The sequence below is a fragment of the Lysinibacillus sp. C5.1 genome (assembly GCF_016350185.1).
Taxonomy (GTDB): Bacteria; Bacillota; Bacilli; order Bacillales_A; family Planococcaceae; genus Lysinibacillus; species Lysinibacillus sphaericus.
The window spans coordinates 2,892,956-2,950,626 of record NZ_CP066226.1 but is presented as its reverse complement, the minus strand read 5'-3'; the positions used below and the strand labels follow the sequence as shown (position 1 = coordinate 2,950,626).

57 protein-coding genes, 2 pseudogenes and 1 riboswitch (1 of these 60 cut by a window edge) are annotated in these 57,671 nt (G+C 37.2%); of the genes and pseudogenes, 53 read left to right on the top strand and 6 right to left on the bottom strand.

Annotation, left to right across the window (positions count from 1 at the left end; translation table 11 throughout):
- From I5435_RS14370 to I5435_RS14265, 22 genes are all read left to right on the top strand, one after another.
- A protein-coding gene (locus I5435_RS14370; protein WP_337982496.1) for a phage baseplate assembly protein V crosses the window boundary here: on the top strand, window positions 1-914 show its 3' portion. Its footprint begins 589 nt before the window's first position; the window shows 914 of its 1,503 coding nt (coding positions 590-1,503); the start codon falls outside the window, past its left edge; it ends in the stop codon at window positions 912-914.
- Between the two features lie 15 nt (window positions 915-929).
- Window positions 930-2,024, top strand: coding sequence for a pentapeptide repeat-containing protein (locus tag I5435_RS14365; RefSeq protein WP_337982495.1), 1,095 nt, complete (start codon window positions 930-932; stop codon window positions 2,022-2,024).
- A gap of 18 nt (window positions 2,025-2,042) precedes the next feature.
- On the top strand, window positions 2,043-2,540 hold the full coding sequence (locus I5435_RS14360; RefSeq protein WP_337982494.1) for a hypothetical protein: 498 nt from the start codon (window positions 2,043-2,045) through the stop codon (window positions 2,538-2,540).
- A 98-nt stretch (window positions 2,541-2,638) separates the two neighbouring features.
- Complete coding sequence (locus tag I5435_RS14355; RefSeq protein WP_024361243.1) at window positions 2,639-3,037, top strand: DUF4280 domain-containing protein; 399 nt, start codon at window positions 2,639-2,641, stop codon at window positions 3,035-3,037.
- Between the two features lie 27 nt (window positions 3,038-3,064).
- On the top strand, window positions 3,065-8,575 hold the full coding sequence (locus I5435_RS14350; RefSeq protein ID WP_337982493.1) for a DUF6531 domain-containing protein: 5,511 nt from the start codon (window positions 3,065-3,067) through the stop codon (window positions 8,573-8,575).
- Window positions 8,572-8,907 carry a DUF7716 domain-containing protein gene (locus I5435_RS14345; protein ID WP_337982492.1) on the top strand — a complete coding sequence of 112 codons (336 nt, stop codon included), beginning with the start codon at window positions 8,572-8,574 and terminating at the stop codon, window positions 8,905-8,907. The genes I5435_RS14350 and I5435_RS14345 overlap by 4 nt, the downstream gene beginning before the upstream one ends.
- 350 nt (window positions 8,908-9,257) lie before the next feature.
- On the top strand, window positions 9,258-10,067 hold the full coding sequence (locus I5435_RS14340) for an RHS repeat domain-containing protein (protein WP_337982491.1): 810 nt from the start codon (window positions 9,258-9,260) through the stop codon (window positions 10,065-10,067).
- Window positions 10,060-11,193 carry an ankyrin repeat domain-containing protein gene (locus I5435_RS14335; RefSeq protein WP_337982490.1) on the top strand — a complete coding sequence of 378 codons (1,134 nt, stop codon included), beginning with the start codon at window positions 10,060-10,062 and terminating at the stop codon, window positions 11,191-11,193. Before I5435_RS14340 ends, I5435_RS14335 begins: the two co-directional genes overlap by 8 nt.
- Before the next feature lie 385 nt (window positions 11,194-11,578).
- Window positions 11,579-12,436, top strand: a complete 858-nt coding sequence (locus I5435_RS14330) for an RHS repeat domain-containing protein (RefSeq protein ID WP_337982489.1) — start codon at window positions 11,579-11,581, stop codon at window positions 12,434-12,436.
- Between the two features lie 16 nt (window positions 12,437-12,452).
- On the top strand, window positions 12,453-13,073 hold the full coding sequence (locus I5435_RS14325) for a hypothetical protein (RefSeq protein ID WP_337982488.1): 621 nt from the start codon (window positions 12,453-12,455) through the stop codon (window positions 13,071-13,073).
- Between the two features lie 187 nt (window positions 13,074-13,260).
- A complete protein-coding gene (locus tag I5435_RS14320) occupies window positions 13,261-13,707 on the top strand; it encodes a hypothetical protein (protein WP_337982487.1) in 447 nt (148 codons plus the stop codon).
- 215 nt (window positions 13,708-13,922) lie between these two features.
- Window positions 13,923-14,741 (top strand): HEAT repeat domain-containing protein, encoded by an 819-nt coding sequence (locus I5435_RS14315; protein WP_337982486.1) that lies wholly within the window; start codon window positions 13,923-13,925, stop codon window positions 14,739-14,741.
- 38 nt (window positions 14,742-14,779) lie between these two features.
- Complete coding sequence (locus I5435_RS14310) at window positions 14,780-15,118, top strand: hypothetical protein (RefSeq protein ID WP_337982485.1); 339 nt, start codon at window positions 14,780-14,782, stop codon at window positions 15,116-15,118.
- Complete coding sequence (locus tag I5435_RS14305) at window positions 15,115-15,462, top strand: hypothetical protein (protein ID WP_337982484.1); 348 nt, start codon at window positions 15,115-15,117, stop codon at window positions 15,460-15,462. Before I5435_RS14310 ends, I5435_RS14305 begins: the two co-directional genes overlap by 4 nt.
- A gap of 847 nt (window positions 15,463-16,309) precedes the next feature.
- The gene (locus tag I5435_RS14300; RefSeq protein WP_337982483.1) at window positions 16,310-16,486 is read left to right on the top strand and encodes a hypothetical protein; all 177 of its coding nucleotides are present in this window, start codon (window positions 16,310-16,312) and stop codon (window positions 16,484-16,486) included.
- 31 nt (window positions 16,487-16,517) lie between these two features.
- Window positions 16,518-16,826, top strand: coding sequence for a hypothetical protein (locus I5435_RS14295; RefSeq protein ID WP_337982482.1), 309 nt, complete (start codon window positions 16,518-16,520; stop codon window positions 16,824-16,826).
- 374 nt (window positions 16,827-17,200) lie between these two features.
- Window positions 17,201-17,548 carry a hypothetical protein gene (locus I5435_RS14290; protein ID WP_337982481.1) on the top strand — a complete coding sequence of 116 codons (348 nt, stop codon included), beginning with the start codon at window positions 17,201-17,203 and terminating at the stop codon, window positions 17,546-17,548.
- A gap of 688 nt (window positions 17,549-18,236) precedes the next feature.
- Window positions 18,237-18,563 carry a DUF5713 family protein gene (locus tag I5435_RS14285; RefSeq protein ID WP_337982480.1) on the top strand — a complete coding sequence of 109 codons (327 nt, stop codon included), beginning with the start codon at window positions 18,237-18,239 and terminating at the stop codon, window positions 18,561-18,563.
- Window positions 18,564-19,004: 441 nt separating this feature from the next.
- Window positions 19,005-19,262, top strand: coding sequence for a hypothetical protein (locus I5435_RS14280; protein WP_337982479.1), 258 nt, complete (start codon window positions 19,005-19,007; stop codon window positions 19,260-19,262).
- Window positions 19,263-19,273: 11 nt separating this feature from the next.
- On the top strand, window positions 19,274-19,480 hold the full coding sequence (locus I5435_RS14275) for a hypothetical protein (RefSeq protein ID WP_337982478.1): 207 nt from the start codon (window positions 19,274-19,276) through the stop codon (window positions 19,478-19,480).
- Between the two features lie 384 nt (window positions 19,481-19,864).
- Window positions 19,865-22,720, top strand: a complete 2,856-nt coding sequence (locus I5435_RS14270) for a hypothetical protein (RefSeq protein WP_337982477.1) — start codon at window positions 19,865-19,867, stop codon at window positions 22,718-22,720.
- Window positions 22,721-23,011: 291 nt separating this feature from the next.
- The gene (locus I5435_RS14265) at window positions 23,012-23,989 is read left to right on the top strand and encodes a glutaminase (RefSeq protein WP_025219938.1); all 978 of its coding nucleotides are present in this window, start codon (window positions 23,012-23,014) and stop codon (window positions 23,987-23,989) included.
- A 238-nt stretch (window positions 23,990-24,227) separates the two neighbouring features.
- Here the strand turns inward: I5435_RS14265 and I5435_RS14260 are convergent, their stop codons facing one another.
- A complete protein-coding gene (locus tag I5435_RS14260; protein WP_024361210.1) occupies window positions 24,228-25,574 on the bottom strand; it encodes an amino acid permease in 1,347 nt (448 codons plus the stop codon).
- Window positions 25,575-25,745: 171 nt separating this feature from the next.
- Window positions 25,746-25,822, bottom strand: a riboswitch (glycine riboswitch).
- A 229-nt stretch (window positions 25,823-26,051) separates the two neighbouring features.
- Between I5435_RS14260 and I5435_RS14255 the strand changes: the two genes are divergently transcribed.
- A complete protein-coding gene (locus I5435_RS14255; RefSeq protein ID WP_337982476.1) occupies window positions 26,052-26,966 on the top strand; it encodes a tetratricopeptide repeat protein in 915 nt (304 codons plus the stop codon).
- Window positions 26,967-27,139: 173 nt separating this feature from the next.
- On the opposite strand, the gene I5435_RS14250 is transcribed toward I5435_RS14255, so the two are convergent.
- The gene (locus tag I5435_RS14250; protein WP_024361208.1) at window positions 27,140-27,526 is read right to left on the bottom strand and encodes a rhodanese-like domain-containing protein; all 387 of its coding nucleotides are present in this window, start codon (window positions 27,524-27,526) and stop codon (window positions 27,140-27,142) included.
- Between the two features lie 124 nt (window positions 27,527-27,650).
- Between I5435_RS14250 and I5435_RS14245 the strand changes: the two genes are divergently transcribed.
- The 8 genes and pseudogenes from I5435_RS14245 (at window position 27,651) to I5435_RS14210 (ending at window position 36,160) form a co-directional block, all read left to right on the top strand.
- A complete protein-coding gene (locus I5435_RS14245; protein WP_024361207.1) occupies window positions 27,651-28,481 on the top strand; it encodes a lipoate--protein ligase family protein in 831 nt (276 codons plus the stop codon).
- A gap of 191 nt (window positions 28,482-28,672) precedes the next feature.
- Window positions 28,673-29,470 (top strand): annotated as a pseudogene (locus I5435_RS14240) (ribonucleotide reductase N-terminal alpha domain-containing protein); the annotation flags it as partial.
- A 93-nt stretch (window positions 29,471-29,563) separates the two neighbouring features.
- Window positions 29,564-30,445, top strand: a complete 882-nt coding sequence (locus I5435_RS14235) for a DUF559 domain-containing protein (RefSeq protein WP_108029736.1) — start codon at window positions 29,564-29,566, stop codon at window positions 30,443-30,445.
- 226 nt (window positions 30,446-30,671) lie between these two features.
- A pseudogene (locus I5435_RS14230) lies at window positions 30,672-32,456 on the top strand (vitamin B12-dependent ribonucleotide reductase); the annotation flags it as partial.
- Between the two features lie 729 nt (window positions 32,457-33,185).
- Complete coding sequence (locus I5435_RS14225; protein WP_024361204.1) at window positions 33,186-33,713, top strand: sigma-70 family RNA polymerase sigma factor; 528 nt, start codon at window positions 33,186-33,188, stop codon at window positions 33,711-33,713.
- Window positions 33,703-34,701, top strand: coding sequence for an LCP family protein (locus I5435_RS14220; RefSeq protein WP_337982475.1), 999 nt, complete (start codon window positions 33,703-33,705; stop codon window positions 34,699-34,701). The genes I5435_RS14225 and I5435_RS14220 overlap by 11 nt, the downstream gene beginning before the upstream one ends.
- Before the next feature lie 112 nt (window positions 34,702-34,813).
- Window positions 34,814-35,071 carry a DUF1871 family protein gene (locus tag I5435_RS14215; protein ID WP_025219932.1) on the top strand — a complete coding sequence of 86 codons (258 nt, stop codon included), beginning with the start codon at window positions 34,814-34,816 and terminating at the stop codon, window positions 35,069-35,071.
- 180 nt (window positions 35,072-35,251) lie between these two features.
- Window positions 35,252-36,160 carry an NAD(P)H-dependent flavin oxidoreductase gene (locus I5435_RS14210; RefSeq protein WP_337982474.1) on the top strand — a complete coding sequence of 303 codons (909 nt, stop codon included), beginning with the start codon at window positions 35,252-35,254 and terminating at the stop codon, window positions 36,158-36,160.
- A gap of 103 nt (window positions 36,161-36,263) precedes the next feature.
- Here the strand turns inward: I5435_RS14210 and I5435_RS14205 are convergent, their stop codons facing one another.
- Complete coding sequence (locus tag I5435_RS14205; protein ID WP_029747087.1) at window positions 36,264-37,238, bottom strand: DUF1385 domain-containing protein; 975 nt, start codon at window positions 37,236-37,238, stop codon at window positions 36,264-36,266.
- Between the two features lie 174 nt (window positions 37,239-37,412).
- On the opposite strand from I5435_RS14205, the gene I5435_RS14200 reads away from it, so the two are divergent.
- The 14 genes from I5435_RS14200 (at window position 37,413) to I5435_RS14135 (ending at window position 46,911) form a co-directional block, all read left to right on the top strand.
- Window positions 37,413-37,838 (top strand): hypothetical protein, encoded by a 426-nt coding sequence (locus tag I5435_RS14200; protein ID WP_108029728.1) that lies wholly within the window; start codon window positions 37,413-37,415, stop codon window positions 37,836-37,838.
- Between the two features lie 62 nt (window positions 37,839-37,900).
- Window positions 37,901-38,335, top strand: coding sequence for a type II 3-dehydroquinate dehydratase (aroQ, locus tag I5435_RS14195; RefSeq protein WP_337982473.1), 435 nt, complete (start codon window positions 37,901-37,903; stop codon window positions 38,333-38,335).
- 2 nt (window positions 38,336-38,337) lie between these two features.
- Complete coding sequence (locus I5435_RS14190; RefSeq protein WP_258842089.1) at window positions 38,338-39,399, top strand: M24 family metallopeptidase; 1,062 nt, start codon at window positions 38,338-38,340, stop codon at window positions 39,397-39,399.
- Window positions 39,400-39,416: 17 nt separating this feature from the next.
- Entirely contained in the window at window positions 39,417-39,974 is a 558-nt protein-coding gene (efp, locus tag I5435_RS14185; protein WP_024361192.1) for an elongation factor P, read from the top strand.
- Between the two features lie 146 nt (window positions 39,975-40,120).
- Window positions 40,121-41,122, top strand: coding sequence for an NAD(P)H-dependent flavin oxidoreductase (locus I5435_RS14180; protein WP_337982472.1), 1,002 nt, complete (start codon window positions 40,121-40,123; stop codon window positions 41,120-41,122).
- A 99-nt stretch (window positions 41,123-41,221) separates the two neighbouring features.
- On the top strand, window positions 41,222-41,431 hold the full coding sequence (locus I5435_RS14175) for a hypothetical protein (RefSeq protein WP_008179863.1): 210 nt from the start codon (window positions 41,222-41,224) through the stop codon (window positions 41,429-41,431).
- Window positions 41,432-41,435: 4 nt separating this feature from the next.
- Window positions 41,436-41,813 (top strand): hypothetical protein, encoded by a 378-nt coding sequence (locus I5435_RS14170; RefSeq protein ID WP_024361190.1) that lies wholly within the window; start codon window positions 41,436-41,438, stop codon window positions 41,811-41,813.
- Between the two features lie 12 nt (window positions 41,814-41,825).
- Complete coding sequence (locus I5435_RS14165) at window positions 41,826-42,737, top strand: stage III sporulation protein AE (RefSeq protein ID WP_024361189.1); 912 nt, start codon at window positions 41,826-41,828, stop codon at window positions 42,735-42,737.
- Between the two features lies 1 nt (window position 42,738).
- The gene (locus I5435_RS14160) at window positions 42,739-42,882 is read left to right on the top strand and encodes a hypothetical protein (RefSeq protein ID WP_162832708.1); all 144 of its coding nucleotides are present in this window, start codon (window positions 42,739-42,741) and stop codon (window positions 42,880-42,882) included.
- 62 nt (window positions 42,883-42,944) lie between these two features.
- Entirely contained in the window at window positions 42,945-43,364 is a 420-nt protein-coding gene (locus I5435_RS14155; RefSeq protein ID WP_337982471.1) for a hypothetical protein, read from the top strand.
- A complete protein-coding gene (locus tag I5435_RS14150) occupies window positions 43,365-43,925 on the top strand; it encodes a SpoIIIAH-like family protein (RefSeq protein WP_024361187.1) in 561 nt (186 codons plus the stop codon).
- Between the two features lie 200 nt (window positions 43,926-44,125).
- Window positions 44,126-44,623 (top strand): acetyl-CoA carboxylase biotin carboxyl carrier protein, encoded by a 498-nt coding sequence (gene accB / locus I5435_RS14145; protein ID WP_024361186.1) that lies wholly within the window; start codon window positions 44,126-44,128, stop codon window positions 44,621-44,623.
- Window positions 44,624-44,635: 12 nt separating this feature from the next.
- Entirely contained in the window at window positions 44,636-45,997 is a 1,362-nt protein-coding gene (gene accC, locus I5435_RS14140; protein WP_024361185.1) for an acetyl-CoA carboxylase biotin carboxylase subunit, read from the top strand.
- 140 nt (window positions 45,998-46,137) lie between these two features.
- Entirely contained in the window at window positions 46,138-46,911 is a 774-nt protein-coding gene (locus tag I5435_RS14135) for a class I SAM-dependent methyltransferase (RefSeq protein WP_337982470.1), read from the top strand.
- 120 nt (window positions 46,912-47,031) lie between these two features.
- Here the strand turns inward: I5435_RS14135 and I5435_RS14130 are convergent, their stop codons facing one another.
- Complete coding sequence (locus I5435_RS14130) at window positions 47,032-47,241, bottom strand: hypothetical protein (RefSeq protein WP_337982469.1); 210 nt, start codon at window positions 47,239-47,241, stop codon at window positions 47,032-47,034.
- 252 nt (window positions 47,242-47,493) lie between these two features.
- On the opposite strand from I5435_RS14130, the gene I5435_RS14125 reads away from it, so the two are divergent.
- From I5435_RS14125 to I5435_RS14100, 6 genes are all read left to right on the top strand, one after another.
- Window positions 47,494-47,763 (top strand): HPr family phosphocarrier protein, encoded by a 270-nt coding sequence (locus I5435_RS14125; protein ID WP_337982468.1) that lies wholly within the window; start codon window positions 47,494-47,496, stop codon window positions 47,761-47,763.
- On the top strand, window positions 47,757-49,475 hold the full coding sequence (gene ptsP / locus I5435_RS14120; RefSeq protein ID WP_337982467.1) for a phosphoenolpyruvate--protein phosphotransferase: 1,719 nt from the start codon (window positions 47,757-47,759) through the stop codon (window positions 49,473-49,475). Before I5435_RS14125 ends, ptsP begins: the two co-directional genes overlap by 7 nt.
- A gap of 73 nt (window positions 49,476-49,548) precedes the next feature.
- The gene (locus I5435_RS14115; protein ID WP_337983872.1) at window positions 49,549-50,301 is read left to right on the top strand and encodes a DeoR/GlpR family DNA-binding transcription regulator; all 753 of its coding nucleotides are present in this window, start codon (window positions 49,549-49,551) and stop codon (window positions 50,299-50,301) included.
- Entirely contained in the window at window positions 50,298-51,209 is a 912-nt protein-coding gene (pfkB, locus tag I5435_RS14110) for a 1-phosphofructokinase (RefSeq protein ID WP_337982466.1), read from the top strand. The genes I5435_RS14115 and pfkB overlap by 4 nt, the downstream gene beginning before the upstream one ends.
- A gap of 20 nt (window positions 51,210-51,229) precedes the next feature.
- Window positions 51,230-53,116 carry a PTS fructose transporter subunit IIABC gene (locus I5435_RS14105; RefSeq protein WP_337982465.1) on the top strand — a complete coding sequence of 629 codons (1,887 nt, stop codon included), beginning with the start codon at window positions 51,230-51,232 and terminating at the stop codon, window positions 53,114-53,116.
- A 155-nt stretch (window positions 53,117-53,271) separates the two neighbouring features.
- Entirely contained in the window at window positions 53,272-53,682 is a 411-nt protein-coding gene (locus I5435_RS14100) for an Asp23/Gls24 family envelope stress response protein (protein ID WP_024361182.1), read from the top strand.
- Window positions 53,683-53,754: 72 nt separating this feature from the next.
- Here I5435_RS14100 and I5435_RS14095 read toward each other — a convergent pair whose 3' ends face one another.
- Window positions 53,755-54,924 (bottom strand): MFS transporter, encoded by a 1,170-nt coding sequence (locus tag I5435_RS14095; RefSeq protein WP_024361181.1) that lies wholly within the window; start codon window positions 54,922-54,924, stop codon window positions 53,755-53,757.
- A gap of 186 nt (window positions 54,925-55,110) precedes the next feature.
- Window positions 55,111-55,953 (bottom strand): MerR family transcriptional regulator, encoded by an 843-nt coding sequence (locus I5435_RS14090; protein WP_024361180.1) that lies wholly within the window; start codon window positions 55,951-55,953, stop codon window positions 55,111-55,113.
- 328 nt (window positions 55,954-56,281) lie between these two features.
- Here I5435_RS14090 and nusB point away from each other — a divergent pair, with 328 nt between their 5' ends.
- Together nusB and folD are read left to right on the top strand one after the other, a co-directional pair.
- Entirely contained in the window at window positions 56,282-56,662 is a 381-nt protein-coding gene (nusB, locus tag I5435_RS14085; RefSeq protein ID WP_024361179.1) for a transcription antitermination factor NusB, read from the top strand.
- Window positions 56,663-56,696: 34 nt separating this feature from the next.
- Window positions 56,697-57,560: a bifunctional methylenetetrahydrofolate dehydrogenase/methenyltetrahydrofolate cyclohydrolase FolD gene (gene folD, locus I5435_RS14080; protein WP_337982464.1), complete on the top strand. Its 864-nt coding sequence runs from the start codon at window positions 56,697-56,699 to the stop codon at window positions 57,558-57,560.
- Window positions 57,561-57,671: the final 111 nt, after the last annotated feature.

Genomic DNA, 57,671 nt, shown 5'->3' with positions numbered 1-57,671 from the left:
AGAAAATAGATGCAATCAATTACCGTGTGAAAAAGGCAATTGGCAACTTCCTTATTTCTAGTAAAAATCATCTCGATAGTATAACGGACAGTGACTATATGTATTATGAAGTAGAATCGACCCAACTATTCAAAATCGGCAACGAAGTCACGTTCCAAGCCAAAAAACTATATGTTTATAAAATCGTATCGAAGCTTAAAAATGGCTTATTGAAGCATATTTATACGCTTACACCAAAGAATGGTTTCAGTGTTCACACGACGTATAATCAAGCAATCATCGGCGCGTCTATTCAAGGAAAAGTCATTGATGTGGCAGGAGATAAAATCCGCATTCATGTCGATTTTGACGAGGGGCAAGAAAAGAGTACAGCCTATTGGTTCCCATATTCAACAATCTATGCGTCAGAAGATAATACAGGGTGGTATTTTATGCCAGAGTTATCTGACAATGTGAGAATCTATTTCCCAAGCAACCGTGAGGATGAGGGGATTGCCATTAGCTCCGTGACCAAAGCACCACCACAATCGGGTGCTATGTTAGCAGCAACGAATCCGACCAGTCAAGGTGGGGGCGGTAGTGCTGCACCTCCAGAGGATAGTCGCCAAGACCCAGTACGTATGGCTAATCCAGATGTAAAAACACTTAGAACGAAGCATGGTAAACAAATTCTACTAGCTCCTGATCGTATTGTCATTTCTGGTGGTGGATTAATGATTTCGTTAATGGATGATAATGGTATTTCTATTATTAGTGATAAAAACATTAACTTAAAAGCAACAGACAAAGTCGTTATTAATGCCAAGCAAATTATGATCAATGCCAATGAAAAAATTGAGATGACATGTAAAGAGAACTCGATCAAGATGGAGGACAAAATGGAGATTAAAGGAACAGAAGTACGAGCAAATTAGTGGGGATGTAGACGCATGAAACGAGAAGAAGCCTTACAGCATTTTATGGATGAATGTGTGGTAGTCCATGTCAACCGGTTACAAGCAATAGTCGATCGACAGTTTCGTCAAGACAAGGAAGTTTTACTTCAACCAATCATTCACGCATTTGAACAACTATTTGCGAATATTAGCAGACAGCAACAGCAGGGTAAGTTAGCCCCAGTTGCTTTTATTCATCTATCGTTGCTACGAACATCTTTACTAGAAAACAAGTTTACGTATTTGCTGGAAGTATATGGGGAAACATGGTATTTCGATTGGGTAGAATGCACAGCAAAATATGAAGCACATTGGCTTAGTGAAGCGATGAGGGATTTACAAAATACGCTAGAAAAAGAAAGAAAGTCATATATTAGCATTCAAACAACGGACGTTCGAGTCATTCTGCAGCAGACCGTTATACAGTTTCATCAATATATTGTCCAATTGCTACGTTATCTCTTTCGCTATCACCAAGAAAGCGTCCCTACAATCAATTTTCAACGCGCGACATGCTTACGTTTCCGAGCTGGCGAATATAAAGGGTTTAGTGAAGATATTGCACTGATTGACGAACGGCAACAAGTGGAAAAAGATATCCTGTTATCGTTAGAGAAGAAAGAGGCGAACCAATCGTATACGTTTGAAAACTTTTCAAACCTATCATTAATGCAACAAGATTTGAGCCATAAGAACTTTTCCTATGCAAATTTCCAAGACAGTAATTTAGCAGAGGCTTCATTGCATCGAAGTGTTTGCATCGGTACAAATTTTATTGGTTGTCAATTAGCGAATGTTGATTTTTCGTATGCAATGATTCAAGATGCAGATTTTCGAAATGCTAATTTAGCTGGTGTTAATTTTAGACATGCACAAGGAAAAACATTGAAGTTTCCTAATAATGAAGTTCCTTGCTACCTTGGTACGGATTTCAGCAATGCGAATTTGCAACAGGCAAAATTTGAATTTGCACAAATGGCAGGTGCTAATTTTACGGGTGCTAATTTAAAGGGCGCCACTTTTTTTCAACGAGATCAAGCGAAGTATCAATTTAGCCAAGCCCAGATAAAAGACATTCATTGGATTTGAAGCTTACAGGAGGACAAAATGGAATACTTTATTGTTCAACAAGACCAAAGTATTATCAATCCTATTATTCCTTTGAAGACGGACCTTGATGATGATTTTGTGTGCTCTTCAGTATTTGCAGAAGTGGTGGAAAAAGAACAGGGGCTATATCCAGATTATTTAGAAAAGCCTCGAACAATTGTGTCAGAGCAATTAAAAAAGCTGTTAGCAAAATATGAGGATCACTTAGCGTTTACAGCTATTGTTTTTACGGATGTAAAAAAGGGGACACAGCGCTTGTATTGGTTGATGGAGGTTGAAAAGAAGAATTGTATTTCTCATGAAACCACGTATTATCCAGATGGACGTATCAAGGAGCTTGTGATAAACCCGAAAAAGGTTGAATTAGATTATATTTTTCAAGTCAATAGTCAAGGAAATTCTTTTACAATCGTTAATCTAGATGTGGCAGAAAGTATATTAAGACGACCATTTCTTGGCATTCAGTTGCAGCGAGTAAAACTTGAAAGAAGCTAAAAAACGTTGATTGCTAAAGTATACTGATGCATCTGGAGTCAAACAAAAATCAAAGAATAAGTCGTAGTTTGCAACATATACGAAGGGTAGGTTATTAAATGGCTCAAGTTGTAGAAAATTTGGAGACAGAAGGTTCAGAACAAGAGCAATTTAGTTATGTGGTTCATGGAGCAATTATTTCTTGTGAGCATGGTAGTCATCTAAATTATTTAAATTTACCGCAGGATCATGGCGTTTATATTAAAGGGAAAGCCGTATTGAATGTGGGCGATCGTAAACCTGACAACATCCCAACCTTTGGCGTGTGCCTGAAATTAAAAAAACCATGTACGCCTGCATGCTCCATCGACTGGATGGAAGGAATGGAAAATGTCAATATCGAGGGCAAGCAAGCGTTATTGTCCCGATGTCATACGCAATGCTCAGCAGGTGGAGGAAAAATTGATATTGTGCATGACGGACAAGAGGAATTAACAATACCGAAACAAGGCTTTTAAAAAAGAGTGTTTGAAAGGAGGTAAGTAATGAAAACGCTAGGAGAAAAGGAAGTCAACAAGATAACTACGTACGAGGATCTTGTGCTCGAGTGGCCTTATCCTCTTATTCATATAAATAAGCTAACGATAAAACATCAAGGCAATGATCATGCAAGACTGTCCTTTACAGGAATGATTGCGGAAGAGCAAGCACAAAAGTATATTCAACGTGTCAGTCATTCAGATGAAGTCGTTGTAAAATTTGGTCGACAACAAGACATCTTGTTTTCAGGTAGAATTGAAAATGCAGAGTTGCAGGCAGCGCAAGGGGTGCATTATGTCTATGTCGAGGCAGTATCGTTTACAGCCAATATGGATGTTGAAAAACGCTCACGTTCTTTTCAAGATGCGAATATGACCTATGTAGCGTTACTAGATACCATTGTGGGGGCTTATCCTCATGGGGATTACATCGACCAGGTGTCGAACGGTCAAGTAATAGGTCATATCTCGATTCAATATATGGAGACAGATTGGACATTTATTAAAAGAATGGCTTCTAATCTACAGGCGGTTGTTTTTCCTGATTTACAAGGAAAGGGACCACGATTTTGGTTTGGCACACCCGAAAGTAAGAAACGTATAACAATCGACCATCTACCTTCTGTATTACATATGGATATAGATACGTATCGATTGATTACTGAAAACGATGGTACGGATGTAAGTGAAACCGATTATACATTTTGTGAGTTTGAAAGCACAGAAGCGTACGATTTGGGTACATCGGTACAATTAAAGGGAAAATCCTATATAATTACGGTTCGGGAAATTCATCTCGAAACGGGTGTACTAAAATTCCAATATACTGCCCAACCAGAAAAAAGTATTCGTCAGCGATTAGTACGCAATTTAGATTTGATTGGCGCAGCTTTTACAGGGAAAATCATTGATGTTACGCAAAACACGGTCAAAATTCATTTAGATATCGATAAAAAACAAGAGAAAGAAAAAGCACATTGGTTTGCTTATTCAGCAGATGCAAATGGTGTCATGTATTTAATGCCGCAAAAAGGTGCTCGTGCCCAATTGCATTTTCCAAGTGCTGTGGAGCAAGATGCCATTGTCATTAGCTCGGTGCGTGTTGCACCTGCTACACCGGAGGGTGGGCAAAAACAAACGAAAAAAATGGCAGACACGACCGTGAAATCATTGGCGACCAATGCGGGGAAAGATATGACATTAGGTGTGGGTGATATTACTTTTAGTGCAGTAGATGGCGTATTGGATCTTAAGATGGATGATGGAGAAGGCGTAACATTTCAAAGTAATAGTACCATTATGCTAGCGGCAGATGAAACACTTGAGATGAGTGGTATGAACGAGTTATCTGTAGAAGCGGAGGAATGGATTGCCATTTCAGCAAAGGAGCAAAGCCATATAATCCTTGCAGCGGACACACAGTTAATTAGTACACTGATTGAACAAGAAGGCATAGAGAAAAAAAGTCAACCACCGAAGTTAAATGAAGAAGCAATCGAAGCTACATCCAAAGTGGATGTTATCTTCCCACAAAAAGCAGAGCAGAAAAAAGAGAAAAAAGGCTTCTTTAGTAAGGTGCTTGATAACGTTAGTTTAGCGTTAGATGTTGCTGGATTTATTCCAGGTATCGGGACTTTCGCGGATATTGCCAACGCTGGTATTAGCTTGGCAAGAGGAGACTATATGGGCGCGGCGATGAATATAGTCGGTGCAGTGCCAATCGTTGGGGATGCTGCAAAAACAGCCTACAAGGCCAATAAAGCCGCAAAAGTAGCAGAAGCAGCTAGTAAAACCGCCAAGGCTGCAGATAAGGCGGTGGATGCTTCAAAAGCAGTAAAAGGGATGAAAGCCGCTTACTCCAAAGTTGCGCAAACACTCGATACTGTGTCAGCACTGGCTAACAAAGGCACAAAAAGCATGAAAACAGCAGCCGATAAAGTAATCGCTTCGATGGATGAAGTGCTAGCTGTGTCAAAAGCTGTCGATGGTATGAAGGCGATGGCCAAAACAGAGTTAACCAAACTCAATCATCAAGTATTAAAGAAATTTAACTGTACAAAAGGTTTAAGTGATAAATTCTGTAAAAAAGGCTTTGAACCGGTTGATTTAATTACTGGCCGTATGATCTATGAAGGTGTCGATTTCGAACTTCCAGGCCCTATCCCTCTTGCATGGGAACGTGCGTGGTACAGTGATAGTAGTCGAGTTGGTTTAACTGGGCATGGTATGCACTTTACATACGATCTAGCCTTAGAGATATTTGAAGAAGAAGACCTTATTGGCATTGTGGTGACGGATGGTCGCGCAATAGGGTTTCCAATTTTACCAATTAATTTACCATATTTTAATAAAAAAGAAAGAATGACCCTGAAAAATACAGGTGTGGAATACCATTTGTTTGAGCATGATACACGCTTGCTTTATGTATTTGAACAAACAACCGAGACGACATATCGATTAAAAGAAGTAAGAAATGAGCAAGACCACCATATTCAATTTGCGTATAACCTGAAAGGCTTCTTATCTCAAGTAACAGATAGCGTAGGGCGCATACTAGATGTTACGACCAATGAAGCGGGCAGAATGACGGAAGTTGCTTTACGCAACCAAATGAGTCGTGAAGTGTTAGTGCGCTATGTTTACAATGATGTTCAAGATTTAATCGAAATCCAAGATGCATTAGGACAAAGTACACATATCCAGTATGTCAATCACTTAATGATGCAAAAAATAGACCGCAATAAAAATAGCTTCTTCTGGCGTTACGATGGGCCAACTACAGGTGCGCGCGTTATTAAAACATGGGGAGATGGCAATGTCCTAGCAGGTGAGCTTGCCTATTATGAGGGCTATAACGAAATTACCAATAGCTTAGGGCATATAAGCACTTACTATTTTAATGAAGATAACCTCTGTACGAAAATTATGTATCCGGATGGTAGTGAGGTCAGCTATGTCTATAATGAGGACTTTGAATTACTGCAAGAAGTAGATGAAGATGGTCGCGTCACAACTTTCAGCTATGATGAATGGGCCAATCCAATTACGATGACGCTGGCAGATGGCAGTACTTTATCTTCTCAGCATGATGCCAAAGATCGCTTGATTCAGGCAGTTAATCCAGAGGGCGGCAGTCGTCAGTGGATTTATAATGAGGACGGGACATTACAGGCAACGATTTTAGAAGATGGTACAAAGACTGAATTTTCTTATAATGAGCATCGTTTAATCGATACAGTGACAAATGCGCAAGGGCATATGGTAAGCTTAACGTATGACGCTGACCTAAACTTAAGCCAAGTCACATTGCCAGATGGGACAAGTTCAACATGGACATACGACCGTCGTGGGAACTGCATAAGTACAACTAATCCACTTGGAGCAACAGAAAAGTTCCATTATGATCATTTAAATCGCCTAGTGCGCGCCCATCTATCTGATGGTAACGATGTTCAACTAAAGTACAATGCCTATGATGATATTATTTTTGCAAAGGATAACCATACACAAGTCGCTTTTGATTACACAATTCTTGGAAGCCTAACGTCTCGCAAACAAGGTGGCAAGCAAGTACAATTCACCTACGATACAGAGGAGCAATTAACCGCTGTTATCAATGAAAAAGGCGAAGCGTACACTTTTGAACGCGATACCAAAGGCCATATTATCAAGGAAATCGGCTTTGATGACATGGAAAAATCGTATGAGCGAAGCCTCGCAGGAATCGTGCAACGGATTCAACGACCAGGAAATCGTTGGACAGCGTATCAGCACGATGCGCTAGGAAATATTATTCGCTCTGACTACTATGATGGTACATGGGAAACATTTAGCTATGACAAAAACGGCGCATTACAAGAAACAGAAAATGAGTATGTAAACGTTAAGCTAGAACGAGACCCATCAGGACAAGTCATCAAAGAATGGCAAAACGACCATTGGATTGCGAGTAGCTATGACGAGTTAGGCAATCGTTCTCAGATTACAAGTAGCCTTGGTGCTAAAATTGATGTTACTCGCAATGAATTGGGTAATGTCTTACAAATGACCGCCTCTCGCTCCGAGCAAGCCCAGTGGACAGCCTCGATGCAATACAATGAACTTGGTCAAGAGATTGAGCGAATCCTACCAGGGGATGTTATTAGCAAGTGGCAGTATGATATCACAGGTAGACCAACACATCATAGAGTAAGTAGCCAAAGTCGAGATACGCGAAGACATGCCTACAATTGGGACGTCAATCATCAATTACGCAGTATGGTCAACGAGCTAACGGGTGTAAAAGTGACGTATGGTTACGACGAATTTAGTAACCTCGTATGGGCCAATCAAGACAGTCGTCAATTTGATTTCTTATACCGCAGTGTCGATGATGTCGGCAATCTATATGAAACAAAAGATAAAAAAGATCGTGTCTATGGCGCTGGCAGTAGATTACTAGAAACAAAAGATGCCAAATTCTCCTATGACGAAGAAGGAAATCTCGTAGAGAAAGTCGAACATAATGGAGATACATGGCAGTACGAGTACTATGGCAATGGCATGATGTCGAAGGTCATAAAGCCAGATAATACGGAAGTTACTTTCAAGTATGATTCATTAGGTAGGCGAATAGAGAAGAGTTCTGAGGAAAAGGCAACTCATTTTGTATGGGATGGCAATACGATTTTGCATGAGTATTTCTCGCAGGATGATTCAGTGGAGAATGCTTCCCAGGCAGACGTCGATATCGCAGATAGTCTCGTTACATGGGTATTCAATGATGGCTTTGTCCCTTCAGCAAAAATCACGAATAAAGGTAGCTACAGTATTATTAGTGATTATCTAGGAACACCTGTCGAAGCCTATGATGAACAAGGTCATAGGGTTTGGTCGGCTGAGCTTGATGTGTATGGGCGAGTGAACGAGTTTACGGGTGAGAAAGATTTCATTCCGTTTAGGTATCAAGGGCAGTATGAAGATGTAGAGATTGGCTTGTATTATAACCGATTCCGATACTACGACCCAGAGCAAGGGAACTATACGCAAGTTGACCCGATTGGGCTTGCGGGTGGGAATCCAACGCTTTATGGATACGTGTATAACACAGTGACCCAAATAGATCCTTGGGGTTTAAAGTCAGTAGATTTGAGTGGTACCGATATCACTGGGCGACCATTATCAAGTTCAAATTATAGTGTATGGTTTGAAACATCGATACCAGAGAACATCCAATCAAGTTCAAGAAGAAAACATTTCCAAAATGCAAATCAACAGTTATACGAAGCTTTACAAAAATACCCTGGTTTGGCAAACTCGCTTCCGCCTGAAGTAGTGAAACATGTACAACCTGGTCCTAGAGGTGCTTTCAAGGATACAAGTCCTCCAAAACATTCTTGGCACCATAATGCTCAAAATCCAGAAAAGATACAACTCGTTCCAAGGGGGCAACATAGAGCTCCAGGTCCGGTGCAAGGAAGTCTTCATCCAAACCAAGAGGGTGGATTTAAAAAACTTACAAGAGGGTGTAATACATGATGAAAGAAAAAATGAATTTAATTAGTGTTAGGGATGTTTTATCGCATCCAGAAAAGAATCCAGAGACTTGGTTCTATCTTCCTCCAAATTTAAGAGAATGGAATTTAAATACAGAGGGGATATTTTCATTAGATAGCTTTGATTTTCCACCCGATTCAGATGACTTTTTACCGGAACAAGTGAAACAAAATGGGTGGATAGAAACTTTAGATGGTGCAAGTATTGAGGATGTAATTGACAATGTAAATAATCAGTTAGAAAATCCATCACTAGATCAGTTGCTGCAAGCGTTTATTTATTATTTTGAAAATGATGCATTTATAGTTTTTTAAGTAGTTAGATAATGATAAAGAGAAAAAATTTTTTCTCAAATGGCAAGTTTGCCGGTTAATTGGCAATTCTGTTCAAAATCGAAGTATTGCTAATAATCCATTTTTAATTTCAGTAGAGCATTGAAAAGCATGAAAGAACGAATTCCTTAATATGGTAATTCGTTCTTTTTATTATTATAATAAACCTTGGAATCTTTCACCACATCGAAATCAAAGATGCTTTGGGAGCAAAGTACGCATTAATCGTTCACAGATAATGAGTAGCTTTCAATTATGACGCGCTAGGTAGGCGGATAGAGAAGTGTTCGGAGGGTAAAGCTACTCATTTTGTATGGGATGGCAATACGTTTTTGCATGAGTATTTCTTGCAGGATAATTCAGTTATATTCGAAAATGCTTCACAGACAGAATCTGAAATCATAGATAATCTAGTGACATGGGTATTCAATGATGGCTTTGTCCCTTCAGCAAAAATCACGAATAAAGGCAACTACAGCATTATTAGTGATTACCTAGGAACGCCTGTTGAAGCTTATGATGAACAAGGTCATAAGGTTTGGTCGGCTGAGCTTGATGTGTATGGGCGAGTGAACCAGTTTACGGGTGAGAAAGATTTCATTCCGTTTAGGTATCAAGGGCAGTATGAAGATGTAGAAATAGGCTTGTATTATAACCGATTCCGATACTACGACCCAGAGCAAGGGAATTATACGCAAGTTGACCCGATTGGACTGGCTGGTGGGAATCCTACTTTATACAGTTACGTTGCTAATCCTAACTATCTTCTTGATCCACTTGGTTTAGAAAAATGTAGATTATCAGCAGCGGATAAGAAAACATTAGGCCCTGCTCCAACTGATATGGTAAAACCTCATTATCATCATATTGTGCGGGAAAAAGCCCCTAAAAATTGGGATTCTGTTCATAGAAAATACATTACTGATTCACAAGATATTATAAACAAGCATGGTATAGGGCTAAATGATGATTTAAGAAACTTTACTTGGGCGCAAAATGGTGGCGGTGCTCATACTAAAAAAGCCGCGAAGTATGTACATGATACACTTGTAAGGGCTAATAAAGAAGGAAAAACTGCTGTTGAACAAGCACTAAAAAAACTAGGCGAAGAGGCCAAGGAAGGAGTATTTTTCTATGACTAAATTTGAAAAAATATTTCAAGAAAATGAAGAGGTTTTTTATGAAATTTATGCTTCAATTCGTGAGAACGATATTAACAAATTAGATAATTTATTGTCTAAATACCCAGATTTTATTCATGTTCCTGTTTATGGGGATGAGAAAAAAAACGAGAGTTTGTTACATTTTGCTGCTTTTATTGAAAAAAGAGATATATGTCTCTATTTAATTAAATCTGGGATTGATATTAATTTCGTAGACGGCTTGTATCATACACCTTTAAAATTTTTCGCTTCTCATGGTGAATTAGAGTGTATAAAAGATTTTATATTAAGAGGTGCATGGGTAGATGGAGATTGCAGAGGAATTATTACCCCATTAATCTCTGCGGTAATTGAGGGACATATAGAAATTGTTAAGTATCTGCTGGACTGTGGAGCTGACATAAATAGGTTACATCGTAGATTTAATCAAACACCATTAGATTTGGCCAAGGTATATGGACATCAAGACATATTTGAGTTATTAAAGTCAAGAGGTGGGTTATCGGCACAAGAACAAATTGATTTAATGAACGAAAGAGGAGACGGTATTTTAGCACATATTGATAATAATGTAGGTTCAATACTTTCTACAGTATTAAAAAAAGATACTATAGACATAAGAACAGCCTTAATAGAAAAAGACAAGAAATTTAAGTTACTATTTACTATTGGTTTGTTTGAATCTCTACCAAGAATTGAATTGATGATGAGTGTTCCGTATGATTGGCCAATAAATCTACAACTCATTGAAGAAAAATGCGTTGAATCATTTCCAATACAATTAATGTTTTTGTTGGGCCAATATAGGTTGGATGGCAATAAACTTCATGAAGGAATAGTTATTGAAAAGACGGATACGAATTGGAATCAACTAGAATGGCCAGAAAGCATTGATGCATTTATTCTAACAGATTATCAATTTAATCCGAATTCAGAGCAGACTGAGGAAGTAGAGGAAGTAGAGGAAGATGATGATGAAGTTAGTTTATTGCTACTGATCCCTATTAAATATCCGAAAACTGGTTGTCCTAAGGGAATTAAAATGGAAAATTGGTTAAATAAACACCGTTCAGCAAAATGGGGAAAAGTTTCTTTAAAGGTATAGCATAGTATTAATAAGGTTTTTAGAATATACTGTAAAAAAGAGTATATCACCTCCTGAAGGTTAGAGCAGATGCCTAAATTTCAGGGGGTGGTTTTATTTTTTTAACTCTCTAAACATTAAAGATTAAATCCTACAGAAAACTTAAAATAAGATAGTTACGGCTTCATGATTTCCTTTCTAATAGTAAAATAAAGTTATAAATTACTTATATAAGTTTCTAATTTTGTTCTTTATTTAGGAACAGTATAAAAGATAATATTTTTGCACGCAATTTGACGCACTAGGTAGGCGGATAGAGAAGTGTTCGGGAGTTAGAGCTACTCATTTTGTATGGGATGGCAATACGATTTTACATGAGTATTTGTCACAGGATAATTCTGATACATTGGAAAATTCAGTGGAGAATGCCTCACAGACAGATGACTTAGACAGTCTCGTTACATGGGTATTCAATGATAGCTTTGTCCCTTCAGCTAAGATAATGAATGAAGGCAACTACAGCATTATTAGTGATTATCTAGGAACGCCTGTTGAAGCTTATGATGAACAAGGTCATAAGGTTTGGTCGGCTGAGCTTGATGTGTATGGGCGAGTGAAAGAGTTCACTGGTCAACAGGACTTCATTCCGTTTAGGTATCAAGGGCAGTATGAAGATGTAGAAATTGGCTTGTATTATAACCGATTCCGATACTACGATCCAGAGCAAGGGAACTATACGCAAGTTGACCCGATTGGGCTTATGGGGAACAATCCTACGCTTTATGGATATGTAAATAATCCACTTACAACAACGGACCCTTTGGGGTTATTAAATGAATTTGAAATCGCTCGTTATGGTAGTAAGCTTCACATGAACGATGGGTATACAGCACATGAACTATTGCAGAATGCTTGGTTAAAACATAATAAAGGCGTAGAGCGTCTTAAAGGGCCAATGTCAAGGCATAATCCTGCTATTGCACTTACTGAAGAGCCTCTTCATCAAAGGATAAGTGCTTTACAAAATAAATATGGAATGCATAACAAAAATGTATTGAAAAATCAAACTGCACTGCAAAATATTAATAGAAATGCTGCACTAACTAGACGTGGTATTATGGAGGAATTAGTTAAAAATAGAGGTATGGATAAGCAAAATGCAAAAATATTTGCAACAGAAAGGGTAAAGGAACTTAGGACAGCAGCTATAGAGCATGGAATAAAACATGGAATAAAACATGGAATTATACCATGTAATGCATAATAGAAGGGAGATTGCTATGAAGTATAATAAATTTTTTCAAGAACGAAATGAATGTATGGTTTTTCAAACTAATGAAATTGATAGCGGTAATGGTTGGATTGGAGGTAATGCACCAAATTACTTTGATGAATTGGAAGGCACAGTAAATAAAGAAACAACAATGTATTTTTATTTGTCCATTGTTAACCCTTTCAATGAAAATGAGATGATATCTATTTTTGCACCCCAAAATTTTGAAGAACGTATCTCTAAAAATAGATATCCAAATTGTTCATTAATGACAATAAAACATCCTAAAACAGAAGAGAGTAAATTTGATACTTTTAACAATCCTGATTTTGTAAAACATTTTATTTCTGAAGCCACAATTGTAAGTGATAAAGAAACATTTAATCAAAGTTTTCTTGTGAAATTCGGAGGAACACCAAAGCATATTCAGGAAGAGGATTATTATTATAAGGAGCTACACGAAGATGGCTTTAGTTTTATACTCCAAATTGATGAGGAAGGATATCCAGATAAACTAATAAAGCCAAGAAAAAGTTATCCCTTTGCGTTCGGTGCTATATATTTATATGCACAAATGAAAGAAGATTCAATTGAGAATCCTATAAAAAGTTATTGGCAATATTCATAAATAAGATACAAAACATATGTAAAGAAGACTTAAGTTCTTTTTACATATGTTTTTTTGTTAAATTACTTATTCGAAAAACACCGTCAATGTACTGGAATTAATATAAGTCAATTTGACTCGCAACAAACTGGGCAATGTCTTGAAAATGACAGCGTCTCGCTCCGAGCAAACCCAGTGGACAGCCTCGATGCAGTACAATGAACTTGGTCAAGAGATTGAAAGAATCCTACCAGGGGATGTTATTAGTAAATGGCAATATGATATTACAGGTCGACCAACACATCATAGAGTAAGTAGCCAAAGCCGAGATACACGAAGACGCGCCTACAATTGGGACGTCAATCATCAATTACGCAGTATGGTCAACGAGCTAACCGGTGTAAAAGTGACATACGGCTATGATGAATTTAGTAACCTCGTGTGGGCTAATCAAGACAGTCGCCAATTTGATTTCTTATACCGTAGTGTCGATGATGTCGGCAATTTATATGAAACAAAAGACAAAAAAGACCGTGTCTATGGCGCTAGCAGTAGATTACTAGAAACAAAAGATGCCAAATTCTACTATGACGAAGAAGGAAATCTCGTAGAGAATGTCAAAAATAATGGAGATACATGGAAGTACGAGTACTAAGGCAATGGCATGATGGCTAAGGTCATGAAGCCAGATAAGACAGAAGTAACTTTCAAGTATGACGCAACATGCCGGAAGCGAAAAAGGGGTGGAACACTAATAATGTTCTGTTTAAGTTGGAGGATCCAAATATTAATATAGGTCTAGGAAAAGGTCTAGAAATCTTTAATGACAATATTGAAAGTTTTAAGGTATGCGAAAGGAGATAGACAGGGATGGAGATAGAAATGGCTCGCAAATTATGGTTGAATGAAATGACTGAGAAAGAATTTATAGATGCTTTTTTTCCAAACGGTATAGACTCTGAATATGTTTTAAAATTACTGTATGGCGCTTATAAAATTCGAGATGTGGAAGCTGTTAGATGGATGTTATTTGTTGCTTCTAAATTTGACTTGTTCACTTTAAATTATACAAGGGTACTATGTAGCCTTATTGAAGCGGATTGGCACAAATCTCATGAAGACATTGCTTTTACACTATCAAAACTAAAGCCATTAAACGCTGTTGAATCACTTTATAAAGCTGTATTTCATGAACTTGAATATCTTGATTACGATGATAATTTTGCATTAGCTGTAAAATGTATTTGGGGTCTGGGTAATATAAACAGCCCTGACTCTATTGAAAAATTAAAATCTCTTTCTAAATCTAACAATGAAACTATTAAAAGAAATGCAATGGAACAACTCGAAATGCGTGATCTGTTTACTGAAAGACAATCTGAACTGATTTTAAATCTTTTTAAGAATGAGATTTCACAAGGAGATTTTTTTGAAGAGTTTTATCCAGATTATCTTTACACTGCTGATGACTTTAAGCGTTCGGATTATGTGTTAAAATTGATTTGCTATGAATATAAAAAAAGAGATGCCCAATCTGTAGAGTATTTGCTTTATGTTGCTTCGGTATTTGGCCTGATAACTGCGCAATACAAGAAAATAGCAAGTAATTTGATTAAGGAAGAGTGGTATCAAAAACAAGAAGAAACCGTCTCTCTTGTGGACTTGGCCAAATTATCTTCAAATCACTAAAATATTGATGGGGAAACTACTTTTTATGGGACGGAAAAATGATTTCGCATGAATGGGTTGAAGATGGTATCTATACATGTATAGATAGTGCTACGAAGGCATCCGCAAACAATGAGGAAACTGACTTATCAGCTACGAAAAAGAAACGTACTGCTAAGTTTTATGGACGATCAAATACAATTATTGCTATTGATACGGATGAGTTAGACTCTAACAAAATTTTTGATATATCTAATGGGATTGATCCTCAAACAGGTAAGCGTTTAAAGATCCAGCATCTAGCTATGAAAAGAAAGATGCTGAGGTTCTCATACAAGGTGAAATACATAAAAGTGCCTATACTATTCATAAAAAGGGAAGGTGCGATTAAATTATGAAAATAGATTATCGAAGTGAAATTGACAAAATTAGAAATTCTTTAAAAAACTATTACAATGAACAATTCAAAAGTGAAGAGGAAGATTACATTGAAAACAAAAAGACTAAAGAACAAATAAAAAATTTAATAATTCAAGTTTATAATGATAGTACTCTATCTGAAGCAGACAAAGGGGATATAATAAAAGTAGCGGTAGAACTTCTGGCAAAGAATACAGGTTGTGCAGAAGACGGAGAGATTGCTGAAGATATTCTTGATAGTCTTTTTAATGATATGAAAATACTAAGTCAGGAAAATATTGATAATTTTTACGAGCAATATACAAGCAGAAGATGGCGATAAGGACTAGGTCATTCTCAAAAAGTAGACGTCAGTTTAGAAAAGTAAAAACAAAGCCCATGTTCTAATAGAAATAGACTCGCCATGACTTTTTAAGTCATAATGAGTCTATTTTCTATTAATTTTGTTTTAGCAATGAGTATTAAGTATTAGTTTAAGAGGGTAACGGTAACGACGTTCAACTAAAGTACAATGCCTACGATACAGAGGAGCAATTAACCGCTACTATCAATGAAAAAGGCGAAGCGTAACCTTTGAACGCGATACCAGAGGCCATAATATCAAGGAAAACGACTTTGATAACATGGAAAAATCGTATGAGCGAAGTCTAGCAGGATTCGTGCAACGGATTCAACGACCAGATAATCATTGAACAGCGTATCAGCACGATGCGCTAGGAAATATTATTCGCTCTGACTACTATGATGGTACGTAGGAAACATTTAACTATGACAAAAACGGCTCATTATAAGAGACATAAAATGAGCATGTAACCGTCAAGCTAGAACGAGACCTATCTGAACAAGTGATCAAGGAATGGCAAAAAGACCAGTGGATTGCCAGTAGCTATAACGAGGTGGGCAATGACAAGTAGCCTAAGTGTTAAAACGATGTCACGCGTAATGAGTTGGGCAATGTCTTGCAAATGACAGCCTCTGGCTCCGAGCAAACTCAGTGGACAGCCTCTATGCAATACAATGCACTAGCTGGCGGATAGAGAAATGTTCTGAAGGTAGAGCTACTTATTTTGTATGGGATGGCAATACGATTCTGTATGAGTATTTCATTCTGGATAATTCTGACATATTGGGAAATTCTGTGGAGAAATCTCCGCAGATAATTTAGTGACATGGGTATTCAATTATTGCTTTGTCCCTTCTCTGAGTTTGATACAGATGATATGGTAAAAGACGCAGCTGGAAATAAAAGCATTATTGAGGTATCAACCCCAGAAAAGGCTAAAGCATCAGGGTTTAAAGGACGTCCTTATAATTACGTAGTTTCTTCTAAGGAAAATAGGTTCTAATGAAAATTTGCAAAAAAGAGGTAGTGAGGTTATGGAAATACAGCAAGCAATTGATACTGTATATAATGGACTAGTATCTGACAATTCGGTTCCAGTAAAATTAAGATTGAACAAAGAATTAGACACTGAGTTACTTAATAAGGTTAGAGTAGCATTAGACATATTGATACACTTCTACAAAGATAAAGAAACAGCTCCTAAAAAACTTGCTTTAGCTATGGTTGATATATATGGTGCTTTTTCATTTCAATCTGGTTACTTTGAAGATGATTTATTAGAGCAACTGGAGGACATTGGAATAGAGTTACAAGAAAAAGCTATGGAACTTTTTTCTGATTAAATGATGAAATAAAGTAAGTTTATGAAAAAAACAAAGTAAACGAATGTCATCCTATATGTTACAGACTAAATTTCACGCTAACTTTTAATGTCAAAAGAGTAGTCATAAAATCAAATTGATTTTAGAACTACTCTTTTTAGTTAAAAAATTATTTACTTTTAGGATAAGATTTTTTCTCGTTTATTTTCCCTAAAATTTAGTCAATGCTGACCCCATAATAATAATCTGATAACTTTACAATGCCCAAACGGGAATTTTATGGATACCTTTTTTATATCGTCGATAAACTTCCTTTTTGCATTTTCTTATTAGCGCCAATTCGTAAGTTCTCTATCTTTAAAAAAACATAAAAAAAGGGAGGGGACCGTTAAATTATGAAAATAGATTATCGAAGTGAAATCAACAAAATTAGAGATTTTTTAAAGAACTACTACAATGAGCAATTCAAAAGTGAAGAGGAAGATTACATTGAAAACAAAAAGACTAAAGAACAAATAAAAAATTTAATAATTCAAGTTTATAATGATAGTACTCTATCTGAAGCAGACAAAGGGGATATAATAAAAGTAGCGGTAGAACTTCTGGCAAAGAATACAGGTTGTGTAGAAGACGTAGTGATTGCTGAAGATATTCTTGATAGTCTTTTTAATGATATGAAAATACTAAGTCAGGAAGATATTGATAATTTTTACGAGCAATATTCAAGCAGAAGATGGCGGTAAGAATAGGGCAATTTTCAAAAAGTCAGTTTAGAAAAGTAAAAACGAAGCCCATGTACAAAGAGTAATGAGTTTCTAATAGCTGAGGGATATGGGGAAAATACTTTAGTTTTAGCAATTTATTTTATTTCTTTGGGTGCGAATGTAAAAATTAAGAAAATCTAAAGTATTATAGTGAGTTCTTGAGCTTGGCTTATGTTTAAAAAATGCGATTGCATCTCGCAATAGACTTAATTAAATTTTCGAATAACCAACTAGCTAATGATAGAGGTAACTTAATGTAATATTTTATGTTAGTCAATGATAGAGATACTTCGCCCATTTATTTAGATTGGGTTTTGCACGAAAGGTTTACTGAAAAAAATATGTAGAAGGAATGAACTATGAATGGAATCGCCTAATTTTATTGCTCTTATTCCAGATTCCCTAAATGGATACCATATAGTAAGAATGAAGAATCAAAAGAAGAGATAGTTGTAGATGAAGTTTTTTGTGAAAGCTTGCAGAAAAGAAAAAATTAAAGGTGTTCTATTGGTTAAAGAAGGTAATATACGTAGTCCAGACTTTGTTGAACTTACATAGTGTTATTAAGTGGTTAAATGTAAGTTTTTTTTATGATAGAATAAAAATGGTATTATATGTTGTGAGAAGTGTTTTTAATAGGACAATCAACATCAAAGGAGGAACCATTGTGAAAAAACTTGATGCTAAATTCGAATACTTGTCGGATATGTACGAAGATTCGTATTATCCAACGTTTTTAGTAAATAAAATTAAAGAAAATATTATGAAATTAGTCCATTTTATTGAAGAGGGCAATCATACCATTGAAGAGGTGCTGGAAAAGTTGGATGAAATGACTGTAGCAATCAATGAACTACAGGATGAGTTTTATGAACACGATAGTGAAATTGAAACGGTGGCACGAGATTCAATCGCCATAACAGTAGAAGAAATTTTACAATATTTTGAGATTGATATAGATATCGAAGAAGCGTTAAGAGAAAGAGATTGGTGAAGAATTAACTGAGTTTCAATGAGGAAAGTGGATGTTCGATAGAAGATGGTTATAGTGTTTTTATCAACTTCTAATTATATTGTCTTAAATTAAAATTTGTTTTCCTTAAAGAATAATAAATTGTAGAATCCATACAAAAGAACGGAACTTTATTCACTTGATTGCCTAATAAGCAACAAGTGTTTTTTATGTTTAAGACTACATTTCCTCATTAGAATTATTGAAAGCTGAGAAGAGTGTGTGACTATATAGTGGAACCTCTGTGATAAGAAAATAAAGAAGTATATCATTTGTGAAGGCTTACGTTAAAGAGTTACGATGATATTTACTAGAGATGGTAACTGAAAAAGCGCATATAATGAAGCGGCCGAACTTTAATCCACTTAACAAAAGTTTAACTATTTAGTAAAAATTATACCAATAAATTGGGGAGAAATAAAAATGAAAATTAGATTTGATCTTGAAGATGATGATGTAACGGTTCTAAAAAGTAAAAATATTCGTGCGGATTTTTATCTCGACAGTTATTTAGAAGTATTTGTACTTGAAAATAATCAAGAAACTTTACTCTTCTCCACAACTTTGCATAGTACAATCATCATTACATTTAGTCGACAATTAATTGAGTTACATCGAACGTGTAAGAAACAGGTTCTTGATACTTTTGGAAATGCTAACGTCTATACCTTTAAAAAGTAGAGAAATATATTGTGATTACAAATTTTGATGTCTTTTCTAATTCAAAAGAATGGCAATATACATTTGAATTTAAGGCATTTGTGAAAGCTTATACGAAAGAATTACGACGGCATTTGCAAAACTTGGTAGTAAAAGATACGGATATTATAAAACGCCCGAACTTTATTCTACTTAGGAAAGGATTAAACGAATTAGAAGAAATCTTACAAGAGAAGTAATTTTGAGAGATTCTATTAAAATGAAAGCGACAGCATTTTAAAAAAAGTGGAATAGTTGCGCCCCGTGATATGAATCTTATTATTTGGAGATACCCGTATATGATGACAATGATAATTAAAACAAAGAAAGAAGAGGTTTCTCTATAGAGATGCCTCTTTTGTTAATTGTTAGTTTACTGTACGTCGATTTATGTTTTTGTAAATATGTATGGAATAGAGCCCTGTTTGATGTATGTACTTCAGTTAGTAACAATCAAAAGAATACTAGAACTGCGCTGGAAATTAGGTAGAATTTACTTTTTTAGATTGTTTGACAATAATAAGGGAAATTTTTGTTTATTTACCGATATATATCGTAGGCAATAAAAAGGAGGTCAACACGTTTTGAATAAAAAATATCTTTTTACAGTAGCGGCTATTCCCGCAGCATTTGTTGTGCCTGCTGTAGCAGGGGCAGAAGAAGTAACGACCCTTACAATAACAGGTAACCCTTTAGTAGGTGTAACGCTTAATGCCGACTTAAAAGGTGCACCAGCTGGTACATACATAAAAAGTTATCAGTGGTATTATGTTGAAGGGGGTTCCAATAAACCGATTCCTAGTGCAACAGAGGCTACATTTAAATTACCAGTAGAGGCAGAGGGTAAAACAGTCCTAGTGGAGGCTGTGACGACGACAGATACTAAATATACGAGTAACCCAATAGTGGTACCAGAATTGTCCTTAAAAATTGAGAAACCTTCTTTTGAGGGGTACGGTCCTCAAAATAATGTGTTACCTGGTGACACAGTGAAAGTAATCGGAGCTAAAGTTACTGATACGAAGGGTGCTGTAATTCAAAGTAATCAAATTACATATAGCTATGAATGGTTTTATAAAACGGGTGATGTGTTTACGATTATTTCGGGAGTAAATACAGAGTCCTATACGATTCCTAAAGATGCGCTTGAAACAAATAAAAAAGATATATCGGTCAGAGTAATCGCGAAAGTCGGTACTAAGAGAGTGGAATCTGATTTCACAGAAGTGCTAACAGTTTCGAAACAGCCAATTGAAACACTTGTGACGAGCATTACGAACTTACGCAAAAGCGATAGCAAGTATCAGGTAACAGATTTTGCATCATTTGAAGCGAATGTAAAAGCATTAGAAACGAAATACCAAGCTCTTTCAGCTACTGCAAAGGCAAGCATTACGAACTATGATGTGCTAAAGCGTGCATTGGCAGATGTTGAGGCTATTAGCAAATTAAATAAGCAATTAGACAATATTAAAACAGTTGAGCAAAAAGACCTAGCGAAATATATTAGCGAACTAGAAGCGTCTTATGACAAGCTTGATTTATTACAACGTAGTTTAGACGTAAATGATACTTTGTACAGTGGTATTAAAGCTTTAGTAAAAGAACCATCTGATACCGCAGATTTAGCGGAAGTGAGAAGAATTAATAATGAGATTGTGGCGCTATTAAACTATGATAGTGCGCTCATTAAGTATGCCCCTAACAGTGTCGAAGCGTTACAGCTAGCGGTAAACAAAATAGAAGCTGATATTGCGAAACTATCGAAAAATTATCAAGTAGCTGTACAAAATCAAACGATACTTAAAGACGCTAAGCAAGATTTGAAAAAGATAGAACAGTTTATTAAACTTTTTGATAAATTGACAGCGAATACGACAGCGAACAAGCAGGTGACAATTGCTAAATCCATTCGCTCTAGCTATGAAAAATTAACGTATAAACAATTGCTTTTAGTGCCAAATGACTATAAAGTGAAGTTGCTTAATGCGGAAAATGCTGAGCAGGATATGATCAATCGTTTGAATGCGGAAATTAAAGCGTATATTGGTGATAAGCAATATCAAATTAAGCCTACAGCAGATTCATGGCAAGGCTATGTGAACAATATTAATAAAATCGTATCGGATTATAAAAGTTTAACAAAAAATTCAGCGGCTAAAATTATCGACTATGATCGTATTTTAATCTTGCAAAAAGACTTTAAAGCGGCAGAAAAAGTGATTAAAGATATAGATGGCTATAAAAAGCTTGCTAACACCGCTGGCGTGACAGAAAGTAAGCTGAAAACAAGCTACAGTAATACACTAAAAGCATACAATAAATTAACGACTTTACAGCAATCACTTGTTTATAATGCGCAGGAATTTTTAAATAGCTCTCCTAATATAACGGTAGGGAATAATGGCAATGAACCTACTGATAAGGCAGATGCGGAAGCACTGAAAGTTAAAATACAAGCTTTCGCCAATGTAACAAGTTATACATTTACGCAATTTGAAGCGGAAGTAGAAGAGGCAACAAAGCAATATAAAAAATTATCATCTCCAGCACGAAAATATGTAACAAACTATGATTTATTAACTACAGCGACAAAAGATCTTACTGGGGTAAGAGCATTCCATAAAAAAGTACAAGCAGCTCGAGAAGAACTAGATGTTGCAAAGCAAACGAAAAAAATTGAATCAGTCGAAGCGGCTTATGCGAAACTGCCTGCTAATCAACAGCATTTAGCGAAAGCGCAGTACGAGGATTTATTAAAAAATCGTTTAGTAGACACGACTGCACCTGATATTTCGAAATTAATACAAGATATTGCGGCAATTGAAACGGATGATTTATATAAAGTATCCATACAGGATATTCAAAACTTGGCGAACCAATATAATAAACTAAGTTCCAGCGATAAAAAACGCGTAACAAATGCGTCAATTTTAACAGCAGCTATTGCAGATGTTAAAAAGGTAGAGTCATTTATGAAGCAATACGATAAGTCGTTTGTAAGCAATCCAACAACGGTTATTAAAGCATTTGCGAAGCTAACATCTAAACAAATGAGTTTAGTCAGTGAAAATGTTCGCCAACAAATTATCGCCAAGGAGAAAGAACTTCAGCAAGCAAACGATATTGCATTAACGTTAATAGAGGACATTAATTCACTTGTCCAAAATGGCGATTATATTGCGAATTTAGAAGCGAAAGTGACGCAAATTCGCACTGCTTACGATAAACTAACTGCTTCTGAAAAAAGCGTCGTAAAAAATTATTCGAAGCTGACACAAGCAGAGAATGACTTGAAAAAAGTAGCAGAGGTTCATGCGCTATATGTATCTGATACAAATGGCAATGAAGCTGCTCGCAAAGCTTGGCAAACAGCCTATGGTAAACTCTCTAAAAAACTAGAAAATCTGTATAAGAATATGTACGCAGGCGATCTGTAAGCAGACTTCTGTGTAATCTGTAAAAATAGTATGTAAGGGGAAAGACAAACCTTACATACTATTTTTGTCTTAGTCTAACAGGGGATAATTTGGTATTATATTTAAGGTAAGGTTTGAGAAGTCATTCATTGTGTATACTAAGTCCGAAAAGCAGTAACTGTTTAGACATTTTCTTTTGTCATAATTTATGATAGACGCTACAATACATGGTTGACTTAGATGAATCAAATAGAGTCTTCGTAGTTCAAGCTATGAGGGCTCTGTTTTTAACTAGAAAAGGAGAGCACAGCAATGCGAATACATCATCATCAAGTTGAACATCACGATAGTCAATCGATAGGGCAGTGGGTTGAGCAGTTCCGTCCCTTTGCTAAGGAAGGGAAATGTGCCAGCTATATTCCAGCTTTAGCACAAAAAGATCCACAACAACTAGCCATCTCCATTATCGGACCGAATAGTGAACAAATCGTTGGAGGAGATGTAACGGAATTATTTACCCTCCAAAGTGTTTCAAAAGTTGTGACCTTTATTTTAGCTTGTATGGACCGAGGGTTGCCTTATGTTTTAGAAAGGGTAGATGTTGAGCCTACTGGGGATACGTTCAATTCCATTATTCGTCTTGAAAGTCATCAGCCTGGGAAACCTTTTAATCCGATGATTAATGCAGGAGCGATTACAGTGTCCTCAATGCTGGATGGCAATTCGCCACAGGAGAAAGTGGCGAAAATCCTATTGTTTTTAGAACAAATGGTTGGCAAACAGTTAAAGGTAAACGAAGAAGTGTTTCAATCTGAATGGCAAACAGCTAATCGCAATCGATCATTAGCCTACTATTTAATGGATTCGGGCTTTTTAGATTGTCCAGTTGAAGAAGCATTGGAAGTTTATTTAAAGCAATGTGCAATTGAAGTCAATGTTTCGGATTTAGCAATGATTGGCTTAGTAATCGCGAATGATGGCTATCATCCACAACGAAAAATTCAGCTCTTTCCAAAACAAGTGGCTAAATTAGCGAAAGCCCTAATGGTGACATGTGGTATGTATAATGCATCAGGTAAGTTTGCTGCTTTTATCGGTTTGCCAGCTAAAAGTGGTGTCTCTGGTGCCATTGTTGCGGCTGTTCCCAATCACGCAAGCTTGGAATCACCTTTCCCAGCTGGTTGTGGCATCGGGATTTATGGGCCAGCTATTGATGATATCGGAAATAGTGTAGCAGGTGTAAAATTACTTAAGCATGTTGCAGATGAGTGGAATATGACGATTTTTTAATAAGGTGAAAAATACCGTAGATAAGCACCGAGGCTTATCTACGTTTTTTTATCCCTATTATCGCCTGACAACTTGATAGTATAAGGCGATAGCAATATTAGTTCTATAGCTACATATAGTAGTGTTGGTTAATTGGAGAACTGTAGGCGGTTTAATCATCTATTATAATGAAAGACAAGACGCAATGCATTGTGATTGCGTCTTAAAGTGGATTTGTCGCGAATTTATAAAATTGCTGTTATCTATTGTTGATATTTTTGCTTTTATAAAGAATGAAAAGAACGATAAACCAGATAGGTGTTAGTAAAAGCGCTGTTCTAGTCGCTTCGGAAATCAACATAATTACTAACAAAAACGCGAAGAAAGCAAGTACTAAATAGTTCACAAAAGGTGTCAATGGTGCTTTAAAAATCGACGCTTCGTGGAGTGCGCGGTTTTTACGTTTATAGATAATATGCGAGATTAGAATAATACTCCATACCCAAATAAAACAAATAGCACTAATCGTTGTTACGACGCTAAAGGCGTTTTCTGGCATGAGCTTGCTCAGTAATGCTCCTATTGATACAACGATGGCTGAAAGAACAAGTGCGTTACTTGGCACACTGTTTTTATTTAGCTTAGCAAAAGATGCGGATGCTTGCTTGTGACGGCCAAGATTATAAAGCATACGACTTGTAGAAAATAAACCACTATTGCCTGCTGAAGCCGCAGATGTCAGCACAACAAAATTGATAATACCTGCTGCGATAGGTATACCTGCTAATGAAAATACTTGTACAAATGGACTGCTTGTAGCAGACATTTCATACCAAGGGTTGATGCATAAAATGACTGTTAATGCGCCCACATAAAATAGTAAAATACGCAGTGGAATTTTATTAATGGCAGATGGAATATTTTTTTTCGGATCTGCTGTTTCTGCAGCAGAAACACCGACTAGTTCAACTCCTACGAAAGCAAAAACAACCATTTGGAAGGCCATTAGGAAGCCATAAATACCGTTCGGGAACAGCCCGCCATGTGCCCAAAGATTGTTTACTGATACAGTGCCAGAAGTTGTTTGAAAGCCTGTGAATAGCATGAATAATCCAATAATTATTAATGCAACAATTGTTACAACTTTAATCAGTGCGAACCAAAATTCGAGTTCTCCAAAAAGCTTTACTGTCAATAAATTAAGAAATAATAGCAGTACTAGACAGCCAATAGCGGGTACCCATTGCGGAATATTAAACCAATATTGTACATAGACACCGACGGCAATAATATCTGCCATCGCGGTCATTATCCAACAAAACCAGTAGGTCCAACCAGTGACATACCCAGCCCAAGGGCCGATGTACTCTGTGGCGAAATCTGTAAATGATGTATAGCCTGCGTTTGATAATAGTAGTTCGCCTAGTGCCCGCATGACAAAAAATAAGGCGATCCCAACAATGAGGTAAGCCAAAATAATCGAAGGCCCTGCTAAAGCAATCGCTTTACCTGATCCTAAAAATAAGCCAGTCCCAATTGTTCCGCCAATTGCAATAAGTTGCACATGGCGATTTTTTAATTCTCGTTTTAACTGATGTTGTTCCAAGTTTATTCCCCCATAAGATGCGTAGAAGCGCTAGCTGGAAAATAAAAAAGAGACTAGTAGCAACACTAGTCTCGTAAACGTCAGAATAAAAATACCGTGACTGAAGGTTTAGTTTGTAACATATCCAATGCAACATTCGTCGTGTGGTATAGCTTTCATGGTGAAAGTTTATCTTACTCCTCTGTCCTTTTGCCTGAGATAGTGAACCCTTCGGCGACGCTAATTGCGCTCTCTCCAGAAATGCTCCTGCTATAGTTTCATCCATAGCATTCATAGCTTCAATCTTTATTTTAAGATATTATTTATCCTACCAATGACGAGCCAATAATACAAGGGTCAATTTTCAGTAGTATGCAGGTAAAAAGAAGAATTGGTTTCATGATGATATATTTGTTACAAAAAATAGTTATTTTAGACATAGAGTAATAAATACATTATCATTATTTTTACAACTACAAAGCTAAAAGAGGTGGAGGAATGGAGCGAGTAAAAGAAGCAGCACGATTGTTAGCACAAGAAGGGGAGAGTGAACAGGCCAAATTATTATTGCTAGATGCATTTTCTGAACAGCCCAATTGTATTGTTGCGCATAATTTGGCAGATTACCATAAAGAACAGGATCAATACGAAGAAGCATATCACTATGCATTGCAGGCTGTTGCATGGCAACCAAAAACGTATTCCCCATATGCATTATTAGGCGAATTGTCTATGCGCCGAGGTGACAATCATTCGGCACAGCAATGGCTAGAAAAAGCATATAACCGATTTCAATCACCGGTCGTAGCGCATAATTTAGCAACTCTATACAAGGCACAACAAAAATATGAACAGGCTGCTCAGCTTTTTATAAAATCGTATGAAAGCGAGGACTATGGGCTGATGCATGCTGTCGAATGTTTTGTGTTAGCCAACGATTTTCAGCATGCTAAAAAGTGGATAGCAATCATTGAACAAGAACAGCAACGATTTATAGGTGAAGTAGAGCTAGGAGAGTTGTACGGGCGAATTGGGGATTATCAGAAATCCGCTATGTGGTATGCAAAAGGCTACCAACATTATGCCCATACAGGTGAATGGATCGCAGATTATGTATGGGTACTTCACCAATTAGGAGATGAAGCGCATAAAAAAGCAGTGATTGCAACGTTTATGGAGGAATGTACGCAAACAATAGCTGACTTGGCAAATAAGACGTTGGAATATGGCTGGACGGAAGAAGAAGTAGCAGAAGAGGAGGCGCAGCTTAGAGCGAATATGGAGCGGGTGAACAGTGCCCATTTACAGCACCACATTATGTTGCAAAATGAGCCGAGTATCGCTTCACGCTGTTATACTTTTTTCTGTCCGATGCATGATGAAGGACATGGTGACAGCGAACTAGATGGTTAGTCGTTAGACAACTACTATTATATAGAAGAAACTCTGAATATTAGCAAAAAGAATCCTTTACCAAAACATTTGGAAAGGATTCTTTTTATGAAAAAACCAAGCGCTAGTATCCTACTTCACTGAGGAAAGGACTATGTTAAATAGTCGCTATAGCCTGATTGAATTCACTTTGCTTATTGTTTTTTTGTTTTAATTTTACCAGTCCAATTACGGAAGCCGCCTTCAAGCTGGTAGATTTGATTGTAGCCACGTTTTTTTAGGTAAAGAGCAGCACGCGCGCTACGGCCTGTATTTTGACAGTATAAATATACTGGTAAATCTGGGCGGATTTCTTTATAACGTTGACGTAATGCTGTAGAAGGAACGTTTCGTGCGCCAAGGATATGACCTGCATCAAATTCTTTTTGTTCACGCACATCGATTAACTGCGCTTTACGGTAGCCTTCAATAAATTGTTCTTGTGTTAGGTTGGTTACGGCTTTTTTTAGTCGCATTGCATTAATCGCGATATATGCAATTAGCACTACTAAAACGACACCAATTGTGATAAGTATATCCAATTTCTTCTTACCCCTTTCTATCTTCTTTATTATTATAAAAGATGCGCTGGCGATAGTCCAATGAGTTTGATAAAATTAACTAGATTGTGGCTAGAAATGATTGATAGATGTAGGAGATGACATAATGACAACTTGGTATTTTCTAAATTCAGGAAAATGTAGTCCCTCTTTTAATATGGCACTAGATGAGGCATTGCTTGATTGGCATAGTGAGGGTTTAATTCCCCCTGTTATTCGTTTTTATGAGTGGGAGCCAGCGACATTGTCGATTGGTTATTTCCAACAAGCGAAAAGAGATATTAATTTAGATGCGTTACGTGAACAAGGAATAGGATTTGTTCGTCGTCCGACGGGTGGTCGAGCAGTATTACATGAACATGAGTTAACATATAGCGTTATTGTTACGGAAAGCTATCCAAATATGCCTGAATCCGTAACAGAGGCGTATCGAGTACTAAGTGAAGGGATATTGCAAGGCTTTCATAATTTAGGAATGGATGCCTATTTCAGTGTGCCTGACACAGAGGAAAAAAAGGCAGATTTGAAGCAGCCAAAAAGTGCCGTGTGTTTTGACGCACCGAGTTGGTATGAACTTGTCGTTGAAGGGAAAAAAATAGCGGGTAGTGCACAAACTCGTCAAAAAGGTGTTATTTTGCAACATGGCGCGATTTTACTTGATCTTGATGAGGATAAATTATTATCTGTTTTTAATTTTTCAAGTGAAGCGGCGAAAGAACGTATGCGCAAAAAGCTACCAGAGAAGGCAGTTGCCATTAATAGTCTTGTAAAAGAACCTGTGTCCATTGAACAATGTGTCACTGCTTTTCGAGATGGTTTTGCAAAATCGTTGCAAATTGAATTAAAACCATTTACACTTTCTGAGGAGCAATTAAAATATGTGCATGAGTTAGCGGAAAAAAAATATGCGCATGATGATTGGAACTTTAAAAAGTAAAATGTGGTATAAGAAAAATATTTTTTCACCGTTTAAACCTTGTAATGGCAAGCAGTAACCAATCTATCCGAAATTGCAAGAGTTGAATTTAAAAACTATATATAGTATCTTTTTAAAAGCGACATACACAATATGTAGTGTTTAACGGCACATGATATTGTGTATTTATTATTGTAAGGGGAGGCAAAACGATGGTACTTACAAATCATCAACCCGATGTAAACAAACAAATTGAACAGTTAAACAAAGATATTGAGCAATTCCCACAGGTTCACCCTGTCACGCCTGATATGCATATCACACATAAAGGTGTATCAAGACTTGTGATGATCGACCGCTACTCGTTTAAGGATACGGAAAAGAAAACGCTAAAAGCTGGTGATTTCGTCGTATTAACAGTGAAGGCAGATCCAAAATTCCCCGCACGTGGTTTAGGAACAATTCAACATATTGATAAGGCTACAAAAACAGCAGATATTTTGATTGAAGAAGACTACCGTAGCGCATTAGATGATCCAAAAGAGCAGGAAACAGGTGTGATTACACGTTCAATTGACGTGCTAGAAAAGCCTCTTGAAATTTTTTATGAACAAATTGCTAAACGAAATGCAACAGGGCTTGCTTCTGTTGAAAAAACAGCTGAAAAACGACAAGAATGGTTTGAAAAATTTTATCAGCAACTCGTTTCATTAAAATTTGTACCAGCTGGTCGTGTCATATATGGAGCAGGATCTGAAACAGATGTAACTTTCTTTAACTGCTATGTAATGCCGTTTGTAGCGGACTCACGTGAAGGAATCAGTGATCACCGCAAGCAAGTAATGGAAATTATGAGCCGTGGTGGTGGTGTAGGAACAAATGGTTCAACACTTCGTCCTCGCAACACGTTAGCACGTGGTGTGAACGGTAAATCGTCAGGTTCGGTATCATGGCTAGATGACATTGCAAAATTGACTCACCTTGTCGAACAGGGTGGATCGCGCAGAGGTATGGATAATCTTAGTGCTTCTGCGTAAACAAACCTCGTGAATTGCTGGGATCTCTTTGACTGAAATATTATCACTTTAATCGAGGTGAAAAATATGGAAGTTTATGATGCGAAGCAACCTCAAACTTGTTTAATATGTGGTTTTAAAATTAATCACAATAAGCAAGGGTGGTTTACAACTCATTTAAAAAATGAGCATAATTTAACATTAAATGATTATTTAATTTCTCATTTTTATCCAAAAGAAATGGTAACTTGCCAATATGTTTTATGTAATAACATAGTTAAACTAAGGCGAGGCATCCCCAATAAATTTTGCAGTAGAAGCTGTCGAGGAAAAGGTGCCCCTTTAACTTGTGTAATATGTGGAAAACTGTTTGATGAAAAACATCGTCAGACAAAAACTTGCAGTAAAGAATGTGCAAGTCAACTTAGATCACAAAACACTGGCAAGTGGCATAACGAGATGTCTATGGAGCAAAAGAAACTTCATTTTGAAACTATTATTTCTAAAACAGCCAAAACTCGAAAGTTGAATGGCACCCCGTCTTGGAATAGTGGCAAGACTGGGATATACAGCAAAGAAACGATAGAAAAAATTAGACAAGCTGCTTTGAAACAAATAGAGGGAGCAACCTATAGAAAAACGAGCATTGAAAGAACGATTGAGTCTTTCCTGCTAGAAGAATCTATTCCCTATAAATATTCCTTTATACTCGAAGGCGCACAATTTGATTTTCACTTAGTAGATACGAATATCTTAATCGAATGTGATGGGGACTTTTGGCATGGAAATCCAAAGTTCTACTCTTCCTTCTATTCAGTTCAAAAGCGAATAAAAGCTAGGGATATTGAAAAGAATCAAATTGCAGCAGCAAATGGTTACAATTTACTCCGTTTCTGGGAAGATGAGATAAAACATGATTTTGAAAATGTTAAAAAACGCATTATAAATGCACTGCTAGCTACAACGTAACTGGAAACGGTAAGCGTGAATGCTTAAAAATAGTAGTGGGATAAAGACAATCAGCAGCCAAGCCTCTATCGATGAGGAAGGTTCAACGACCATCGAAAACACGCTAGGATAGCGGAAGTGAGTAGAGTAGGAGTGAAGTCACTCCGAAGTGCGAGGACATCTAATTAGATGTAAGATATGGTCTCAACTTCTATGGCGACATAGAGAGTGGGTGTAACGAACCCGCGCAAGGGAATTGGCACAAATGATTATGCTGGCAGATTGGCATCCTGATATCGTGGAATTTATTATTTCAAAAATGCAAAATCCACGTATTTTACGATACCTAATGGAAAATACAGCAGATGAGACGATTATTCGTCTAGCGAAAGAAAAATTAAACTTTAAGCCGCTTTCAATGCAAGAAGAAGCAATGTATCAAGGCATTGTGAATTATAAAGGCATCGAAGGCTTAGGCGGATTCGATAGTGGCATTATTCGTGAAGCCGAAAATAAATTGCGTGACGGTGGAACGTACACAGTTCATAACCCAGAATTTTTAACGGGTGCTAATATTTCTGTAACGTTAACGAAAGAATTTATGGAAGCTGTTGAAGCGGACGCTGAATTCGATCTGCGTTTCCCAGCGGTTGAAGAATATACAAAAGAAGAAATGGCTGTTTACAATAGTGAGTGGCATAAAGTTGGAGACGTACGTGAATGGGAGAAGATGGGCTATAAAGTACGCACATATCGTACGATTAAAGCAAAAGAGCTTTGGAATCTTATTAACGTCTGTGCAACATATTCGGCAGAGCCAGGGATTTTCTTTATTGACAATGCCAACGATATGACAAACGCGAAAGCATATGGTCAAAGTGTTGTTGCGACGAATCCTTGCGGTGAACAACCACTAGCACCATATTCAGTGTGTAACTTAGCTGCTGTCAACTTAGCGCAGTTTGCCAATAAAGAAAATCAAACAGTTGATTACGAAGCATTACGTGAAACGGTTCGTGTTGGTGTTCGTATGCAAGATAACGTAATCGATGCAACGCCGTATTTCCTTGAAGAAAACCGTGTACAAGCTCTTGGTGAACGTCGAGTTGGCTTAGGAGTAATGGGCTTAGCGGATTTACTTATTTATTGTGAAAAAGAATATGGCTCAGAAGCGGGCAATGCACTTGTAGATGAAATCTTTAAAACAATTGCAGAAACTGCTTACGAGGCTTCTACAGAGCTTGCAAAAGAACGTGGCAGCTTCCCATTCCTAGTAGGGGCGACAGAGGAAGAAACGGCACGTTTACGTAAAGCCTTTACAGAAACAGGCTTTATGCAAAAAATGCCAGCGCACATTAAAGAGCAAATTTTAGCAACAGGTATACGTAACTCGCATTTACTAACAGTAGCGCCAACAGGATCGACAGGAACAATGGTAGGCGTAGCAACGGGTCTAGAACCATACTTCTCGTTCACATACTATCGTTCTGGTCGTCTAGGCAAGTTTATTGAAGTAAAAGCAGAAATCGTTCAAGAATACTTAGACCGTCATCCAGAAGCATCGGAAGATCAGTTACCTGAATGGTTTGTGACGGCAATGGAATTAAAACCAGAGGCGCATGCGGATGTGCAATGCATTATCCAAAAATGGATTGATTCGTCGATTTCTAAAACAGTAAATGCACCGAAAGGCTATACGGTCGAACAAGTTGAAAAAGTGTACGAGCGCCTTTATAAAGGTGGCGCTAAAGGTGGTACGGTCTATGTTGATGGTAGCCGTGATTCACAAGTGCTGACACTAAAAGCAGAAGAAAATGATATGGATCAATTATCATTTGAAGAAGAATTAGTAGAAGAGCATGCAAAACGTCCAGTCGTATTAGTGGATACGATCCAAGCACTTGAGTCAACAACAGTTATCGGCTCAGATGTAGGGAACACATGCCCAGTTTGTCGTAAAGGCACAGTCGAAGAAATGGGTGGCTGTAACACATGTACAAACTGTGGTGCACAATTAAAATGCGGTTTGTAAAATAAAACCTAAAGTAAACCACTTCACCTCTATAGATGATTAGAGATGAGGTGGTTTTCTATTGGATAATTGTGTTAGTATTGTTCTGAATAGTAATGAAGAAAGTAACTTCAACTAAATCCATTTGGGTGGAGTGTTATTTTTTTCGAATCAGCGTTTCTCCAAGCGCGATTCCAACTGTAACAACTAAAATTGTTAGAATTAACAGAGCTTGTAAAATAAAATACCCAACTTGATCGAACATCGTATCTCTCCTCTTTTCTTAATAATACCTTCTATTATGAAATATTTACTTCCTAATTGAAGGGTCAAACGAACGAATAAAGCTCCCAATCAGTTCGATTTTTATCATATAGTTTACTTCATTCACATCAGATATATGCAGTTGTTGTAATATTTCTTTAACGACAGGACCTTCAATATTTAATCAGCCTCTGCTGATTTTCTTAAACGAACTAGGTGAAAGAGGATATTCTTTTAAGAGGCGTACGAGAGTTGCAGTCTTACTGTGCAATGCGGAAAGCACCGTAGCGGGCAACAACGGTATAGAAAAGTGTTAGATTGACTGTGGTCAATCTAACACTTTTTCTCTTTTAGATCGACATCTTCTTATGGGTAAATCTTTTCAAAAAGAAAATCTTTTTAAAATACTATTTTTAAAAAATTGAACCTATAATCATTTACTAATCGTCTAATAGCAGAATTTAAGAGAGGAAGGGAGGGTAGTAGATGGACAGAACAGAAAAAGATTTCTTATTAGAAAAAATGATGATTGAATATGGTGATGAGTTGGTACGATTGGCATTTTCATATGTGAAAGATACTGAAATTGCGAAGGATATGGTGCAAAATACGTTTATCAAATGCTACAAAAACGTGGATACGTTTCGCTATGATGCCCATATAAAGACATGGCTCTATCGTATTGCAATTAACGAATGTAAAGATTATTTAAAAAGTTGGCATTTCAAAATGGTACAAGTAAAAAGTTTTATTCATGAAACAGCGAAGTCGATTTACCCATCAACAGAAAAAACAGTAATCGATAAATACAATAATGAAGAACTAAAGGATACCATCTTTTCTCTGCCAAAAGTGTATCGGGAAGTGGTGTATCTCTACTACTACGAGTCGTTAAAGACAGATGAAATTGCTGAAGTATTGGATATTCCAATGAATACAGTGAAAACGAGATTAAGAAGAGCCAAACAACGATTAGAGTCGATGATAAAGGAGGCTGAATTGAATGGAAGATAAGCGATTAAGAGATAAAATGCAGAAGATTTCTAATCAAGATTTAAGATTTACGCAAGAAGACCGACAAAAGGTTTTTGAACAAATTCGTAGGTTGGAAAAGAAGCACCGAGTACAAAAGAAGTCTCTTGTTCCTTTTTCAAAAAAGATTGTGCCAGTGCTCATTTCATTATTAGTGCTAGGCTTATGTCTAGTTTTATTTATGCCATCGATGTTGCCTAAGAGCTTTCATGAAGATGGGAACAATAGTGCAACAGTAGTTCAGGAAGATCAAATTGTCACTACTTTAATTACGGTGAAAGCAGAACAGGAGGACGATAGAATACCTCTAAATCTTTTACTCACATATAGCAAAGAGAAAAACGCTATGAAAGTTCTGTCGATTCCTCGTGAAACGTATGCACCGATAGCGAACAATGATGGGACTACAGTGTACGATAAATTATTATTTGCTTATGCTTTTGGTTCAGGAGGAGCAGAAAATGTAAGAACGACCGTTTCCAACCTATTTAATTTACCCATTGATTATTATGCGGTCATCGACTTAGAGACCTTTTCAGCATGGATTGCATCTATAAACGGTATAGATTATGACTTGCAAGAAGATACTCGCGTAAGAGCTATCACGAAAGTAGGGCTAGATTTCAAAAAAGGAACGAATCGTTTAAATGGGGAAGAGGTTGTGGCATTAATGATGGCTGCTACAGACGGGAGAAATTTAAAGGAAGAAAACTTATTAAATCTTATTCAAATTGTGGTGAATAAAACGAAAAACGAAATGGCGCAAGCGAAATTAAAAGAACTTTCTACTCAAATTGAAGCCAATATACCACTAGAACAATTGTTTGAAAACAACATAAATCTTCATTCAATTAAATCAGTATCGTTAAGTGCCGGCATTCGAGATGATATGATAGATGGAAAATATTACATTACGTTTGAGAAAGATTTTTTAACAGCCATTTCCGAAGAGTTAAAGACATTTGAGTAATTAAACATTGGATTTATTGTAATTTATAGGAAAATTATTTTATACTAGAAGTGCGTTAATAAGTTTAACGCACTTTTTATATTTACGAGGAAAAATGTTAAAGAGGTGTAATATGGAGCACTATCGAATTGTTAAGGAAGTCATTGATAATTGGGATCCAAAGCGATTTTTGCATTACACACCTGAGGATGAATATGACCCAGAAATCAGGATGATTGTAGAGCTGCTACCAACAGTAACTTCTGTTGAAAATTTAGCGCTTAGGATACATGAAGTTTTTGTAAAAATGTTCTCGGTAGATGAAGTTTTTGCAATTTCGAATTGCTATCCAATTGCGTTGGAAATTTGGCACAACATGGGTAAGCATTAGGCAAAGGGTTTAGTGTGAGATGTAGTTTAGACAAGATACTTGCTTATTATTAGAACTCTGCTTTTTTGGGAGTGAACGATAATGAAAATTAAAATTACATAAAAACTTGCATGTAGAAAAATATTAAAGTAGGGATTTTGGAAGACAGCTCGAATGTTTATATAGAAAGGGGGAGAGAGTATGTCATGTTTACCAATTATTGTAGCACCAATGTTTTTAATTTCGAATCCAGCGATGGTCATCGAGGCAAGTCGGGCAGGGGCTATTGGTTCGTTTCCACTATTAAATGCAAGACCCGTTTCAACTTGCGCAGACTGGCTTCAAGAGATTAAAGAGGCGTTGCCAACAGAGCCATGGGCCGTCAATTTTATATGTCATCCAGTAGCGAATGCACGTTTTGAAGAAGATTTACAATTAATTGAAAAATATGAGCCACCTATTGTCATTACATCGCTTGGCAACCCGAAGCGTGTGATTGATATCGTGCATCGTTATGGGGGAAAGGTCTATGCGGATGTGGCCAATGTCAAGCATGCTGAGAAATCCGCAGCCACGGGTGTAGATGGGTTAATTCTTGTGTGTGCAGGAGCTGGTGGACATGGTGGGCAACTGAATCCATTCGGCTTTGTCGCTGCAGTCAAAAAATTCTTTAATGGCACCATTATTTTATCAGGCGCTATATCAAGTGGTGCAGATGTATTGGCAACGCAAATTATTGGAGCGGACTATGCTTATTTAGGCACTCGCTTTATTGCTTGTCATGAAGGAGATGCACCAGAGGCTTATAAAAATATGGTTATCGAAAGTACAACAGATGATGTTTTGTATACAGATGCCTTTAGTGGCGTGCCTGTCAATGTGCTAATTCCATCCTTAATAAAAGAAGGAATTGACCCGTCGACATTAACGCCAAAAGAGGCTATTGATTTAACACACCTTGTAAATGTGAAGGCTTGGCGTGATATTTGGTCGGCAGGACATGGTGTCACAACGATTGAAAAACGTGAGTCTGTGCGTGAAATTATTATGTCATTACATGAGGAATATGAAAGCGCAAAGCAACGATTGAATGTGGTACAGTCTTTGTAATCGCTGGAGGAGTGCCCTTTTAGGATGTTAGGAAAAACAAAACGCACAATGCTGTTTAACCAACAATTGTGCGTTTTTGTATTGTCTTAGTTATGGAACTTTATTAATCGTGATTTAATGTTGCAGCAATTTCAGGTTGTTGTTCAACTCGACGTAGCATATTAAATGAGGCAATTGCAACTTCGACCTGTTCGTCCATCGGCTCTCTTGTTGTCAGTAGTTGTAACCATAGACCCGGATAACCTAAATAGCGTAACAAAGGAATATTGCGGCATGCATTTGTTGCTTGTAGTACTTCAAATGATACCCCTAATACAACAGGAATTAATAAAATACGGTCTACAATTCGTAACCACAGCGGGTCTGTAGGTACGAAGAAATATAAAAACATACCAACGAACACAGTGAATAGCATAAAGCTACTACCGCATCGATAATGTAAACGAGATTGTGCTTGCACATTTTCCACAGTAATATCCATACCAGCTTCATAGCAATTAATGACCTTATGCTCGGCACCATGATATTGGAAAACGCGTTTAATAATTGGTGTTAAAGAAATAAAATATAGATAGGTAAGCAGTAGAAGAAGCTTAATGCCACTTTCAAGTAGCACTTGACCAACTTTCCCTTCTATCCATGGTGAGAATAAATCCGCAATAAACACTGGAATTAGTGTAAATGCAAATTTACCGAATAGGAAAGAAAGAATCCCGACAACGGCTACGCCTAAAATCATTTGTAATTTTGAGCCGCTTTCTTCTACATTTTCGACTTCTTCGCCAGGTGTAACGTCATAACGGTCCCCTGAAAATTGCATATGACGTGAACCTAAACCTGCTGATTCAATAAGTGCAACAACCCCACGTACAAATGGAATTTTTTTAAGCTTTTGCAGGATTGGTTTTTGGACTTTTTTATAATGATAGTAATCAATGGAATCATCGTTACGGCGAATGGCAGTAATCGTATGTTCCTTCCCTCCGAACATCACACCCTCTAATTGTGCTTGTCCCCCGTATACAGGTGAATTGCTCAAGGCTAACACCACTCTCTTTATATATTTCAACTGTACCATTGTACTAAATTTAGCGAAAAACCTCTAGAGGTACGCATAGTAAATTTTCTTTATGGCTACACTTATCGTATAATTTTGCTTTTTTAGGAAGAGCGCTTATGTATTTCATTGCCATTGGCTAAAGACAGGGCGTGTAAGCAATGTGCACGCTGCTTATTTATAGGAGGGGTAGCTTTGAAAGTAGGACTAATAACCGCTGCTGTTAATGCGATCGTGTTAGCATTATGTTTAAAAGGGCTTCATTTTTTTCATTTTATTCGTTGGAATCCAATAGGCTTCTATAAAAAATGGGAGTTGTTCGAAGATAGTTCTAAATTATTTCATTGGAGTTTTTTAACGTTAGCACTGTTTTTAGTCGGATTCTTTTTATATATGACGTTACGATATGTTCATATTATACCTGCAATCTTGACTTCATTTTTAATCGGACTTTTGGTAACAATCACATTGGAGTGGTTTGTTTTGGATTTACCGTTACAATCCTCATCTTTTAAAAAATTATCCATCCCTTTTATGGTTGTGGTTATTTGCCTTTTGCGCTTTTTACTTGAAACAGCTAATTTTCATTACAAAGAGCATACAGCACAAAAAGGAAATTAGTTGCTGTATGCAATTGGTATGATAAAATAAAAAACAAGTACATAGAAAGAGGCGAATACTGCGTGAAGTTATTATGTTTGAATGGACCAAACTTAAATCGACTGGGAAAGCGTGAGCCACATATTTATGGCCATGAAACACTAGACGATGTCAAAAATAATGTTCAAAATCTTGCGGCTTCTCTTGGTGCTACAGTCGAGTTTCGTCAATCGAATCACGAGGGTGTTCTTGTAGATTGGGTGCACGAGGCGGAAGGTGAAAAGTATGATGGGATTATCTTTAATCCAGGTGCGTATACCCATACAAGTGTAGCATTACATGATGCAATTGCAGGAGTGACCGTACCGGTTATTGAAGTACATATTTCCAATATCCACAAACGTGAGGCATTTCGCCACCATTCTTATCTTGCCCCAGCCTGTCTAGGTCAAATTAGTGGACTTGGTACAAAAGGCTATGAACTAGCACTACGCACTTTTATTGAGAGGGAGAAATAATTATGTTGAAATTACAAAAGCTTCGTAAAATACTTCAAGAACAAAACATCGATGGCATTTTAATTACGAACGAGTATAACCGCCGCTATATGACAGGTTTTACTGGTACGGCTGGCGTAGCGATTGTGTCCCAAAATGATGCTGTGTTTATTACAGACTTCCGCTATACAGAGCAAGCAACTGCACAAATTAAGGATTACCGAATTGTGCAACATGAAGCAACACTCCTAGAAGAAATTGCGACACAAGTTAAAGCGATGGGTATTAAATTATTGGGCTTTGAGAAAGATTCTGTCAGCTATGGTACATATGAGTTGTATAAAAATGTAATTCAAGCTGATTTAGTGCCCGTTTCTGGATTAATTGAAAAAATTCGCTTGATTAAGACTCCACAAGAGATTAATATTATTAAGGTTGCGTGTGAAATTGCTGACCACGCATTTACACATATTTTAGACTACATCAAGCCAGGTAAAACAGAGCTTGACGTTTCGAATGAATTAGAATTTTTCATGCGACAACAAGGAGCAACACAGTCCTCTTTTGATACAATTGTAGCGTCTGGTCTTCGCTCGGCACTACCACATGGTGTTGCAACAAATAAGGTTATTGAAAAAGGCGACTTTGTCACACTTGATTTTGGTGCGCTATACAATGGCTATATTTCGGATATAACACGTACGGTGGCAGTTGGTGAGCCATCTGAAAAATTAGTAGAAATGTACAATACAGTCCTTGCGTCACAACTTTTAGCACTTGAAAAAGTTGGTCCTGGCTTAACAGGTATTCAAGCAGATGCCATTGCACGTGACTATTTAACAGAAAAAGGCTATGGTGAGGCATTTGGTCATTCATTAGGGCATGGGATTGGTCTTGAAGTACATGAAGGCCCTGGCCTATCGAAACGATCAAATACGGTTTTAGAGCCGGGAATGGCCGTGACGATTGAACCAGGTGTTTATGTACCGGGAGTCGGTGGTGTTCGTATCGAAGACGATATTTTGATCACTGAATCAGGTAATGAACTACTAACACATTCGACAAAAGAACTTATTATCTTATAAACAATGGAGGAACACAAATGATTTCAGTAAACGATTTCCGTACAGGTCTAACAATTATTGTTGATGGCCAATTATATCGCGTGTTAGATTTCCAACACGTTAAACCAGGTAAAGGTGCTGCATTCGTACGTTCTAAATTACGTAACCTTCGTAACGGTTCTGTGAATGAAAAAACATTCCGTGCTGGTGAAAAAGTAGAGAAAGCACAAATTGATAATCGTAAAATGCAATATTTATATGCTCAAGGTGATGAGCATGTATTTATGGATTTAGAGTCATATGAGCAAACTGAACTTGCTTCAGCTGCCATTGAATATGAATTGAAATTCCTAAAAGAAAATATGGAAGTACACATTCAATCTTACCAAGGTGAAATGCTAGGTGTAGAATTACCAAACACGGTTGAATTAGAAGTAACTGAAACAGAACCAGGTATTAAAGGTGATACTGCTTCAGGCGGTACAAAACCTGCTACACTTGAAACTGGTCTTATCGTGCAAGTTCCATTCTTCGTGAACCAAGGTGACAAGTTAGTGATTAACACTACTGAAGCATCTTACGTATCACGTGCATAAGTAATATTTAGTAAACCTACTCTTTCAAAAGGGTAGGTTTTTACTTTTTTTTAATACATATATCGAGTAAAGTACAAAAATATGTAAAAATAGAAGGAGGTCGGAAAGAGAAATAAGGTTTACAATAAAAGTAAGGAGTGAATGCAATGTTAAAAAAATTTGAAATGCACTATCCAATTATTCAAGCACCGATGGCGGGGGTTACTACACCAAAATTTGTTGCTGCCTGTGCGGAAGTTGGGATACTAGGCTCAATTGGAGCGGGCTATTTAGATGGTGAGCAGACAAGGAATTTTATTCAGGAAGTAAAAAAGCTTACGCAAAAGCCATTTGCCGTAAATTTATTTGTGCAAGAAGAGCCACGCATTGATATAGATGTTCTCCAAAAAGCACGTATGGCGCTACAGCCTTACTATGATGAGCTCGGATTATCACCAGTGCAAAGTGTGATGTCAAACGAAGTTTTTGAGGGGCAATTGCAAGCAGTTCTTGATGAGCAAGTAGCTGTGTGCTCGTTTACATTTGGTATACCATCTCTAGAAGTTATTCAACGTTTAAAGGATAAAAATATTTATGTGATCGGGACAGCTACTACGCTAGAAGAAGCCATTCAAGTTGAGCAATCAGCTATGGATGCGGTTGTTTTACAAGGTGGTGAGGCAGGAGGGCATCGTGGCTCATTTACGAACCCTATGCAATTAATTGCCCGTGAAGATTTACTGCAACAAGTAGTAGGCAACATAACAATCCCAATTATTGTTGCAGGGGGCATTGTTTCTCATGAAGATGTGCAGCGCGCACTAGCGGGTGGTGCACAGGCGGTACAAATAGGTACTGCATTATTAGTAGCTGATGAATGTGAAATATCACCATTGTATAAAAAGGCTATTTTGCAGTCGAAGCCACAACAGACGACGATTACGTATGCTTTTACTGGTAAAGCAGCGCGTGGCTTAACCAATCATTTTACAGAACATATGAAGGATGCTATTGTAGCACCGTATCCATTGCAACATCATTTAACCTCCACTATTCGTAAGGAAAGTGCAGCACAAGGCAATCCACAATATTTATCGATGTGGATGGGGGAAAACAGTCACTTAGTGCAACCCGGTACAGTGAAAAGTATTATTGAAAAATTAGTATAGGTGCCAGTCACTCAAACAATTCTGAATTGTTTGAGTGACTGGCACTGTTCTTTTTTTTTGGAGTGCGACATATATTGCTGTACACGAGGGGGCGTATGAATGGAATTACAAGACGTATTAAGAGTCGCTGGAGTGGGACTAGTAGTAGCGCTTCTTCATGTTTTCTTTGATCAAACAGGGAAGAAAGAATTTTCATTTTTCTTATTTTTTATTGCCTACTTATATATGACAGCAGAATTGCTCCGATTTTTACGTCTATTTTTCACTGAAATTTTAACATTCTTCCAGTGGTTAACCTCATCTGGGTAAGTAAATGGAAATTGTCATTGTTGCTGTTGTCATGCTGCTTTTATTGTTGCTTATAAAAGAAGTCATACAGCCACTCCACGCGCTAATTAGTGTAATGTTTTCGTTTTTGCTGTTCAGTTTTTTGTTTACGACACTCCTATTGCCTTTCGTCAAACAAATTCTCGATATGCTTTCATTTTTGCCTTATGCAAAAGCCATTGTAATGAGTGCTAGTCTTTTTTATGTAGGGCAATGGGTGTCGATGTTATTAGTGGAGCATAGCTATAAAGTTTTAGGTAGTATCGTTTTCGATGCAGTTAAAATTGTTATTTTACTGTATTGGTTTAAAGAATTTGTGGTTGTTTTACAGGGGGTGTCATCTATTTTACAAAGGTTAAACTAAGGGGCGAAGCCAGTGCAGGAGCAACTACTTTCGTTTTTCATCGATCCATTTTTTCTCTTGCTCAAGATGACGCTCATATTGTGTGGCTATGTCATCATTACGTTAATTGTCAACATGCTTTTACCAGAATTTGAAAAAGGGACAAGAATCCTTTTTTTTCTTATTGTGTTAGCCACGATTGGACCAGTAGTCGTTAACTCATTTCAACTTATTGATGAAATTGCACAAGGACTTTCTCATATATTCACTGCCTTTTATCCAATTCTTACTTCTAGTTTTTTGCTATCCAGTAGTATTACTGCAATTGCTTCTTGGCAGCCTTTTTTGCTTTTTTTTGTACAAGTCTTAACGATCATTAGTAGTAAATGGCTTATCCCAGGTGTACTCTTTGCCATTGTCTTTGATGTATGCAGTGTCATTGTCAAAGAAATATCTTTTACGAGAATTGCAGAATTAATTCGTTTTACTATTATGAGTATTGTTTCTGCGTCTGTTATTTGCTACATCATTTTAATGTCGGCAAGTGGTGTTGCTGCATTTAGTGTCAATAAGGCTGTTGCAGAGCCAGTGAAAAAGTTAATAGAAGAAAATATTCCAGTAGTCGGTTCTTTTATCGTAGATAGTTTTTCAATGTTTCAGCATATGACCCAATTTTCTACTTCAATTAGTAGTATAAGTGCTTTTATTGCCGTAATAACTGTATCGTTTATTCCGACAGTCCAGCTTGTGGTTAGTGCGTATTCATTAAAACTATTAGCCGCTATTTTAGAACCGATTGCTTTTGATGATATATGTAAATTACTTGATCATGTTAGTAAATCTCTCTTTACATTATGTGCAGTATCATTTCTAATTGCTTTTTCATTTATGTTTTCTTGTTTTTTCCTTATTGTTTTCGTGCAAGTGCTGGCAGGGGGGAGATAGATTGATTCTTTTATTGGCATTGCTCTTTATTTGTCAATTTTTCGTATTTCTGACGGATGATAAACAAATAATTTCACTAACAAAACTTGTCATTACGTTAGTATTTTTGCAATTGCTATTAAAGATTCCATTTATCAATTCATAGGAGGAAACAAGCGTACATACACTTGAAAAAGAGAAGATGAAAGGAGGCAATGTACAAGTGATGTGGAAAAGGCACGAAAAAAAACAACGTCATTTATCGTCTTAATGTTGATTGCTGCCTCCGTGGGAATTTTCATCGTGTTTCCTATGTATCAAACGAATTCATCAAATGAGCGAGTAAGACCGAATACGAATGAAGAAAAACTTGAGCAAACGCTTAAGGCAATGCATGGTGTTGGGGAGGTTAAAGTATATTTTTATTACGGAGAGATGACAGATGCCAAGGATGAAAATAAACTATTTAGCCAGTATTTTCGAGGGACTGACCAAGGTACGAAAGATGTAACAGGAATGCTAATTGTTTCAGAAGGAGCATCAGATATATTTGTAAAAAATGAAATTCGTGCGGTCGTTAGTCAAGTGATGCAATTACCTATTCATCGAATTATTATTGTTCCAATGGAAAATAAGGAGGAAAAGTAAATGCGCGTACGTAGAAGAACAGTTTGGTTTATGACATTATTAAGTCTTGTAGCAGTTATTTCAGTTTATTATTTGGTGGATCCTGCAAAACAGTTTAATGGCTTAACGATTTTTACAGATGATACATTACAACAAACAGCAATTACAGGTGTTACAGATCAGGAAGCTACTAATAAGCAAGATGCAACCCAAGAAGTATTGTCTCCAAGTCATTTATTTGAAGAAATGCGTATGCAAGTAAATGATGAAAGAAGCCAATTACGTGAACAATTAACGCAAAAAATTGCGTCTGAAGAATATACAGCTGAAGAAAAAAATGAGGCTTTCAATGAAATCGATGGCTTGATTAAACAGGAATCGGCTGAAGCAATGCTTGAAATGTTGATTAAGTCTTTAGGCTATAATGATGCGTTTGTTAGAGCGGAAGGTGAAAAAGTTTCCGTAACGGTTATGGCAGAAGAATTATCAAAATCACAAGCAAATGAAATTATTTATTTAGTAAAAACAGAGTGGGAAGGCGCAAATGACGTTCAAGTTAAATTCAGTGCAAATAACTATTAAATAATAAAGAAAAAAAGGAATATTCTGTTTATTAATTAATCATTGTTATATATCAGCATAATGAAAAGGCTTTCGTTTAGTAAAAGAAAGCCTTTTATTTTGTTTATATTTACTTAATTTTCATTTTAGTGTTTCAAATTGTTTGAAAAAAATATAGAATAGTGATTGTAGTAGATTTTATTTCATAAGGAGAGTTAGAAATGTTCAAAATTCAAGAAATTCGTGAAATTATCAAATTAGTAGATTCTTCTTCAATCGACGAGTTCGTTTATGAAGTAGATGGCGCAAAGGTTAAATTAAAAAAGAATGGTGTTGTCGTAACTGAAACAGTAGCACCTAAAAAACAAGAAACAGCCCCTGTTGTACAACAAACTGCACCAGTAGCACCAGCAGCTCCAGCGAAAGCTGAAGAAGCACCAGCAGCTCCAGTAGCAGCACCTGCAAGCAACGACCCATCGTTACATAAAATTGTATCACCAATGGTTGGTACGTTCTATGCAGCTCCAAACCCAGATTCACCAGCATACGTAAAAGTTGGCGACAAAGTAGGCGATGAAACAATCGTTTGTATCGTAGAAGCGATGAAGCTTTTCAACGAAATCGAAGCTGAAGTTAAAGGTGAAATCGTTGAAGTACTTGCCAAAGATGGCGATTTAGTAGAATACGGTCAACCATTATTCCTTGTAAAAGCTGAGTAAGGAGTGCAAACCATGAAAAAAGTTTTAATCGCAAACCGCGGCGAAATCGCTGTTCGTATTATTCGTGCCTGTAAAGAATTAGGCATCAAATCGGTTGCTGTATATTCTGAAGCTGACGCAGATGCATTACATGTGAAGTTAGCAGACGAAGCATATTGCATCGGTCCAAAGCTATCTAAAGATTCTTATCTAAGCTTCCCAGCATTGTTAAGCGTTGCAGAAAAAACAGGAGCAGACGGTATCCACCCAGGTTACGGTTTCGTTTCTGAAAATGCTGATTTCGCTGAAGCATGTGAAAATGCGGGCATTAAATTCATTGGTCCTTCATCTGATTCCATCAAAATTATGGGGATTAAAGACGTTGCTCGTACAACAATGGAAGCAGCGGGCGTTCCACTTGTACCAGGTACTGGTATTGTTCCAGATATCGAAACAGGTAAAGAATGGGCTGCGAAAATTGGTTACCCAGTTATCATTAAAGCAACTGCTGGTGGTGGCGGTAAAGGTATCCGTGTAGCACGTACAGAAGAAGACCTTGTAAAAGGTATTGATATTACGCAAAAAGAGGCTGCTGCAGCATTCGGTAACCCTGGCGTATATTTAGAAAAATTCATTGAATACTTCCGTCACTGTGAAATTCAAGTGTTAGCTGATGGGTACGGTAATGTCGTACATTTAGGCGAACGTGACTGTACTGTTCAACGTCGTATGCAGAAATTAGTAGAGGAAGCTCCATCTCCTGCTCTATCTTCTGAACGCCGTGCAGAAATGGGTGCAGCAGCGGTGAAAGCAGCTCAAGCATGTAACTATGAAGGTGCTGGTACAATCGAGTTCATCTATGACTATCAAGAGGACAAGTTCTACTTCATGGAAATGAATACACGTATTCAAGTAGAACACCCTGTAACAGAAATGATTTCTGGTGTCGATCTTGTTCAACAACAATTAAAAATTGCATCAGGTGAGAAACTTCCATTCACACAAGATGATATTAAATTAAATGGTTGGGCAATTGAATGCCGCATTAACGCAGAGAATGCATACAAAAACTTTATGCCATCAGCTGGTACTGTAGATACTTATGTAACACCAGGTGGCTATGGTGTACGTATTGACTCGGCTGTCTATGCAGGTTACACAATTCCTCCATATTACGATTCAATGGTAGCAAAACTGATTGTCCATGCGGATACGCGTGAAGAAGCAATTGCGAAAATGAATCGTGCGCTAGGTGAATTTGAAGTAGCTGGTCCTGGTATCAATACGACAATCCCATTCCACCAAGCATTAATGAACAACGACGTCTTCAAATCTGCGAAATTCAACACGAAATTCTTGGAAGAAAATGACGTATTAGGAACAAGTAAGAAATAATTAACAAACGATGGAATAGAATCGAATATCTATTTCTTAAACCTTCTGGCTTTTAGTAGTCAGAAGGTTTTTTATTTAGTAGATGTCTATTTTTTGTTTTATGTTAACATTGTAAATAAATTGAAAAGAGAGGAGAAGATATGGTTATGTATAATTTTGAAGAATACGATGACCCGATTTTATATGACATAGAAAATGAGAGCTATTTGGCAGAATTGCCCTTTTTGTTAAAGTGGGCGTCAACTACACAAGGAACAATTATTGACTTAGCTTGTGGAACGGGGAGACTGACGATTCCACTTTCTAAAAATGGTTATCAAATGATAGGAGTAGACATCCATAAAGGTATGTTAAATGAAGCAAAGAAAAAATCAGCGGATTTTGATTTGCCGATTGAATGGGTGGAACAAGATTGTACAAAATTGCAATTACCAACGAAAAGTCATTTCATTTATTCAGTTGGGAATTCATTTCAACATTTTTTGACGAACAATGCGCAAGATAGTTTACTTTCTTCAGTGAATAAACATTTGAAAATGGGAGGCATCTTCATTTTTGGTACGAGGTTTCCTAGCGCAGAGGAATTACTTCAACCAAGTACGGAAGAATATTGGAGAACGTATACTGATCGCGATTCGCTTCATATTGTTGATGTCTATACAATTAGTCATTATGATGCTTTAAGTCAAATCCAACACTATCCAACAATTAGAAAGTATAAAAATAGTGAAGGTCAAATGGTGGATGAAAAGAGCACAAAGATAAGCTTAAGATATCTATATCCAAAAGAAATGGAACGGATTTTATTGTATAACGGTTTTGAAATTGTAGATGTCTTTCAGGACTGGAAAGAAACCGTTGCTACGAATAACAGTTACGAGTTAATCTATGTTTGTAAAAAAATAAGCAACTGAAAAGTTTGAAGGTTTTTTATAGACACGCTATTGCAATGACAGAACGGAAGAACTATCAAAAAGAACTTGCGTATAAGGATATCCAATAACGCAAGTTCATCATTACAAGCGTAAAAAATTTTATAGTTTACTAACTAAGAAAAAATTCAACAACCCACCTACAATTGAAACAATAATAATACTCCATGCATATTTCTTACGTTGTTTGACGCCTACTATGCCCATAACAACCCCTAATAATGGTGATAATAATAAGCCGATGATATAAGCAAAAATATTGTAGGTTTTATAACCATAAAGTTCGTTTTTCTCAATTGTTTCATTATCCATCATTATCCCCCCTATTCTTCATTGTGTTTATGGATACTATTTCGATTAACTTAACTGTACCATATATAGGAAGTAATTGGAGCAAGGAGCTAAGTATTTTTGGGTGTTTTTGAATGAAAATGATTGAAAATGATTATTTCATATTCTATAATAAAGCTGTAAAATGAGTGGCTGAAATATTTTGCACTTGTCGATACATTGCCACTTACACTTCATGAAAAATCTTAGATAGTAATGCTAGGGGGATATTAAATGAAAAAAACATTCAAAATTACAGTGCTGGAAGGTTTACATGCAAGACCAACAACATTATTAGTAACGACTGTAAATTCGTTTGAATCAGAAGTTTCCATTACATATGATGGAAAAACTGCAAATTTAAAATCCATTATGGGTGTTATGTCTTTGGCAATTTCAGCAGGAGCAGTTATAGAAATATCGGCTATTGGTTCAGATGCAAAGGAATTAATCGAAAAAATTACGGAAGTCATCATTTCTCAAGGGATTGGTGAAGAATGCTAGAATTAAGCGGGATTGCCGTTTCCGATGGGGTTGCCATAGCAAGTGCGTATTGTTTGATAGAGCCCGATTTGTCGTTTGAAAAAAGTAGGATTTCGGATATTCATGCTGAAAAGGTTAGACTAAAAGAGGCATGTATCAAAGCTAAAAATCAATTAGCAGAAATTCGTGCGATTGCAGATAGAAAATTTGGTGTAGAAAAGGCGGCTATATTTTCAGCGCATTTATTACTATTAGCTGATCCTGAAATGCTAGCAGCAATTGAAGGGAAAATCGATGATGGCTGGAATGCAGAGTTTGCAGTTCAAGAGACGGCCAATGAATACATTCAAATATTTGAAGCAATGGATAATAGGTATATGCAAGAACGCGCTACAGACATTCACGATGTTTCAACGCGCTTACTTGCTCATTTGCTAGGTGTAGAAATACCTGATTATAGTAGCATTTCAAAAGATGTCATTCTTGTTGCAGAAGATTTAACACCATCTATCACAGCCCAATTAGATACATCCTATGTCAAAGGCTTTATTACGGATAGGGGTGGTAGAACTTCACATTCAGCTATTTTAGCAAGAATAATGGAGATTCCTGCGATTGTCGGGACAAAAACTGCTACTCAAGAACTTGTGCAAGGGGCACCAATTATTATTGATAGTACGCTTGGTAAAGTTATTATGAATGCAACACAAGAGGTACTGGATGAGTACTTGGAAAAACAACAAGCATGTATAGAACAAAGACAATTACTGAAGCAATATCGTTTATGTGAAAGTGTGAGTGCTGATGGCCATCGGGTAGAGATTGCAGGAAACATTGGAAAGCCACAAGATGTTGAATTAGTACTTGCTAATGGTGGAGATGGTATAGGGTTATTCCGTACAGAATTTTTATATATGCATCGCCATGAATTGCCATTGGAAGAGGAACAGTTTCTCGCTTACAAAATGGTTCTTGAGAAAATGCAAGGCAAGCCTACCGTTGTCCGTACATTAGATATTGGTGGCGATAAAAACCTTTCCTATTTGAAATTTGCACATGAATTAAATCCATTTTTAGGTCTTCGTGCAGTGCGCCTTTGTTTAGCGCAACAGGATATTTTCCGTACGCAATTACGTGCCCTGTTACGAGCAAGCGTTTACGGTAACTTGAAAATAATGTTTCCGATGATTGCCACTCTAGATGAGTTTAGAGAGGCAAAAGCAATATTATTAGAAGAAAAACAAAAGCTACGAGATGAAGGCATACCTGTAGCTGAAACAATTGAAGTAGGGATGATGGTTGAAATCCCATCTGCTGCTGTAATCGCGGATTTATTTGCACAAGAGGCTGATTTTTTGTCAATAGGCACGAATGATTTAATTCAATACACGTTAGCGGCGGATCGTATGAATGAAAAGGTTTCCTATTTGTATCAGCCTTATCATCCAGCTATTTTAAGATTGGTGAAAATGGTTATTGAGGCTGCACATCAGAACGGAAAATGGGTAGGGATGTGTGGTGAAATGGCTGGTGACGAAATGGCTATTCCGATTTTGCTAGCATTAGGATTGGATGAATTTTCAATGAGTGCACCTTCAATTTTAACGACACGTGCTCAAATTGCTAACCTATCAAAAGTGAACTTATCAACACATCTAGAGCAACTATTAACGTTAACGACAGCTAGAGAAGTAGAAGCTTATGTTAAAAAATATTTATGGCAAGCGAGATAAAATGCTGTCGATAAATAAGGCATGAGAAAAGGGATAGATTTTTAAAAATGACGTGACAAGAGGGTGGAACATTATTATCACTGCAGAACGACATCGAATTATTCTAGATATTTTAACTCGACACGGGGTTGTGGATTTACAAAGTTTGGTGCAAAGAACCAAATCATCTGAATCAACTATTCGGAGAGATTTAGCACTATTAGAAGGGCAAGGGCTTTTGAAGCGGATACATGGCGGGGCAACACTGCCATCTTCAAAAGTAGCGGAGCCAACAATGCAAGAAAAATCATCCAAAAACCTTCACGATAAACAAATCATTGCAAAAGCGGCTGCGAGTATGATTCGTGATGGAGATTGTGTGTATTTGGATGCTGGTACAACTGTTTCGGAGATGATTCCATATGTCATAAACAAAAAAATCATTATTGTCACAAATGGTGTAATGCATGTTGATGCATTAACGTCAGCCAATGTTCCGACTTATTTATTAGGCGGTAGAATAAAAATGAATACGAAAGCGATAGTCGGTTCTGTAGCGCAAGAAAATTTAAAACAGTATCGCTTTGATAAGTGTTTTTTAGGGATGAATGGTGTAGATATCAAGTTTGGCTTGACAACACCTGACCCAGAGGAAGCGATACTTAAAAAAATGGCAATGGAATTAGCTGAAGAAACATTTGTTTTAGCTGACAACAGTAAGTTTTCTGAAATATTTTTTGCAAAAGTAGCAGAAATTGATCAAGTAACTATTTTTACAACAAATTTGGCTAATGAGGCAGCAAAAGAATATCTAGATCAAACAAGCTTGAAGGTTGTGACAACATGATTTATACAGTAACACTGAATCCATCTATTGATTTGATTGTTGAAGTGCCCGATTTTCAATTGAATCACTTAAATCGCATTGAGCGTGAAAGTAAATTTCCAGGTGGAAAAGGTATTAATGTTTCGCGTGTGTTAAACACGATGGGTGTTCCTTCTGTTGCATTAGGGTATATCGGAGGCTTTACAGGGGCATATATTGCAAAGGCTTTAGAAAGCGAAGGGATTCAGACAGATTTTGTAAATGTACAAGAAGATAGTCGAATCAATATCAAGTTGAAAACAGAAAATGAGACAGAAATTAATGGACAGGGCCCTGCATTAACCGAACAAAATATGCAAGAGTTATATAAAAAGTTAGAAAACTTACAAGCAGGGGATATTTTAATATTAGCAGGTAGTATTCCACCTTCCCTACCTAAAAGCTTTTATTGTGATATTACGGCGAAATACCGTATCCGTGGCGTGAAAGTAGTGGTGGATGCGGGTGGAGAGGTGCTTGCTGATGTATTGCAAGAAAAACCTTTTTTAGTAAAGCCAAATCACCATGAATTAAGCGATTTATTTGGTGTAGCGATTCATACAATGGATGACATTATATCATATGGCAAAAAGGTATTAGCGATGGGAGCTGAACATGTCATTGTGTCCATGGCTGGTGATGGCGCTTTGCTTTTTGCAAATGATGAAGTTTACAAGGCTACTGTTCCACAAGGGGATGTGGTAAATTCTGTAGGTGCCGGTGACTCATTAGTAGCAGGTTTTATTGGGACATATGCACAAAAACCAGACTTGCGTAAAGCGTTGCAAGTAGCCGTAGCAACAGGAAGTGCAACTGCTTTTAGCAAAGACTTAGCCTCAAAAAACATGATTGATTTATTAATGGAACAAGTAGCTATCAAAAAAATTTAATAGAGGTGGTGTAGTCAGTTATGAAAATTTCGGATCTTTTAAAAATAGATACCGTTATAATTGATTTGGCTGCTACTAATAAAGATGCAGCTATAGATGAAATGACGGAAAAATTACATCTAGCTGGTCGGTTAAACAATTTTGATGGATTTAAAAAAGCGATTTTACAGAGAGAATCACAGAGTACTACTGGTATAGGGGAAGGGATCGCCATTCCGCATGCCAAAACAGATGCAGTCAAAATCCCTTCTATATTATTTGCAAAATCAAAAGAAGGTGTTGCGTTTGATGCATTAGATGGACAAAAAGTACATCTTTTCTTTATGATAGCAGCAAGTGCCGGTGCGAATAACGAGCATCTTGAAACTTTATCCCGTCTTTCTTCTTTATTGATGGATGCAACATTGCGTAATCAATTATTGGCGGCACAAACGTCAGAAGAGGTCATTCGTATTATTGAAGTGCAAGAAAAAGCACAAGATGGCGACGAAGAACATACAGTGAAAAAAAGCGCAGACAACGCACCGCTTATTTTAGCTGTAACAGCATGTCCTACGGGTATTGCCCATACATATATGGCAGCCGATGCATTAAAGGCAAAAGCACAAGAAAAAGGCATTGCCATTAGAGTTGAAACAAATGGTGCAACTGGAATAAAAGACGCATTAACCGCAGCGGAAATTGACAAAGCGCTAGCCATTATCGTTGCAGCCGATAAGCAAGTTGACATGCATCGTTTTGCTGGTAAGCATGTTATTAAAGTGCCTGTAGCTGCAGGAATTCGGAAAACAGATGAGCTGTTAGACCGTGCTTTACAACAAGATGCGCCTATTTATCATGTATCGCATGAAGCTAGTGGTCAAGTTGCAGCGGTTGTCGGTGAAGGAAAGTTTAAAGAATATTTTTATCAACCATTGATGAATGGAATCTCTAATATGTTGCCATTTGTTGTTGGGGGAGGATTATTAATTGCCTTATCCTTTTTAATCGGTGGTATTAATGCAGAGGGGCCAATAGCTGAAGCGCTCAGTTTAATTGGTGGTGGAAACGCCTTTGCCTTATTAATTCCCGTATTAGCTGGATTTATCGCAATGGGTATTGCTGATCGTCCTGCTTTAGCACCTGGTATGGTTGGCGGTTATTTAGCGGCATCAGGTGGTGCGGGATTTTTAGGTGGATTAGTGGCAGGGTTTTTAGCAGGCTATGTTGTGATTGCTTTAAAAAAGCTCTTCTCTCACTTGCCACAGTCATTCGAGGGAATCAAACCTGTATTACTATATCCGTTGTTCAGTATGGTAATGGTAGGGTTCGTTATGATATTTGTGGTCAACACCCCAGTGAAATTTATAATGGATGAATTGACAACATGGTTAAACGGCTTAAGCGGAACCAATATTGTGTTGGTAGGCATGATTCTTGCCGGGATGATGGCAGTTGATATGGGAGGTCCTATTAATAAAGCTGCCTTCACATTTGGCATTGCAATGATTGATGCGGGTCAGTATGCACCGCAGGCAGCGGTCATGATTGGTGGGATGATTCCGCCACTAGGATTAGCGCTTGCGACAACATTCTTTAAAAATAAATTTACATTAGCACAGCGGGATGCGGGTAAAACAAACTATATTATGGGACTTTCCTTTATAACTGAAGGCGCCATCCCATTTGCTGCGGCAGATCCAATTCGTGTCATTGTAAGTTCTGTTGTCGGTGCAGCAGTTGCTGGAGGGTTAGCATTATATTTCGGCTGTACGTTGCAAGCTCCGCACGGTGGTATCTTTGTGATTTGGGCGGTGCAAAATCCTCTGCTGTACGTTGTATCGTTAGTCGTTGGTGCAATGGTCACAGCGGTTATGGTTGGTATGTGGAAAAAGCCCATTGAAAGCAAAATAGAAGCCGGTGATTAACTTTCAATGTCTAATCAACAAGGAAGAAAATTCTAGAATTACTTGTATGTAAAAAAATGAAAACGTCTTTTCTAAGCCAAACCTTCCTTTTTATAGTATAATAAGCATAACAACAGCATTTGCTTGCGATGTGTAAGGGAAAGGATGATATTTGTATGGCAGAGAAAGTAGGACAATCTTTCGTACAACCAACACCTTCTGGTAAAGAAGAGCTTGGGAAAATTGAAGTAGCTGCAGAAGTAATTGAAATTGTAGCTGGAATCGCAGTAAACGAGGTAGAGGGTATCGCAGCAACGCGTGGTAATATAGCAACTGGCGTCGTTGAACGCTTCGGTAAGAAAGTACACAATAAGGGCATAAAATCTGGTGTAACAGAACATGGGAAAATTACCATTGATGTATTTTGTTCTGTAAAATATGGCTATTCAATTCCGAAAGTGGCAAAGGATGTACAAACGCAAATTCGCCAAGCAATTTTAAATATGACTGCACTTGAAACAGCAGAGGTGAATGTCCATATTACAGGTATTCACTTCGAAAAAGAGGAAACAGTAGTACCAGAATAAAAAAAGAGGAGCTGCCATCTTGGTGATATTTCACCATAGAAGGCAACTCCTTTTTAAATTGGTTAAAAGGTTTTATAGCGCGATATCTTTTGGTTTCTTCCAGAACAGTGCAAGTATTACGCCGAAAACTAACACGATGGTAGCAAAGTAATAAGGATAATTTAAGTCAATGTCGAATAATATTCCCCCAATAATTGGTCCGAATATATTTCCGAGACTTGTAAACATAGAGTTCATGCCCCCGACAAAGCCCTGCTCATTTCCTGCAATTTTTGATAAATAGGACGTAACAGCAGGACGAATTAAATCGAAGCCGACAAAAATAAAGAATGTCACAAATAATATTGCGAAATAATGATTAACGATTGTCATGGCAAAAGTCAGCGTGGCAGACAGAATGAGGGAGTATCGAATAACATTAATCTCGCCCATTTTCTTCGTAAGCCAGTCAAACAATAGTAATTGGGCAATGGCACCAATAATACCACTACCGGTAATGATAATAGCAATATCAGATGGTGTAAATGCAAATTTATGATCAACGAATAAACTAAAGAGTGACTCGAATGCTGCAAGACCAAATGAAAGGACAAAAATAAGCACAAATGCAATGAAATACAAAGGGCTAAAAATTCGTTTCGCACTGCTGAAAATAGAAGATGCGGCTTCTGTATCATCCGTAGCACGTGTCGGTTCTTTTAAAAATGTGAGCGATAATAACGCTGCTACGAAACCGAGAACACCGGCAGCGAAGAAAGGTAAACGTGTACCGTATTCTGCTAAAAATCCACCGAGCCCTGGTCCTATAATAAAGCCAGTACTAATAGCTGCACTCATATAGCCAAGTGCTTTCGGACGTTGCGCCATTGTTGTAATATCAGCAATAAATGCTGTTACTGCGGGCATAATAAAAGCAGCACTTACACCACCAAGCATGCGCGATAAAAATAAAATTTCAATGGAACGGCCCATCCCAAATAATAGCTCTGAAAGGCCAAAAATAAATAGACCAACAACAATCATGATTTTTCGGCCAATACGGTCCACCAGTTTCCCTGCAATTGGCGATACAATGAGTTGTGTTATGGCAAATGCTGCCACCATATAGCCAACGACAGAGCCTGTAATATTAAGCTCGTTCATAATAGTTGGTAATACCGGGATAACCAATCCTATTCCTAAAAAGGCGATAAAGAGATTGGCTAATAAAATAGTTAATGTTATAGCTTGATTCTTGTTCATTTTTCTCTCCTTCAACAGTTCACGATACACGAGATTCATAATCTACTAGAATATTTTCCATCTAATACAATAAACCCTATAGTTACTATAGGGTCAAAAGATTTGTTTTTATTTTTTTAGTGTGGAAGTAAAACGGCATAGTTATGTAATGCACTAGAATTATTCTTATTACAATGAGGAAGGTGATTAAAGCGTCGTACTTTGTCTGATTTTTAATTCTACAATAAACTTCTTTTCCTGCTCATCAGTTAAGGTTGCGGGCATATATAATTCGTAAACGGTGGATTCAAATGCTGTTTGTTGCGCATCTACATATTTTTTAAGTTTTTCGTAAAAGGAAAAATACGTATCGGGGTGATAAATAAAAGCAATGCAAGCATACTTACCTGCTGGTACAATGGTTTGTTTCATATTCGTTGTCAGTTTAGAAAATCTACGTTCCGTTAATAGTGGAGTGAAAATCGCATCATAAAAAATGTCATTTACATCTTTGTAATGAGCGAGCGGATAAATACATCCATAGCGACTATTTAAGACACTTCCTTCATTCTCGATAATTTTTGTTAAAATGCTGTAGTATGTATTGGTGCTAGAAGTGGGTGTCAGTTCAGTCGTAGTCACTTGTAATATTGGCATTTCTTCTTCAAAACGCGTGTAAACTTCGCCGAAGATGGGGATGTCAATTTGCTCTTGCATTTGCTTTTTTGTTTTCAACAGCGTGTATCTTACTTCATTCAGACGTGAAATTTTTTCTTCCAACCGTTGTTCTTGTTGTTCTAAAAAAACAAGCAGCTCTTCAGGCGTTAGCATAAGCGCCTTTTTAATGTCTTCAAGTGATGTCCCGATATATTTTAGTGACTTAATGATATCTAAGTAAAAAATCTGACTGTCTTTATAATAGCGGTAATTGCTAGCGGAATCAGTATAAGCAGGCTTAAACAAGTCAATTTGGTCGTAGTAACGAAGGGTCTGCACAGAAAGGTTTGCTAATTTTGCAACTTCCCCGATTGTATAATAATGTTCTTTCATCTGTTTTCCTCCACTAGTAAAAAATGTTGCGTTTGTGTCAAACTCCCGCTAAAGAAAGTGTATTTTTTTATTATAGCATTCAGCAAAGAAATGGCTCGATAAGATTGCATCCTATTATAAAAAGTTTCCGTTATATATTGTAAGAAGGTCCACAAGTTAAAAATAAGGTAGCACTACATTTTTAACATTTCAACAAATTAGAAGTTAAAATAAGTAGAAAGTTGCTTGAAAAAGGTTTCAGATTATTGAAAACTTGCTTGAATCCGTGTTTCTCGTACGAATTTATGCTATTATAAACCTTAATGCCACTTAAGAAGGAGAGCTTTACATGAAACGACATGAAGCACGTGAAAAAGCGTTGCAAGTTTTGTTTCAGCTAGACAATACAGATCTTACAGTCGAAGAAGCAAAAGCACATATTAAAGGTCAACCGACAAATGCTTTCTACGAAAAGATTGTAAATGGAACAGCTGAACATTTAGAGGAAATTGATGCGGCATTAACGCAGCATCTAGAAAAGTGGTCACTTGCCCGTCTGCCAAAAATTGAGAGAACAGTTTTACGACTAGCTGTATACGAGCTTTTATACATGCAAGAAACACCAAAAAGAGTAGTACTTAATGAAGCAATCGAGTTATGCAAAACATTTGGAGACGATAAATCGTCAAAATTTGTTAATGGCGTACTTTCTAAATTTACAGAACAATAAAAATGTGTTGAATTGGAAGGAGTAACTAAGGTTTATGTCAAGTGCAATTATTAATGGTAAAGAGATTGGTCAAGAAATTCGTAGTTCAGTAGCCGAGCGAGTAGCTCTTTTAAAGGAGCAAGGTTTAATTCCAGGCTTAGCGGTTGTTCTAGTTGGGGACAACCAAGCTTCAGCTACATATGTGAGAAATAAGCAAAAATCTTGTGAAGCAATTGGGATGTTTTCAGAGTTAATTAAACTGCCAGAGGAAACGACACAAGAAGAGCTGTTAGGGCAAATTGAATGTTTAAATAATCGTGAAGATATTCACGGGATTTTAGTACAATTACCACTGCCTAAACATATTGATGAGGACACAGTTATTGCGACAATCGCTGTTGAAAAAGACGTAGATGGCTTCTCGCCAGTTAGCGTTGGGAAAATGATGCTTGGCCAGGAAACATTTTTACCATGTACTCCGTTTGGCGTGATGAAGCTTCTTGAATATTCAGGAATTGAAATCGCTGGAAAGCATGCAGTCATTGTAGGTAGAAGTCATATTGTAGGGAAACCAATGGGACAACTATTGCTACAAAAAGATGCGACGGTGACATACACGCATTCAAAAACACCAGATTTACCTTCATTCACAAAACAAGCGGATATTTTAATTGCAGCGGTGGGGCGTGCGAACTTTATTACAAAAGAGCATGTGAAAGAAGGTGCTGTTGTTATTGATGTCGGCATTAACCGCGATGAAAACAACAAGCTATGCGGGGACGTAAACTTTGCAGAGGTTGACGGTATCGCATCTCACATTACACCAGTTCCAGGCGGTGTCGGCCCGATGACAATCACGATGTTACTCTTCAACACAGTGCAAGCGGCAGAAACAAAGCTTGCGAATAAAATGAAGTAATTACTTACAATAGAATTTCGTTTGCTTAGAGAGCCATCTCATTACTTTTGAGGTGGCTCTCTTTTTGCAAGTACATCGTGTGCGGATAAAATATTGCAAGAATCGCCACTA

What these genes read in the sequence shown, in the direction of transcription:
- I5435_RS14130 (WP_337982469.1), bottom strand. Translation starts at nt 47,241, where the DNA reads ATGGATAATGAAACAATTGAGAAAAACGAACTTTATGGTTATAAAACC.
- accC (WP_024361185.1), top strand. Translation starts at nt 44,636, where the DNA reads ATGAAAAAAGTTTTAATCGCAAACCGCGGCGAAATCGCTGTTCGTATT.
- pfkB (WP_337982466.1), top strand. Translation starts at nt 50,298, where the DNA reads ATGATTTATACAGTAACACTGAATCCATCTATTGATTTGATTGTTGAA.
- accB (WP_024361186.1), top strand. Translation starts at nt 44,126, where the DNA reads ATGTTCAAAATTCAAGAAATTCGTGAAATTATCAAATTAGTAGATTCT.
- I5435_RS14345 (WP_337982492.1), top strand. Translation starts at nt 8,572, where the DNA reads ATGATGAAAGAAAAAATGAATTTAATTAGTGTTAGGGATGTTTTATCG.
- I5435_RS14350 (WP_337982493.1), top strand. Translation starts at nt 3,065, where the DNA reads ATGAAAACGCTAGGAGAAAAGGAAGTCAACAAGATAACTACGTACGAG.
- I5435_RS14355 (WP_024361243.1), top strand. Translation starts at nt 2,639, where the DNA reads ATGGCTCAAGTTGTAGAAAATTTGGAGACAGAAGGTTCAGAACAAGAG.
- ptsP (WP_337982467.1), top strand. Translation starts at nt 47,757, where the DNA reads ATGCTAGAATTAAGCGGGATTGCCGTTTCCGATGGGGTTGCCATAGCA.
- I5435_RS14210 (WP_337982474.1), top strand. Translation starts at nt 35,252, where the DNA reads ATGTCATGTTTACCAATTATTGTAGCACCAATGTTTTTAATTTCGAAT.
- I5435_RS14325 (WP_337982488.1), top strand. Translation starts at nt 12,453, where the DNA reads ATGAAGTATAATAAATTTTTTCAAGAACGAAATGAATGTATGGTTTTT.
- I5435_RS14220 (WP_337982475.1), top strand. Translation starts at nt 33,703, where the DNA reads ATGGAAGATAAGCGATTAAGAGATAAAATGCAGAAGATTTCTAATCAA.
- I5435_RS14315 (WP_337982486.1), top strand. Translation starts at nt 13,923, where the DNA reads ATGGAGATAGAAATGGCTCGCAAATTATGGTTGAATGAAATGACTGAG.
- I5435_RS14125 (WP_337982468.1), top strand. Translation starts at nt 47,494, where the DNA reads ATGAAAAAAACATTCAAAATTACAGTGCTGGAAGGTTTACATGCAAGA.
- nusB (WP_024361179.1), top strand. Translation starts at nt 56,282, where the DNA reads ATGAAACGACATGAAGCACGTGAAAAAGCGTTGCAAGTTTTGTTTCAG.
- I5435_RS14310 (WP_337982485.1), top strand. Translation starts at nt 14,780, where the DNA reads ATGATTTCGCATGAATGGGTTGAAGATGGTATCTATACATGTATAGAT.
- I5435_RS14235 (WP_108029736.1), top strand. Translation starts at nt 29,564, where the DNA reads ATGGAAGTTTATGATGCGAAGCAACCTCAAACTTGTTTAATATGTGGT.
- I5435_RS14205 (WP_029747087.1), bottom strand. Translation starts at nt 37,238, where the DNA reads ATGGTACAGTTGAAATATATAAAGAGAGTGGTGTTAGCCTTGAGCAAT.
- I5435_RS14265 (WP_025219938.1), top strand. Translation starts at nt 23,012, where the DNA reads ATGCGAATACATCATCATCAAGTTGAACATCACGATAGTCAATCGATA.
- I5435_RS14090 (WP_024361180.1), bottom strand. Translation starts at nt 55,953, where the DNA reads ATGAAAGAACATTATTATACAATCGGGGAAGTTGCAAAATTAGCAAAC.
- I5435_RS14365 (WP_337982495.1), top strand. Translation starts at nt 930, where the DNA reads ATGAAACGAGAAGAAGCCTTACAGCATTTTATGGATGAATGTGTGGTA.
- I5435_RS14360 (WP_337982494.1), top strand. Translation starts at nt 2,043, where the DNA reads ATGGAATACTTTATTGTTCAACAAGACCAAAGTATTATCAATCCTATT.
- I5435_RS14290 (WP_337982481.1), top strand. Translation starts at nt 17,201, where the DNA reads ATGAAAATAGATTATCGAAGTGAAATCAACAAAATTAGAGATTTTTTA.
- I5435_RS14095 (WP_024361181.1), bottom strand. Translation starts at nt 54,924, where the DNA reads ATGAACAAGAATCAAGCTATAACATTAACTATTTTATTAGCCAATCTC.
- I5435_RS14180 (WP_337982472.1), top strand. Translation starts at nt 40,121, where the DNA reads ATGTTAAAAAAATTTGAAATGCACTATCCAATTATTCAAGCACCGATG.
- I5435_RS14295 (WP_337982482.1), top strand. Translation starts at nt 16,518, where the DNA reads ATGGAAATACAGCAAGCAATTGATACTGTATATAATGGACTAGTATCT.
- I5435_RS14245 (WP_024361207.1), top strand. Translation starts at nt 27,651, where the DNA reads ATGACAACTTGGTATTTTCTAAATTCAGGAAAATGTAGTCCCTCTTTT.
- I5435_RS14135 (WP_337982470.1), top strand. Translation starts at nt 46,138, where the DNA reads ATGGTTATGTATAATTTTGAAGAATACGATGACCCGATTTTATATGAC.
- I5435_RS14190 (WP_258842089.1), top strand. Translation starts at nt 38,338, where the DNA reads ATGTTGAAATTACAAAAGCTTCGTAAAATACTTCAAGAACAAAACATC.
- I5435_RS14305 (WP_337982484.1), top strand. Translation starts at nt 15,115, where the DNA reads ATGAAAATAGATTATCGAAGTGAAATTGACAAAATTAGAAATTCTTTA.
- I5435_RS14280 (WP_337982479.1), top strand. Translation starts at nt 19,005, where the DNA reads ATGAAAATTAGATTTGATCTTGAAGATGATGATGTAACGGTTCTAAAA.
- I5435_RS14320 (WP_337982487.1), top strand. Translation starts at nt 13,261, where the DNA reads ATGCAGTACAATGAACTTGGTCAAGAGATTGAAAGAATCCTACCAGGG.
- I5435_RS14215 (WP_025219932.1), top strand. Translation starts at nt 34,814, where the DNA reads ATGGAGCACTATCGAATTGTTAAGGAAGTCATTGATAATTGGGATCCA.
- I5435_RS14150 (WP_024361187.1), top strand. Translation starts at nt 43,365, where the DNA reads ATGCGCGTACGTAGAAGAACAGTTTGGTTTATGACATTATTAAGTCTT.
- I5435_RS14170 (WP_024361190.1), top strand. Translation starts at nt 41,436, where the DNA reads ATGGAAATTGTCATTGTTGCTGTTGTCATGCTGCTTTTATTGTTGCTT.
- I5435_RS14100 (WP_024361182.1), top strand. Translation starts at nt 53,272, where the DNA reads ATGGCAGAGAAAGTAGGACAATCTTTCGTACAACCAACACCTTCTGGT.
- efp (WP_024361192.1), top strand. Translation starts at nt 39,417, where the DNA reads ATGATTTCAGTAAACGATTTCCGTACAGGTCTAACAATTATTGTTGAT.
- folD (WP_337982464.1), top strand. Translation starts at nt 56,697, where the DNA reads ATGTCAAGTGCAATTATTAATGGTAAAGAGATTGGTCAAGAAATTCGT.
- I5435_RS14255 (WP_337982476.1), top strand. Translation starts at nt 26,052, where the DNA reads ATGGAGCGAGTAAAAGAAGCAGCACGATTGTTAGCACAAGAAGGGGAG.
- I5435_RS14175 (WP_008179863.1), top strand. Translation starts at nt 41,222, where the DNA reads ATGGAATTACAAGACGTATTAAGAGTCGCTGGAGTGGGACTAGTAGTA.
- I5435_RS14335 (WP_337982490.1), top strand. Translation starts at nt 10,060, where the DNA reads ATGACTAAATTTGAAAAAATATTTCAAGAAAATGAAGAGGTTTTTTAT.
- I5435_RS14300 (WP_337982483.1), top strand. Translation starts at nt 16,310, where the DNA reads ATGGGTATTCAATTATTGCTTTGTCCCTTCTCTGAGTTTGATACAGAT.
- I5435_RS14105 (WP_337982465.1), top strand. Translation starts at nt 51,230, where the DNA reads ATGAAAATTTCGGATCTTTTAAAAATAGATACCGTTATAATTGATTTG.
- I5435_RS14225 (WP_024361204.1), top strand. Translation starts at nt 33,186, where the DNA reads ATGGACAGAACAGAAAAAGATTTCTTATTAGAAAAAATGATGATTGAA.